At 60.9% G+C, this 54,714-nt stretch carries 61 protein-coding genes, 1 tRNA gene and 1 other RNA gene (1 of these 63 only partly in view); 38 read left to right on the forward strand and 25 right to left on the reverse strand.

The genetic code is table 11. The features are described 5' to 3' along the window. Positions 1-101: 101 nt before the first annotated feature. From GGR20_RS17285 to GGR20_RS17305, 5 genes are read left to right on the forward strand one after another with little or no spacing between them, the layout of a single operon-like run. Positions 102-392, forward strand: a complete 291-nt coding sequence (locus GGR20_RS17285; RefSeq protein WP_183312609.1) for a DUF6958 family protein — start codon at positions 102-104, stop codon at positions 390-392. 7 nt (positions 393-399) lie between these two features. Next, on the forward strand, positions 400-1,722 hold the full coding sequence (gene deoA / locus GGR20_RS17290; RefSeq protein ID WP_183312610.1) for a thymidine phosphorylase: 1,323 nt from the start codon (positions 400-402) through the stop codon (positions 1,720-1,722). Positions 1,723-1,727: 5 nt separating this feature from the next. Further along, a complete protein-coding gene (locus GGR20_RS17295) occupies positions 1,728-2,945 on the forward strand; it encodes a phosphopentomutase (RefSeq protein WP_183312611.1) in 1,218 nt (405 codons plus the stop codon). A 25-nt stretch (positions 2,946-2,970) separates the two neighbouring features. Further along, positions 2,971-3,612 (forward strand): uracil phosphoribosyltransferase, encoded by a 642-nt coding sequence (gene upp, locus GGR20_RS17300; RefSeq protein WP_183312612.1) that lies wholly within the window; start codon positions 2,971-2,973, stop codon positions 3,610-3,612. A gap of 45 nt (positions 3,613-3,657) precedes the next feature. Beyond that, the gene (locus tag GGR20_RS17305) at positions 3,658-4,053 is read left to right on the forward strand and encodes a VOC family protein (RefSeq protein ID WP_183312613.1); all 396 of its coding nucleotides are present in this window, start codon (positions 3,658-3,660) and stop codon (positions 4,051-4,053) included. 35 nt (positions 4,054-4,088) lie between these two features. On the opposite strand, the gene GGR20_RS17310 is transcribed toward GGR20_RS17305, so the two are convergent. The 4 genes from GGR20_RS17310 to GGR20_RS17325 form a co-directional block, all read right to left on the reverse strand. Further along, positions 4,089-4,709, reverse strand: a complete 621-nt coding sequence (locus tag GGR20_RS17310; RefSeq protein WP_183312614.1) for an HAD family hydrolase — start codon at positions 4,707-4,709, stop codon at positions 4,089-4,091. Positions 4,710-4,806: 97 nt separating this feature from the next. Continuing rightward, a complete protein-coding gene (locus GGR20_RS17315; protein ID WP_183312615.1) occupies positions 4,807-5,379 on the reverse strand; it encodes a TadE/TadG family type IV pilus assembly protein in 573 nt (190 codons plus the stop codon). Beyond that, entirely contained in the window at positions 5,376-5,906 is a 531-nt protein-coding gene (locus GGR20_RS17320) for a TadE/TadG family type IV pilus assembly protein (protein ID WP_183312616.1), read from the reverse strand. The genes GGR20_RS17315 and GGR20_RS17320 overlap by 4 nt, the downstream gene beginning before the upstream one ends. Positions 5,907-6,072: 166 nt before the next feature. Further along, positions 6,073-6,519 (reverse strand): pilus assembly protein N-terminal domain-containing protein, encoded by a 447-nt coding sequence (locus tag GGR20_RS17325; RefSeq protein WP_183312617.1) that lies wholly within the window; start codon positions 6,517-6,519, stop codon positions 6,073-6,075. Between the two features lie 381 nt (positions 6,520-6,900). On the opposite strand from GGR20_RS17325, the gene GGR20_RS17330 reads away from it, so the two are divergent. From GGR20_RS17330 to GGR20_RS17370, 9 genes are all read left to right on the forward strand, one after another. Next, complete coding sequence (locus tag GGR20_RS17330; protein ID WP_183312618.1) at positions 6,901-7,101, forward strand: Flp family type IVb pilin; 201 nt, start codon at positions 6,901-6,903, stop codon at positions 7,099-7,101. Between the two features lie 121 nt (positions 7,102-7,222). Beyond that, a complete protein-coding gene (locus tag GGR20_RS17335) occupies positions 7,223-7,432 on the forward strand; it encodes a Flp family type IVb pilin (RefSeq protein WP_183312619.1) in 210 nt (69 codons plus the stop codon). An 81-nt stretch (positions 7,433-7,513) separates the two neighbouring features. Next, a complete protein-coding gene (locus tag GGR20_RS17340; protein ID WP_253560382.1) occupies positions 7,514-8,026 on the forward strand; it encodes a prepilin peptidase in 513 nt (170 codons plus the stop codon). 208 nt (positions 8,027-8,234) lie between these two features. Beyond that, entirely contained in the window at positions 8,235-9,149 is a 915-nt protein-coding gene (gene cpaB / locus GGR20_RS17345; RefSeq protein ID WP_183312620.1) for a Flp pilus assembly protein CpaB, read from the forward strand. A gap of 13 nt (positions 9,150-9,162) precedes the next feature. Beyond that, positions 9,163-10,584, forward strand: coding sequence for a type II and III secretion system protein family protein (locus tag GGR20_RS17350; RefSeq protein WP_183312621.1), 1,422 nt, complete (start codon positions 9,163-9,165; stop codon positions 10,582-10,584). A gap of 24 nt (positions 10,585-10,608) precedes the next feature. After that, positions 10,609-11,883, forward strand: a complete 1,275-nt coding sequence (locus tag GGR20_RS17355; protein WP_183312622.1) for a CpaE/TadZ family protein — start codon at positions 10,609-10,611, stop codon at positions 11,881-11,883. A gap of 38 nt (positions 11,884-11,921) precedes the next feature. Next, on the forward strand, positions 11,922-13,412 hold the full coding sequence (locus tag GGR20_RS17360) for a TadA family conjugal transfer-associated ATPase (protein WP_183312623.1): 1,491 nt from the start codon (positions 11,922-11,924) through the stop codon (positions 13,410-13,412). Positions 13,413-13,414: 2 nt separating this feature from the next. After that, positions 13,415-14,389, forward strand: coding sequence for a type II secretion system F family protein (locus GGR20_RS17365; RefSeq protein WP_183312624.1), 975 nt, complete (start codon positions 13,415-13,417; stop codon positions 14,387-14,389). Positions 14,390-14,405: 16 nt separating this feature from the next. After that, positions 14,406-15,419 (forward strand): type II secretion system F family protein, encoded by a 1,014-nt coding sequence (locus GGR20_RS17370; protein ID WP_183312625.1) that lies wholly within the window; start codon positions 14,406-14,408, stop codon positions 15,417-15,419. Positions 15,420-15,589: 170 nt separating this feature from the next. On the opposite strand, the gene GGR20_RS17375 is transcribed toward GGR20_RS17370, so the two are convergent. Next, a complete protein-coding gene (locus GGR20_RS17375) occupies positions 15,590-16,330 on the reverse strand; it encodes a tetratricopeptide repeat protein (protein ID WP_183312626.1) in 741 nt (246 codons plus the stop codon). Positions 16,331-16,506: 176 nt separating this feature from the next. Here GGR20_RS17375 and GGR20_RS17380 point away from each other — a divergent pair, with 176 nt between their 5' ends. Then, the gene (locus tag GGR20_RS17380; protein ID WP_183312627.1) at positions 16,507-17,856 is read left to right on the forward strand and encodes a leucyl aminopeptidase family protein; all 1,350 of its coding nucleotides are present in this window, start codon (positions 16,507-16,509) and stop codon (positions 17,854-17,856) included. Here the strand turns inward: GGR20_RS17380 and GGR20_RS17385 are convergent. The 3 genes from GGR20_RS17385 to GGR20_RS17395 form a co-directional block, all read right to left on the reverse strand. Continuing rightward, positions 17,844-18,539 (reverse strand): YqaA family protein, encoded by a 696-nt coding sequence (locus GGR20_RS17385; protein WP_183312628.1) that lies wholly within the window; start codon positions 18,537-18,539, stop codon positions 17,844-17,846. The genes GGR20_RS17380 and GGR20_RS17385 overlap by 13 nt on opposite strands. 83 nt (positions 18,540-18,622) lie before the next feature. Next, on the reverse strand, positions 18,623-19,561 hold the full coding sequence (locus tag GGR20_RS17390) for a 2-hydroxyacid dehydrogenase (protein WP_183312629.1): 939 nt from the start codon (positions 19,559-19,561) through the stop codon (positions 18,623-18,625). A gap of 77 nt (positions 19,562-19,638) precedes the next feature. Further along, entirely contained in the window at positions 19,639-20,415 is a 777-nt protein-coding gene (locus GGR20_RS17395) for a c-type cytochrome (protein ID WP_183312630.1), read from the reverse strand. A gap of 284 nt (positions 20,416-20,699) precedes the next feature. Here GGR20_RS17395 and GGR20_RS17400 point away from each other — a divergent pair, with 284 nt between their 5' ends. Further along, on the forward strand, positions 20,700-21,521 hold the full coding sequence (locus GGR20_RS17400) for a prephenate dehydratase (RefSeq protein ID WP_183312631.1): 822 nt from the start codon (positions 20,700-20,702) through the stop codon (positions 21,519-21,521). A 22-nt stretch (positions 21,522-21,543) separates the two neighbouring features. Here the strand turns inward: GGR20_RS17400 and GGR20_RS17405 are convergent, their stop codons facing one another. Together GGR20_RS17405 and GGR20_RS17410 are read right to left on the reverse strand one after the other, a co-directional pair. Further along, positions 21,544-23,154 (reverse strand): putative bifunctional diguanylate cyclase/phosphodiesterase, encoded by a 1,611-nt coding sequence (locus GGR20_RS17405; RefSeq protein WP_183312632.1) that lies wholly within the window; start codon positions 23,152-23,154, stop codon positions 21,544-21,546. A gap of 389 nt (positions 23,155-23,543) precedes the next feature. Beyond that, a complete protein-coding gene (locus GGR20_RS17410; RefSeq protein ID WP_183312633.1) occupies positions 23,544-24,032 on the reverse strand; it encodes a putative pterin-binding protein in 489 nt (162 codons plus the stop codon). A 204-nt stretch (positions 24,033-24,236) separates the two neighbouring features. On the opposite strand from GGR20_RS17410, the gene dapD reads away from it, so the two are divergent. The 5 genes from dapD (at position 24,237) to GGR20_RS17435 (ending at position 27,933) form a co-directional block, all read left to right on the forward strand. Next, entirely contained in the window at positions 24,237-25,079 is an 843-nt protein-coding gene (dapD, locus tag GGR20_RS17415; protein ID WP_183312634.1) for a 2,3,4,5-tetrahydropyridine-2,6-dicarboxylate N-succinyltransferase, read from the forward strand. Positions 25,080-25,167: 88 nt separating this feature from the next. Beyond that, entirely contained in the window at positions 25,168-25,665 is a 498-nt protein-coding gene (locus tag GGR20_RS17420) for a DUF805 domain-containing protein (protein ID WP_183312635.1), read from the forward strand. After that, entirely contained in the window at positions 25,662-26,816 is a 1,155-nt protein-coding gene (gene dapE, locus GGR20_RS17425; RefSeq protein WP_183312636.1) for a succinyl-diaminopimelate desuccinylase, read from the forward strand. Before GGR20_RS17420 ends, dapE begins: the two co-directional genes overlap by 4 nt. Continuing rightward, entirely contained in the window at positions 26,813-27,352 is a 540-nt protein-coding gene (locus GGR20_RS17430; protein WP_183312637.1) for a hypothetical protein, read from the forward strand. Before dapE ends, GGR20_RS17430 begins: the two co-directional genes overlap by 4 nt. Before the next feature lie 14 nt (positions 27,353-27,366). After that, the gene (locus GGR20_RS17435) at positions 27,367-27,933 is read left to right on the forward strand and encodes a hypothetical protein (protein ID WP_183312638.1); all 567 of its coding nucleotides are present in this window, start codon (positions 27,367-27,369) and stop codon (positions 27,931-27,933) included. On the opposite strand, the gene truA is transcribed toward GGR20_RS17435, so the two are convergent. From truA to def, 3 genes are read right to left on the reverse strand one after another with little or no spacing between them, the layout of a single operon-like run. Continuing rightward, positions 27,930-28,670, reverse strand: coding sequence for a tRNA pseudouridine(38-40) synthase TruA (truA, locus tag GGR20_RS17440; protein WP_183312639.1), 741 nt, complete (start codon positions 28,668-28,670; stop codon positions 27,930-27,932). The two genes, GGR20_RS17435 and truA, sit on opposite strands and share 4 nt — an antisense overlap. Continuing rightward, positions 28,670-29,593 carry a methionyl-tRNA formyltransferase gene (gene fmt, locus GGR20_RS17445; RefSeq protein ID WP_183312640.1) on the reverse strand — a complete coding sequence of 308 codons (924 nt, stop codon included), beginning with the start codon at positions 29,591-29,593 and terminating at the stop codon, positions 28,670-28,672. Before fmt ends, truA begins: the two co-directional genes overlap by 1 nt. A 39-nt stretch (positions 29,594-29,632) precedes the next feature. Beyond that, positions 29,633-30,148, reverse strand: a complete 516-nt coding sequence (gene def / locus GGR20_RS17450; RefSeq protein WP_183312641.1) for a peptide deformylase — start codon at positions 30,146-30,148, stop codon at positions 29,633-29,635. Between the two features lie 149 nt (positions 30,149-30,297). Between def and GGR20_RS17455 the strand changes: the two genes are divergently transcribed. Then, on the forward strand, positions 30,298-31,707 hold the full coding sequence (locus tag GGR20_RS17455) for a DNA recombination protein RmuC (RefSeq protein ID WP_183312642.1): 1,410 nt from the start codon (positions 30,298-30,300) through the stop codon (positions 31,705-31,707). Here the strand turns inward: GGR20_RS17455 and GGR20_RS17460 are convergent. Next, positions 31,704-31,919, reverse strand: a complete 216-nt coding sequence (locus tag GGR20_RS17460; RefSeq protein ID WP_183312643.1) for a hypervirulence associated TUDOR domain-containing protein — start codon at positions 31,917-31,919, stop codon at positions 31,704-31,706. The genes GGR20_RS17455 and GGR20_RS17460 overlap by 4 nt on opposite strands. A gap of 99 nt (positions 31,920-32,018) precedes the next feature. Here GGR20_RS17460 and GGR20_RS17465 point away from each other — a divergent pair, with 99 nt between their 5' ends. After that, positions 32,019-32,495, forward strand: a complete 477-nt coding sequence (locus tag GGR20_RS17465) for a hypothetical protein (protein ID WP_183312644.1) — start codon at positions 32,019-32,021, stop codon at positions 32,493-32,495. A 70-nt stretch (positions 32,496-32,565) separates the two neighbouring features. Here GGR20_RS17465 and recR read toward each other — a convergent pair whose 3' ends face one another. The 5 genes from recR to GGR20_RS17490 all read right to left on the reverse strand — a co-directional run bounded on the left by recR (position 32,566) and on the right by GGR20_RS17490 (position 36,602). Beyond that, complete coding sequence (gene recR, locus GGR20_RS17470; RefSeq protein WP_183312645.1) at positions 32,566-33,162, reverse strand: recombination mediator RecR; 597 nt, start codon at positions 33,160-33,162, stop codon at positions 32,566-32,568. A 12-nt stretch (positions 33,163-33,174) separates the two neighbouring features. After that, complete coding sequence (locus tag GGR20_RS17475) at positions 33,175-33,498, reverse strand: YbaB/EbfC family nucleoid-associated protein (protein WP_116589409.1); 324 nt, start codon at positions 33,496-33,498, stop codon at positions 33,175-33,177. Next, positions 33,495-35,288, reverse strand: coding sequence for a DNA polymerase III subunit gamma/tau (locus GGR20_RS17480; RefSeq protein WP_276511953.1), 1,794 nt, complete (start codon positions 35,286-35,288; stop codon positions 33,495-33,497). Before GGR20_RS17480 ends, GGR20_RS17475 begins: the two co-directional genes overlap by 4 nt. A 95-nt stretch (positions 35,289-35,383) precedes the next feature. After that, positions 35,384-35,479, reverse strand: an RNA gene (gene ffs, locus GGR20_RS17485) — signal recognition particle sRNA small type. 91 nt (positions 35,480-35,570) lie between these two features. Beyond that, positions 35,571-36,602, reverse strand: coding sequence for an HD-GYP domain-containing protein (locus GGR20_RS17490; RefSeq protein WP_183312647.1), 1,032 nt, complete (start codon positions 36,600-36,602; stop codon positions 35,571-35,573). 321 nt (positions 36,603-36,923) lie between these two features. Between GGR20_RS17490 and GGR20_RS17495 the strand changes: the two genes are divergently transcribed. Then, the gene (locus GGR20_RS17495; RefSeq protein ID WP_183312648.1) at positions 36,924-37,790 is read left to right on the forward strand and encodes an LOG family protein; all 867 of its coding nucleotides are present in this window, start codon (positions 36,924-36,926) and stop codon (positions 37,788-37,790) included. A gap of 17 nt (positions 37,791-37,807) precedes the next feature. Here the strand turns inward: GGR20_RS17495 and GGR20_RS17500 are convergent, their stop codons facing one another. Beyond that, positions 37,808-39,424 (reverse strand): ATP-binding response regulator, encoded by a 1,617-nt coding sequence (locus GGR20_RS17500; RefSeq protein WP_183312649.1) that lies wholly within the window; start codon positions 39,422-39,424, stop codon positions 37,808-37,810. 181 nt (positions 39,425-39,605) lie between these two features. On the opposite strand from GGR20_RS17500, the gene mscL reads away from it, so the two are divergent. From mscL to GGR20_RS17515, 3 genes are all read left to right on the forward strand, one after another. Beyond that, positions 39,606-40,043, forward strand: a complete 438-nt coding sequence (gene mscL, locus GGR20_RS17505; RefSeq protein ID WP_253560385.1) for a large conductance mechanosensitive channel protein MscL — start codon at positions 39,606-39,608, stop codon at positions 40,041-40,043. A gap of 287 nt (positions 40,044-40,330) precedes the next feature. Next, positions 40,331-40,966, forward strand: a complete 636-nt coding sequence (locus GGR20_RS17510) for a response regulator transcription factor (protein ID WP_183312651.1) — start codon at positions 40,331-40,333, stop codon at positions 40,964-40,966. A 351-nt stretch (positions 40,967-41,317) separates the two neighbouring features. Further along, on the forward strand, positions 41,318-41,914 hold the full coding sequence (locus tag GGR20_RS17515; protein ID WP_183312652.1) for a hypothetical protein: 597 nt from the start codon (positions 41,318-41,320) through the stop codon (positions 41,912-41,914). A gap of 182 nt (positions 41,915-42,096) precedes the next feature. Here the strand turns inward: GGR20_RS17515 and hemA are convergent, their stop codons facing one another. Beyond that, positions 42,097-43,377, reverse strand: a complete 1,281-nt coding sequence (hemA, locus tag GGR20_RS17520) for a 5-aminolevulinate synthase (protein WP_183312653.1) — start codon at positions 43,375-43,377, stop codon at positions 42,097-42,099. Positions 43,378-43,814: 437 nt separating this feature from the next. On the opposite strand from hemA, the gene GGR20_RS17525 reads away from it, so the two are divergent. The 4 genes from GGR20_RS17525 to GGR20_RS17540 all read left to right on the forward strand — a co-directional run bounded on the left by GGR20_RS17525 (position 43,815) and on the right by GGR20_RS17540 (position 47,219). Next, entirely contained in the window at positions 43,815-45,155 is a 1,341-nt protein-coding gene (locus GGR20_RS17525; protein ID WP_183312654.1) for a hypothetical protein, read from the forward strand. Positions 45,156-45,244: 89 nt separating this feature from the next. Beyond that, positions 45,245-46,051 (forward strand): SDR family NAD(P)-dependent oxidoreductase, encoded by an 807-nt coding sequence (locus tag GGR20_RS17530; protein ID WP_246349731.1) that lies wholly within the window; start codon positions 45,245-45,247, stop codon positions 46,049-46,051. Next, positions 46,044-46,448, forward strand: coding sequence for a hypothetical protein (locus GGR20_RS17535; RefSeq protein WP_183312655.1), 405 nt, complete (start codon positions 46,044-46,046; stop codon positions 46,446-46,448). The genes GGR20_RS17530 and GGR20_RS17535 overlap by 8 nt, the downstream gene beginning before the upstream one ends. 105 nt (positions 46,449-46,553) lie before the next feature. Further along, positions 46,554-47,219: a YiaD family glycine zipper/OmpA-like lipoprotein gene (locus GGR20_RS17540; RefSeq protein WP_183312656.1), complete on the forward strand. Its 666-nt coding sequence runs from the start codon at positions 46,554-46,556 to the stop codon at positions 47,217-47,219. 49 nt (positions 47,220-47,268) lie between these two features. On the opposite strand, the gene GGR20_RS17545 is transcribed toward GGR20_RS17540, so the two are convergent. Then, on the reverse strand, positions 47,269-47,562 hold the full coding sequence (locus tag GGR20_RS17545; protein WP_183312657.1) for a hypothetical protein: 294 nt from the start codon (positions 47,560-47,562) through the stop codon (positions 47,269-47,271). Beyond that, positions 47,562-47,819 carry a hypothetical protein gene (locus GGR20_RS17550; protein WP_183312658.1) on the reverse strand — a complete coding sequence of 86 codons (258 nt, stop codon included), beginning with the start codon at positions 47,817-47,819 and terminating at the stop codon, positions 47,562-47,564. Before GGR20_RS17550 ends, GGR20_RS17545 begins: the two co-directional genes overlap by 1 nt. 157 nt (positions 47,820-47,976) lie before the next feature. Between GGR20_RS17550 and GGR20_RS17555 the strand changes: the two genes are divergently transcribed. From GGR20_RS17555 to GGR20_RS17580, 6 genes are all read left to right on the forward strand, one after another. Next, positions 47,977-49,590 (forward strand): EAL domain-containing protein, encoded by a 1,614-nt coding sequence (locus GGR20_RS17555; RefSeq protein WP_183312659.1) that lies wholly within the window; start codon positions 47,977-47,979, stop codon positions 49,588-49,590. A gap of 76 nt (positions 49,591-49,666) precedes the next feature. Continuing rightward, the gene (locus tag GGR20_RS17560) at positions 49,667-50,056 is read left to right on the forward strand and encodes a PRC-barrel domain-containing protein (RefSeq protein WP_183312660.1); all 390 of its coding nucleotides are present in this window, start codon (positions 49,667-49,669) and stop codon (positions 50,054-50,056) included. Positions 50,057-50,220: 164 nt separating this feature from the next. Continuing rightward, positions 50,221-50,526, forward strand: a complete 306-nt coding sequence (locus GGR20_RS17565; protein WP_183312661.1) for a BufA1 family periplasmic bufferin-type metallophore — start codon at positions 50,221-50,223, stop codon at positions 50,524-50,526. A 56-nt stretch (positions 50,527-50,582) separates the two neighbouring features. Beyond that, a complete protein-coding gene (gene bufB / locus GGR20_RS17570) occupies positions 50,583-51,440 on the forward strand; it encodes an MNIO family bufferin maturase (protein WP_183312662.1) in 858 nt (285 codons plus the stop codon). After that, positions 51,437-52,201 (forward strand): HvfC/BufC family peptide modification chaperone, encoded by a 765-nt coding sequence (locus tag GGR20_RS17575; RefSeq protein WP_183312663.1) that lies wholly within the window; start codon positions 51,437-51,439, stop codon positions 52,199-52,201. Before bufB ends, GGR20_RS17575 begins: the two co-directional genes overlap by 4 nt. Beyond that, positions 52,194-52,694 (forward strand): DoxX family protein, encoded by a 501-nt coding sequence (locus GGR20_RS17580; RefSeq protein ID WP_183312664.1) that lies wholly within the window; start codon positions 52,194-52,196, stop codon positions 52,692-52,694. The genes GGR20_RS17575 and GGR20_RS17580 overlap by 8 nt, the downstream gene beginning before the upstream one ends. Here GGR20_RS17580 and GGR20_RS17585 read toward each other — a convergent pair. Together GGR20_RS17585 and GGR20_RS17590 are read right to left on the reverse strand one after the other, a co-directional pair. Then, a complete protein-coding gene (locus GGR20_RS17585) occupies positions 52,666-53,586 on the reverse strand; it encodes an SMP-30/gluconolactonase/LRE family protein (protein WP_183312665.1) in 921 nt (306 codons plus the stop codon). The genes GGR20_RS17580 and GGR20_RS17585 overlap by 29 nt on opposite strands. A gap of 95 nt (positions 53,587-53,681) precedes the next feature. Beyond that, positions 53,682-53,756, reverse strand: a tRNA-Thr gene (locus tag GGR20_RS17590). 408 nt (positions 53,757-54,164) lie between these two features. Here GGR20_RS17590 and murA point away from each other — a divergent pair. Further along, a protein-coding gene (gene murA / locus GGR20_RS17595; RefSeq protein ID WP_183312666.1) for a UDP-N-acetylglucosamine 1-carboxyvinyltransferase crosses the window boundary here: on the forward strand, positions 54,165-54,714 show its 5' end (the start). 743 nt of this gene lie beyond the right edge of the window; only the first 550 of its 1,293 coding nucleotides appear in the window; it begins with the start codon at positions 54,165-54,167; the stop codon falls past the right edge of the window.

The raw sequence follows: 54,714 nt of genomic DNA on the forward strand, positions 1-54,714 counted from the left end.
TCTCTACTACGATCTGGCCGATCCCCGCTTTGCCGGCGATTACTTCCTGTCCAAGGCGACGCAGGTCAAGAATGTCTGGATCCCTTACGGAGCCTGAACCCATGGCCGACAAGATCGAAATCGAAAATGTAGGCCAGCCCGGCAAGATCTATCGGGTTGACGCGGCCAAGTTCACGGCCATGCGGACAGCGGTTCTCGACGTCCTGCCCGATGCAGCCCCCGGCATGCCGGTCGGCGAGCTCATCGCGGCGGTCAAGCCAAGACTGCCCCGGGATCTGTTTCCGGGTGGCGACAAGGCCGGCTGGTGGGTCAAGTCCGTCCAGCTCGATCTTGAGGCCAAGAAGGTCATTGCCCGCGCCAAAAAGCCGCCGGTTCGACTCTACAAGCTTTAGGAATCTCATGGTTTTCCTTCCCCAGGAAGTCATCCTGAAAAAACGCAATGGCGAGCCTCTCGCATCGGAGGACATCGCTCGTTTTATTGCCGGTTTTGCACAGGGCAGCGTCTCCCACGCCCAGGCCGCCGCCTTTGCCATGGCGGTCTATTTCAACGATATGGACATGGACGAACGGGTTGCCTTGACCCTGGCGATGCGCGATAGCGGCACCGTGCTCGACTGGTCCGATCTCGACGGCCCTGTGGCCGACAAGCACTCGACCGGTGGCGTGGGCGACAATGTTTCCCTCATGCTGGCCCCGATCCTGGCCGCCATAGGCATTTACGTGCCGATGATCTCCGGGCGCGGTCTGGGTCACACCGGCGGCACGCTCGACAAGTTCGATGCCATCCCCGGCTATCAAACCCAGCCCGACAATGCGCTGTTCCGCAAGGTGGTGCGCGACGCCGGCTGCGCCATTATCGGCCAGACCGCAGACCTCGCTCCCGCCGACAAGACGCTCTACGCCATTCGCGACGTCACCGGCACGGTCGAATCCATCGCGCTCATCACCGCTTCGATCCTGTCGAAAAAGCTCGCCGCTGGCCTCGACGCGCTCATTCTCGACGTTAAAACCGGCTCCGGCGCCTTCATGCCGACGCTGGAACGGTCACGCGATCTGGCGCAAAGCCTCGTGGCCGTTGCCAATGGTGCAGGTTTGAAGACCGGTGCGCTCATCACCGACATGAACGAGCCGCTGGCCTCCGCCGCTGGCAATGGCCTGGAAGTGCGCAACGCTGTCGATTTCCTGACTGGGGCCCATCAGGATCCGCGCCTGCGCGAAGTTACCCTGGCGCTTTGTGCTGAAATTGCCCTGATGACACACAAAGCGACGTCCCCTGAGGACGCCCGGGCCCTTGTGGACGACGCGTTGGACTCCGGCCGTGCGACCGGGCATTTCGCGCGCATGGTCGCCGCTCTTGGTGGTCCTGCCGATTTCGTCGAGAACATGGACACGTACCTTGCTTCAGCGCCCATCGTCCGCGATGTCTTTGCGGAAGGGCAGGGGACCATCGCCACCATCGACACCCGCGGCGTCGGCATGGCGGTCGTCGCTCTGGGCGGTGGTCGGGCCACGCCCACAGACAGCATCGACTATCGTGTCGGCTTCGACCGCCTCGCCCCGTTGGGCGCGGTTGCCGATGCTCAAACACCCATTGCCCGCATCCATGCTGCCGACGAGGCCAGTGCCGCAGAAGCCGAAGCCAGGTTGAAGCGCGCCTACGGTCTGGGTGACGCGGCCATAGAGAACCCGATTGTCGCCGGTCACGTCGGGGCCAAGGAGTAATTGCCATGCCCCGCGCCATTGTGTGCCTTCTCGACAGCGTAGGTATCGGCGGCGCCCCCGATGCTGCCAGCTATGGTGATGAAGGCTCGAACACGGTCGGCCACATCGCCGAATGGGCGGCCGCAGGCAAGGCCGATCGCGACGGTCTGCGCGTCGGCCCGCTTCACGTGCCAAACATGGACGCCATGGGTCTCGGTGCCGCGATAAAACTCTCCACCGGCACCCTGCCACCCGGCCTCTCGGACACTCCCAAGGGCGGCCGCTTCGGGGTCGGTCGCGAAGTGTCCAAGGGCAAGGACACGCCTTCGGGCCATTGGGAAATCGCCGGCGTGCCGGTCCCCTTCGAGTGGGGCTATTTCCCGCAAACCCAGCCGACATTCCCGCCCGAACTGATCGCCGAGTTCTTGAAGCGGACCGGCCTGCCCGGCATTCTGGGCGACAAGCACGCCTCGGGCACAACCGTCATCGCCGAACTGGGCGAGGAGCACATCCGCTCCGGCATGCCGATCTGCTACACCTCGATCGACAGCGTGTTCCAGATCGCCGCCCACGAAACCCATTTCGGTCTCGACCGACTCTATGAGACTTGCAGAACCGCCTTCGAACTAACCGAGCCGCTCAAGATCGGCCGCGTCATCGCGCGGCCCTTCATCGGTGAAACGCCTGAAACCTTCAAGCGCACCGGCAATCGCCGCGACTTCGCCATTGCCCCGCCCGAGCCGACCCTGCTCGACCGCAACGCCGCCGCCGGCAATCAGGTTTTTGCCATCGGTAAGATCTCCGACATCTATGCCGGCTCCGGCGTTACCCACAAATTGAAGGGCACCGGCATCCCTCAGCTCTTCGACAAGACGCTCGAAGCCATGGAGATGGCGGCCGATCGAGCCTTCATCATGACCAATTTCGTAGACTTCGACAGCGAGTATGGTCATCGCCGCGATGTGCCCGGTTATGCCGCCGCGCTCGAGCTGTTCGATAGCCGCCTGCCCGAGATCATCGCGGCCCTACGGCACGATGATCTGCTGATCCTCACCGCTGATCATGGCAACGACCCGACCTGGACCGGCACCGATCATACCCGCGAACAGGTGCCCATCCTGGTCTTTTCCCCAGCCCTGCCCAAGGGAGAGATTGGCATTCGCCCCAGCTTCGCTGATATAGGTGAAACAATTGCGGCCTGGCTGGGCCTGCGCCCCGGCCGCCACGGCAAGAATTTCCTTTAAAGGCCAACAGACAAGAGGTGTTCCGATGAGCAAGGTCCAGGGCAATGTGACGGTCATCGACCACCCCATGATCCAGCACAAGCTGACCATCATGCGCAACAAGGAGACCTCGATCGCCGGTTTCCGGCGCCTGCTGCGCGAGATCGCCCATCTGATGTGCTACGAGGTCACACGCGATCTCGAACTGGAGCTGATCGACATCGAAACGCCCATGGCGCCGATGAAGTCGCCCGCCATCAAGGGCAAGAAGCTGGTCTTCGCTTCCATTCTGCGTGCCGGCAATGGCCTGCTCGATGGCATGCTCGATCTCGTCCCCGCCGCACGCGTCGCCCATATCGGCATGTATCGCGACCACGAAACACTTGAGCCGGTCGAGTACTATTTCAAGGCACCCTCGAGCCTTGAAGATCGCCTGATCATCGTGGTCGATCCCATGCTGGCCACCGCCAATTCGGCGACGGCGGCCATGGAAAAGCTCAAGGAGCGCGGCGCCAATAACATCCGCTTCCTCTGCCTGCTTGCGGCCCCCGAAGGCATCCGGCACTTCACCGAAGCCCATCCCGATGTGCCGGTCTATACCGCTGCCATCGACGATCACCTCAACGAGAAGGGCTATATCGTCCCGGGTCTGGGTGATGCCGGCGACCGCATGTACGGCACGCGCTGAACCGCCAGTCCATCACCGCATCAATTACCACACTGGAGTCCCCGGATGGCCAAGCTCGTCCACTCGATGATCCGCGTCCTCGATGAGGCACGCTCCGTCGCCTATTACGAGAGGGCCTTCGGGTTGAAGGTGGTGGATCGTCTGGATTTTGAGGGGTTTACCCTGGTCTACATGGCCGGAGAGGAGGTCGGATTCGAGCTCGAACTGACCATCAACAAGGGCACCACAGAGCCCTATGATCTCGGCGATGGTTACGGACATCTGGCCGTGGTGGTCGACGATGTCGAGGCCGAACACGCCCGCTTCAACGAACTGGGCCTGCCGACCGGCAAGCTGGTCGATTTCAAGAATGGTGAAACGCCGGTGGCCAGGTTCTTCTTTGCCACCGATCCCGATGGCTACAAGATCGAAGTCATCGAAAAAGGTGGACGCTTCCGCTAACCAAAGGCGCCCGGGGAACACCCAGGGCCTCTTGCTTATTTAGCCTTGAGAGGCAAGCCGAGCGCGATCAGGTCAGATCGCAAGTGCTCGGGGTCCTTGAAGTGGATGCCCTTCATCCCGAAACGGCGCGCGGCGACAATATTGGGCTCGCTGTCATCGATGAAGACGCAGCTTTCCGGAGCCAGCGCATAGCGCTCGCAGAACACCCGGTAGAGTCGCGGATCGGGCTTCACCAGCCCTTCAAGTCCGGAAACGATCACACCATCAAACTTCTCCAGGAACGGCCACTCGCCCAGCCGCGTCATCCACTTCTCCCAGGAGAAATTGGTGATCGCGAAGGTGGGGATGTCCTGGTCGACTAACTCGTTGTGGATGTCGATCGTCCCCTGAATATGCGGTCCGAATGTCTCCGCCCAGCGCTCGTCATAGGCCTTGATTTCGCGCCAGTACTTGGGAAACCGCGTCACCAGCTTGGCCACGCCCTCGGCATAGATCTCGCCGGCATCGAACTCCAGGTTCCAGTCGCCGGTGCAGATATGGTCGTGGAACCACTGCGCATCTTCCTCGCTGTCGAACAGCTTGCGGAACAGATACATCGGGTTCCAGTCGACGAAGACGCCGCCGAGATCGAATACGGGAATGATGTGGTCGTCCATGTGAGCCGTCCGCCTGGTTCGAGAAATTCTGAGCGGCTTGTGGCACGGCAGAATAGCGCGGACAAGCGGGCGCGGAGCTCCCGAGCCCGCAGGACAACTAGTTGATCGAGATGGGTTCGCCGAAGCGCGGCAGGAAATAGGCGGCGCGATAAAGATTGACCGGCACATCGAAGATGAGACCCTGCAAGGGGGTGTAGGTGAAGCTGGCCTCGGCGGCGATCACCATATTGCCTTTGGAGATGTCGATCATTGCGTCGGGCAGCTCGAACGTGCTGCCCACCGTGTGGGGTGTGATGTTGGTATATGCCTCACCTTGATATTGCCGCGTCCAGATTACCTCCGTCTTTCCACTGCTATCGACCCAGACCGCCGTCACCACCTGCTGCACGCCGTTGGATTCGAATGGCGTCATGATTCCGCTAGCCGCCAGAAAGAAGTCCTGCATCTGGCTGTTGGCGATAGTGCCGTCGACACGTGCCACGAGGTCACCAATGGCGCCCGCCACCGATTGCACCTTGCGGTCCACCGTGATCAATGCGCTTGCCTCAAGCGTGCCGAGATAGGCGAACAGCATGACCGGCAGGACGAGGGCAAATTCCACCACCGCAGTGCCTTGCTCCGCGCGGCGGATCCGCTTCAGCCACTCTAGCATTACGCGCGCCCCGCTCATGAGAATGGCTCGTTTTGGAACACGGTGGCCGAACCCATCAACCGCCGACCGTCGCCCAGATTGGACATGCCGAGGATGCCCAGTCGTATCGCAACTGGATAGCGATAAAAGACCTGAACCAGTGTTACGGACTTGCCACTGCCCGGCCTCCAGGTCTCGTCCACCGTCCAGTCGCAAGGGGCCTCGCAGTCCGTTTCGACCGGTGGCTCCAGATCGGCTGATTGGAAATTGGCCACCGTGTTGACCCGGATGTGCAGCCCGGCGCAATCGGGGAACATTCCGTAGAGCCGATCGCAGATGTCGGTGCGAAACTCATCTATCGTGGTTCCAGCACTCTGCACCTGGCCCGTGCGAATGGTGCGCGCGGCATCCTGCACGGCGCTTTCCAGGATCTGCGAAGACAGGAAGATCACGGAGGTCTGGATAATTGCCCCGATAATGCCGAAGAAGGGCAGGGCAAGCAGGGCGAATTCAACAGCAGTCACACCGCGCTCGTCGCGGGTCAAATGGCGGCTCTGCCGCGTCATCCTGTGCCAGCTTTTGCCGAACAATTTGCTTTGGCTCCCGCGTAAACGCTTTGGAGCCACACTAGGGGGATACCCTCACTCAATGGTTAGGAAGACCGACGCAATACCTGGGATTTTCCCTTAGGGTAAACGCTGCCTTAACATGGGATCGATGATCGGCTCAGCTCTAGTTTGCGGCCGACTGCACCAGTTGGGAGGAAGCCAACACCCGGCCCGAATAGCCGGTGTCATCGCCCATCATCACTACGGGCTGACAAGTCGGTGCGCATGACAGGGTTGTCCGGCTCTGTCCCTGATAGACAGTCATGATGCCGGCACTCATCTGCACCACTTCCACCAGTGTATCTGCGACGGGTTCGCCGCGACTGTCCAGAACGATCAGATTGGTCTGGCCATAACTCTTGCCGGTCAGGATCAAAGTCTGCGGATCCTGAATGGTCACATCGGCAATTCCCGGATTGCCGATAATGACCGTCGCAGCCGGTGCGCTGATGCGAAGGATGCGGGCCATGTTCACATTGACATTGATCGGAGCGCCGTCCTGGGCCTGGGCGGGCATCGGTGCCGCAAGAGTTGCGGCGAGCAACAGGGCAGTGGCGGCAAAACGGAACATGGTGCAAACCTGGGTACTGATACGCTGTCCCTACGATCCACCCGAATGGTAAATACTTGGCAAACGCCGTAGGATTGATCTTTTGCACGCCTGAGATCGTGTCAGATGAGTATAGTTCATCGCGGCGCCTCAACACGAGGGTCGTCGCAAAGTCTGCGTGGCGACAATGTGTAAAGGTAGTGGTCGTTGTTGCCTCGATAGAAGTTTATTTACTTGTTAAACGCAGTGTTTACCAGAAGATCAGCAACAGGGCGCAATCAAGCTGCTGGCCCCTCGATTAACGCTATTTCAACGTGTGGCGGCTAGCGTCAGGCCATGTTCGATGAGTGACGTGGTCCGACACTGCGCTCACCCGAGGACGTGTAAAAAAGGAGCCTGGGAATGAAAATTTTCGCACGTTTCGCGCAGGATGAGTCGGGCGCGACTGCAATCGAGTACGGCCTGATCGCCGCACTCATCTCTGTTGGTATCATCGCAGCCGTTTCGACGCTTGGTGGCGGTCTGGCCGGGGTGTTTGAACAGATCAACACCGAGCTTGGCTTCGGCGGCGCTGCCGGCGCAGACGCAGGCGCAGGCGGCTGATCCGAAATAGGACAGTACGATAACGGTCGAAACTGCCCAAATTGTGTTCGGCCAGAAATACATCGCGGGCTCCCGCCTCCGGCAGAGCCCGCGGTCTCGATTCTTGTGGTGAGGATTGCACATGTCTGGACCCAAAAGGATCGATCGGCGTGCCGGCGTCCTCCTGCGCAGATTTGCAGCAAAAGAAGATGGCGCGACGGCTATCGAATACGCCATGATTGCCTCATTGCTGTCCGTGGCCGTTGTGGGATCCGCCCTGATGTTGGGCGGCGGCTTGGAAGGCGTATGGGCTTATGTCCGTGACGAGGTCATGGCTGGCCTCGCCCTGTAGGCGACATCCAGATTTCACCATTCGCGATTTCTTAAGCGCAACTGTGCCAACAATAGTTTGGTCCTTTGCGTGGAGGGTGAAGTGTTCCAGTTTCTAGCCTTGTTTTTCTTCCCCCTGGCGATGGCCTTTGCCGCCTCATCAGACCTGTTGACCATGCGCATCTCCAACAAGCTGGTCCTGTTGCTGGTCGCGGGCTTTGTGACGATGGCGCTTGCCGTCGAACTGCCACTGCAGCAATTCGCCATGCATGTTTTGTGCGCCTTTTTGGTGCTGGTCGTCGCCTTTGGCATGTTCGCCATGCGCTGGATTGGCGGTGGCGATGCCAAGCTGGCCGCTGCGACTACGCTCTGGCTCGGCTTCGGACTGACGCTGCCCTATCTGGTACACGCCGCCTTGCTCGGTGGAGTGCTGACCCTTGCAGTGTTGATGCTGCGCCGGCTGCCACTCGACACTGTGTTTGTCGGTCGGCCCTGGCTTGGCTGGCTCAATCGCCTGCACGACCCCAAGCAGGGCGTGCCCTATGGTGTTGCCCTGGCAGCGGCTGGCCTGCTGACCTATTCCAATACCGCCATCTTCGAGCGCCTTACGGCCTAAAAATAGTATTCAGCCGTTTCAGTGGTCGTTGGCGAAATAATCGCCGGCGGCCTTTTCTTTTACGCGCGTCTCGATCTCGCAAAAAGCAAGCGTTCATAACTTGTTAACGCCTTTTGCAAAGCCCTGATTAACTAAAACTTGACCCTTTGCTTCCATAGTTCACCCGGTGGAATTGGGCCAGTAGGCTCGCGTACAACCGGAGTAGGGCATGAGACCCGCGCGTATCATCCTGTTATTGGTTGCCCTTGTGGCAGGTTCTCTGGCGGCCTTCCTGGTCATGAGGGGCAATACGCCACCGGCACCGACAACCGAGGTGAGGACCGAGGTCGTCCAGGAAGCCAAGACCCAGATTCTGGTGGCCAAGGCACCGATTGGCGTTGGCGAGCGGCTCAATCCGGCGCGTCTTGAATGGCAGGACTGGCCCGAAGGCGCCCTGCGCGCTGAATATGTGACCGTTTCCGCCATGCCTGATGCGCCTGACCAGCTCAAGGGCGCCGTCGCCCGTTTCGAATTCTTCCCCGGCGAACCGATCCGCGAGGCCAAGCTGGTCCGTGCCGACCAGGGCTACCTCTCCGCGGTGCTTTCGCCCGGCAAGCGCGGCGTTTCCGTCACCGTCTCGGCCGCCTCCAGTGCCGGCGGCTTCGTGGTGCCCAATGACCATGTCGACGTCCTGCTCACCACCTCAACCGAGATGGGACAGCGTTCCGAGGTCATCCTGTCCAATGTGCGTGTCCTGGCCCTGGGCAAGCGCCTGGGCGAAATGGGCGTCAGCGGCGGCGACGAAACTGGCGCCGAAGACAGCCCTAACCCCACGACATTCAACGATTCTACGATTGCCACGCTTGAACTCGACCCGGCCCAGGCCGAGACACTGGTCAATGCCTCGACCCGGGGTCGGCTGAGCCTCACTTTGCGTTCGGTCGCTGACTTCAATCGTGTTGAAACAGCCGTGCCCACCAACCAGGCCGTCCGGCTGATCCGCTACGGCCGTGAGCGGAGTGTACTGGCAGGCAGCGCCATGTCCGCTGACGCCAACGATTACAGCACCCCTGAATACGACAATTTGCCTGACATCAATCAGGCCCCGGAGGCGTCCTCGACGCCCCAGATCCTGCCGCAATAGAGGCGAGACAATGATGGACAAGCCAACCAAATCGACACTGCGCAGGGTCTCCCGAGGCGCCGCCATATTCGGCCTGGCCACCTTGATGGGCGCTACCGCAGCCATCGTCCCGGCCATGGCGCAAGCCACTCCGGCACAGGTGACAATAGCGGCCTCGGCTTACGGGGCGGTTCGCTCGCTCGATGTCGAGCTGAACAAGTCGGTCATTGTTGATCTGCCGGCCGGGGTTGCTGAAGTCATCGTCTCCCAGCCCGATGTCGCTGCCGCGATCATGCGCTCACGCACTCGCAGCATTATTCAGGGCGTCACGGGTGGCAACACCAACGTGTTCTTTCTCGACGACCATGGCCGCACCATCCAGGTGCTGGACCTGCGCGTAATCGAAGAGCCGTCCCAGGTTGGCAACGCCCTCGAGGACGCTCTGAGGCGTGTCATTCCGGGCTCCCACATTAACGTTGAATCCGTGACCTTGGGCGATGAAACCAACCGCGTCGTGTTGACCGGCACCGTGCGCTCCGCCGAGGACAAGGACCGCGCCATGGCGGTAGCGGTACAGTTCGCCGGTTCAGTTGAAAACGTGGCCAGCATCATCGACGTCGCCGGGGCCCAGCAGGTTATGCTGCAGGTCACAGTGTCTGAAGTGAAGCGCGATATCGCCAAGCAGTTCGGCATCAACTTCGGTGCCTTGCTCAATGTCGGCACGCTGAATCTGTTTGAATTCACCAATCGCCTGCTGACCGATTCCTTCCCCACCGATGGGCTCAATGTCGGCTACAATGACGGCAACGGGAATTCCGTCGCGGCAGCGGTCCGTGCGTTGGAAGGGCGCGGGGCCTTGCGCGTGCTGGCCCAGCCGACCCTCACCGCAATTTCAGGACAGGAAGCCAAGTTCCTCGCCGGCGGTGAGTTGCCCTACTACACATATGACGACGAAGAGAGCACACGCACCGTGATCTTCAAGCCCTACGGCGTGGAGCTCTCATTCGTGCCCACGGTCAAGTCGAACGGTACCATCGGGCTCAAGGTCGACACTTCGGTGTCTGAGCCGCAGGCTGATTTCTCCATCACCAAGCGTCAGGCCGCCACATCGGTTGAACTGCCCAGCGGCACAACCCTCGCCATCGGTGGCCTGCTGCAGGAATCGACCAGTCAGGACATTCAGCAATTCCCGCTGCTCGGGGATATCCCGGTTCTGGGCGCCTTGTTCCGCTCACGCGACTACCAGACCCAGCAGACCGAACTGGTCATTCTGGTCACCCCCTATCTTGTCTCGCCCAGCCCGGCCAACTCCATTCCCGTGCCCACCGACCGCACGATGATGGCCAGTGATGCCGAGGGTATTTTCCTGGGCCGGCTCGAGACCATCTACGGGGTCGGCGCGACGGGCGAATTCCGCGGCGCGTTTTCCGGCAATGTCGGCTTTGTTTTGGACTGATTGCGGATCAGGAGCACTAGATCTATGAGTTTCCTCACCCCTGACCAGCCCGCACAGGCGGAAGAGCCGGCAGCAGAGATCGCCTCCGGTGCACGCCTTGTGCCGCGCATCACCATTCAGGCCTTCTGCGAACACTCCCAGACGGCTCAACTGGTCGAAAGCGCCATGCATGATCGGCGCATGTCCAAGGTGGCGCTGACCACCCATAACGGCGGCATTGACGGCGCGGTCGAGACCTACAAGTCAAACCCCACGCCCAATCTGATCGTCGTTGAAACCACGCTTTCGCCGGACCAGATTCCCTCCGCGCTCGAAAAGCTCGCCGAGGTTTGTGATGCCTCGACCCGGGTTATCGTGCTCGGCCATGTCAACGATGTGCTGCTTTATCGCGAGCTGATCCGGTCCGGCATTTCCGAATATGTCGTGCTCCCGGCCACCTCTTCCGAGATCGTTACCTGCATCACAGAGCTTTACGCTGCTGAGGGCGCAGCCCCAATCGGGCGCACGGTCGGCTTCATTTCGGCCAAGGGCGGCGCGGGCAGTTCCACCATCGCTCATAATGTGGGCTGGGCAATTGCCACCGGCCTGCGCCAGGATTGCCTGATCGTCGATATGGACCTGCCCTTCGGCACGGCCGGCCTCAACTTCAATCAGGACCCGCCCCACGGGCTGGCCGATGCGGTTCTGGCCAACCAGAAGGTCGACCAGACCATGCTGGACCGGCTGATGAGCAAGGCGGCCAATCATATCAATCTGCTCACCGCGCCCGCGACCCTGGATCACAACTGGGATTTCGAGGAGCGCGAATTCGAGCAGGTCATTGAGACCTGCCAGAAGAGCGTGCCGATCATCGTGCTCGACATCCCGCATGGCTGGACTGGCTGGACCCGCCAGACCCTGGCTTCGATCGACGATGTCGTCATTGTCGTCGAACCGGATCTGGCCAATCTGCGCAATGCCAAGAACATGGCTGATGCCATCAAGGCGCTGCGCCCCACCGATGCCGGTCCCAAGCTGGTGATCAACAAGTTCGGCGTGCCCCGCCGGCCCGAGATCGGTGCCAATGAGTTCGCGTCTTCGGTGGAGTGTGAACTGATCGGACAGATCGGCTTCGATGCGCAGCTCTTCGGGACAGCCGCCAATAACGGACAGATGATCGCCGAGGTCGCTGCCAACAATAAGATCAACGAGATCTTCTCCAATATCGGCATGCACGTCACTGGCCGGAAGCCGGGCCATGTCGCGGCAAAAACCGGGAGCCTGCTCAAGCTTCCATCCCTGTTCAAGAAGCGGGCCTGAAGCCGGCAAACGTAGAGACCAGAACGGTAGGGACTTTCATGTTTGGCAAGCGCACCACATTTGGCGGCAACACGCCCGGACTGAGCGAGGCACCGCGGCCGGTGGCCAGTCCGTCGCCCGCGCCGGCACCTGCCCCGCAGCGCCGCGCCAGCGACGGCGATGGCATGAGCGCCCGCATGCGGACCACCGATGAAGTGCTCGATGTCCGGGCACCGGCCGATGCCCAGCGCGCCAAGGAATATTTCCAGACCAAGTCCGCTATCTTCAATGCGCTGATCGACAGCATCGATCTCAGCCAGCTCGCCACCATGGAGACCCAGTCGGCGCGTGAGGAAATCCGCGACATCGTCGCCGAGATCATCGCGCTCAAATCCATCGTCATGTCGATCTCCGAGCAGGAAGACCTGCTTGAGGACATCTGCAACGATGTGCTGGGCTATGGTCCGCTTGAGCCGCTGCTGGCGCGCGACGACATTGCCGATATCATGGTGAACGGCTCGCAGAAGTGCTATATCGAAGTGGCCGGCAAGGTGCGCCTGACCAATGTGCGCTTCCGTGACGACTCGCATCTGATGAATGTGTGCCAGCGCATCGTGTCCCAGGTCGGCCGCCGGGTCGATGAAGGCTCGCCCATCTGTGACGCGCGCCTGCCAGATGGCTCCCGCGTCAACGTCATCGCCCCGCCCTTGGCCATTGATGGCGCTGCGCTCACCATTCGTAAATTCAAGAAGGACAAGCTGACCCTCCAGCAGCTTGTCAAATACAATTCCATCTCGCCAGAAGGCGCCGAAGTGCTGCGCATCCTGGGCCGGGTGCGCGCCAATGTGCTGATCTCAGGCGGTACCGGTTCGGGCAAAACCACGCTGCTCAATTGCCTCACCGCCTTCATCGAGAAGGACGAGCGCGTCATCACCTGCGAGGACTCGGCCGAACTCCAGCTCCAGCAGCCCCATGTAGTGCGGCTTGAAACCCGCCCGCCCAATCTCGAGGGCGAAGGCGAGATCACCATGCGCGATCTCATCAAGAACTGCCTGCGCATGCGGCCCGAACGCATCATCGTCGGTGAGGTACGTGGCCCCGAAGCCTTCGATCTGCTCCAGGCCATGAATACCGGCCATGACGGCTCGATGGGCACGCTGCACGCCAACTCGCCGCGCGAAGCTCTTTCACGTCTGGAATCGATGATCACCATGGGCGGGTACGCCCTGCCCAGCCGGACCATCCGCGAGATGATCGTGTCGTCCATCGACGTGATCGTCCAGGCCGCCCGCTTGCGCGATGGCTCGCGCCGCATCACCCATATCTCCGAGGTGCTGGGCATGGAAGGCGATGTCATCGTCACCCAGGACGTCTTCCTTTATGACATCATGGGCGAGGACGCCAACGGCATGCTGCTGGGCAAGCATCGCTCCACCGGTATCACTAAGCCGCAATTCACCGAGCGCGCCCGCTACTTCAACGAAGAAGCCAATCTGGTCGAGGCGCTCGAAAAGGCCAATATCGAAGAGCACGAGATTTTGGGACGCTAGCCATGATTACGCTCGCTCTTGTCGCGCTTTTCGTCGTCACCATCGGGGCAGCAGGATTTGCACTGGTGCCTTCGGCCCTGGGCAACAAACGTGCCGAACAGCGCATGAAGGCCTTTCAAGGCGACATCCGGGCCAATCGCCGCGAAGCCGATGCCAGCCGCACGCGTGAAGACCGTCGCCGTTCCGTGCAGCAGGCTCTCAAATCCCAGACCGACGAGTTGAATGCTAAGAAGCGCCTGAGCCTGTCTGACCTGATCTTTCAGGCCGGCATGACCATCAAGCCCGCAGCCTTCATTCGCAACAGCATCATTTTCGGCGTCGTGCTGTTTGTGGCGCTCGTCATTGTCCAGGTGCCATTCTATTTCGCCGCGATCTTCGCGGTCGCGGGCGGCTATCTGTTGCCGCGCTTTTATGTTTCGCGCCGTCGGAAGAAATATCAGGACCGCTTTCTCGATGAATTGCCCAACGCCGTTGAGGCCATCGTACGGGGCGTCAAGACCGGTCTGCCGCTCAACGATTCCATGCGCGTGGTGGCCAAGGAGACCAAGGAGCCGGTCAAGTCCGAGTTCGCACGCGTGCTGGATCAGCAGAGCTTTGGCCAGTCCATGACTGAAGCCGTGCAGGTCTTGCTCGACCGTGTCCCGCTGCCCGAAGTCAATTTCTTCGTGGTGGTCATTTCCGTGCAGCAACAGGCCGGCGGCAATCTCTCCGAGGCGCTGGGCAACCTGGCGCGCGTGCTGCGCAACCGCAAGAAGATGAAGCAGAAGGTCAAGGCCATGTCCTCCGAGGCCAAGGCCTCGGCCGGCATCATCGGCTCGCTGCCCTTTGTCGTGGCCACCCTGGTGTCGCTGGTCACGCCCACCTATTTGCTGCCGCTATTCGTCACGCCGGTGGGCAATATCTGTCTGGCTGTCGGCGTTCTGATGCTGGCCACCGGCATTTTCGTGATGAACCGCATGGTGCAGTTCGAAGTTTGAACCGGGGTCGTCATCCATGAACATTGTCGAGCTTCTGACCCAGCGGGATTTCCTCATCGCCGTGCTGGCGGCTGTTTCTGCGGCGGCTGTGGTTTTCACCTTCGGCTCGTCAATGATTGTTCGCCAGGACATGAAAAAGCGTATCAAGCGCGTCGCAGTCGAACGCGACCGGATGCGCGCGGAGGAAATGGTTCGCCTGCGGGGGGCTGGTGGCAATACCGATGGCCGAAGCTCCATCCGGCGCGGCAAGGAGCCCAAATCCTATATGAAGCGCGCCGTCGAGCGCTTCGATCTGAAAAAGGCCTTCCAGGACGATACCACCGTCGACAAACTGGCCATGGCCGGGCTGCGCGGGCAGGGCGAACTGACCAAGTTCCTGTTTCAGCGCCTGGTTTATCCCATCGGCGTCTTTGCCTTCGCCGCCTTCTATCTGCTCTTCGTGACGCCGGGCGACCGCCCAGTTTACCTCAACCTGATCTATGCCATCGGTGCGGGCCTGGTGGGGGCCTATCTTCCCTTGCTTCTCCTCAGGAACCGGACCCAGAAGCGCCAGACCTCCATCCGGCGCTCCTGGCCGGATTGTCTCGATCTGCTGCTGTTGTGCGTCGAAGCCGGCATGTCGATGGAACATGCCTTCAAACGTGTCGCCAAGGAAATCGGCGGCCAGTCCGCTGAACTGGCCGAGGAGCTGACGCTCACCACGGCGGAACTGTCTTTCCTCGAAGACCGCACCCGCGCCTACGAGAATCTGGGCCGCCGCACCGGCCTTGATGGCGTCAAATCGGTGATGACCGCGCTCATCCAGGCCGACCGCTACGGCACCTCTGTGGGCCAGGCCCTGCGCGTTATGGCAGAAGAGGGCCGCGAAGCGCGCATGATGGAAGCCGAAAAGAAAGCCGCTGCGCTGCCCCCCAAGCTCACAGTGCCGCTGATCCTATTCTTCCTGCCGGTGCTGTTTATCGTCATCCTCTCCCCGGCCATGATTCAGGTCTTCACCGGCTCCGTCGCAACGACCATGGGCGGCGGCTAAACCAACCTATGGAGACGGACGCTGGTCCGTCCTGGCCGAATTGCTCGGTCAGCTCGATCGGCAGATCCTCAGGGCTACGGGCGTGGACGAGCTCCATGTAACCAAGCCATGCGGCGGCATTGGTTCACGCAACCAACCTATCGAGTTGATTGAGCAGGGACTGGAGAGTGTTAGCTCTTCCCGATCACGTCCCAGCGGTTCTGCTGGGTAAGAAGAGCCCGGACATAGGCCATATTGGCTTCGACCTGTTCGGGCGGCAGCTCGGCGGCATAGAGGGCGCGGCACTCGTCGAACCGGCCTTGCAGGCCCACCACCAATGCCAGGTTCTGCCGCGTCTGCGTATTGGCGCCGCGCATCTGCACCGCCCGGCGTAGATGCTTCTCTGCGGCCACCAGATCATTGGTCATGGCATAGGACAGACCCAGATTGGTCTCGATCGAGGCCTCGCCCGGCGCACTTACTCCGGCCTGCACATAGATCTTGCGAGCCTCCTCGTGCCGACCGGTCTGGTCCAGCGTGGCGCCCAGCACCAGCAGTGCGTTCCAATCCGGTGCATCGGGCCGGATTACGTTGCGCAGCACCTCGATGGACTGCTCGAACCGCCCGGCTGCCGTCAGGGCCTTGGCATAGGCCACGCTTATGGCGACATCGCCACTATGGTGCGGCATCGCCTGTTCCAGTGCCGCTGCCGCCTGCTGTGGCTGACCAGCCGCACGCAGCGCCGCTGCATAGTGAATGACAACTGCGCGGTCCTTCGGATTGGCGCGATAGCGTGCAGTCAATTCACCCAGATTGGCGTTGCTCTGTGCCGCGCTCATGCCGGAGTAATCGGTGCTGGCCAACTGGCCGCGATTGGACGCGCAGGCCGAAAGCACAAGCGCTGCAACACCTGCAAGGAGCAGGGGGCGCAATATTCCGCTGATCCGTCCTGGGTTGAACAATCTGCACTCCGGGCCGCTGTCGGGCCATATGATCTCTCCCAAGAGCAATAGATCATTAACCCTAACGCGCGGTTAAACCGCGATCCTGTGGCGTTGTGCGCACGCATGGTCCCGGCTAGACATGGGTGACCAAACGGAGTTCTGACATGACTGACCAAGCCGCCACCCCACTCATTTTCATTCCCGAGAACGGGGTGGAGGCTGGACCGCTGGATGATGGGCAGCGGGCCTGGGCCAAGGCCAATGGATTTGCCGGCCAGCGCGGGCGCCTGTTGGCGATGCCTGACGCCAAGGGCGGCATTGCGGCTTGGTTGTTCGGCACCGGCCCGGAGCAAGGGCGTCCCGTTTTTGTGGCCGGTCTGGCGTCTGCGAGCCTACCTGAGGGCGACTATCAGCTGCAGGGCAGTTTCGGCGATCCGACCTTGGCCTCTATTGCCTTCCGCCTCGGCGCCTATCGTTTCGAATCCTATCGCGCCGCGCCGCCGGCGCCGCGCCTGGTTCTGCCCGAAGCGGCCGATGCCGGGGAAGTTGAGCGGCAGGTTGCGGCCGCCAGCCTGACGCGCGACCTGATCAACACCCCTGCCAATGATCTGGGCCCCGATGCCCTTGAAGCCCGGGCGCGGGATCTGGCCACCCGCCACGACATGAGCATCGCCGTCATCAAGGGCAATGAACTGCTCGAACAGAATTTTCCGATGATCCACGCCGTGGGCCGCGCCAGCGCCCAAGCGCCGCGCCTCATCGATCTGCGCTGGGGCAAGGAAACCGATCCCAAGGTGACTTTGGTCGGCAAGGGCGTCACCTTTGACACTGGTGGTCTCGACATCAAGTCGGCTGCCGGCATGCTGATGATGAAAAAGGACATGGGCGGTGCAGCCAATGTGCTCGGGCTTGCCCATGCCATCATGGATGCCGGGCTGCCGCTGCGCCTGCGGGTACTGCTGCCTGTCGTCGAGAACGCCATCGCCGGCAATGCCTTCCGTCCCGGCGATGTCTTGCGCTCGCGCGCGGGCATCAGCGTGGAAATCGGCAATACCGATGCAGAAGGCCGGTTGATCCTTGCCGATGCACTTGCCCTGGCCGATGAAGAAAAGCCGGACTTGCTGATCGATATGGCAACGCTGACCGGCGCAGCCCGCGTCGCACTCGGGCCTGAATTGCCCGCGCTTTATTCCACCGATGACAGCGTGGCGGCAGGTCTTGCCGCAGCGGGTTTGGCATCCGAAGATCCGCTCTGGCCCATGCCGCTTTGGTCACCCTATTCGAGCCTGCTCTCCTCTCGCATCGCCGATCTGAACAATACTGCCAGCGGTGGACATGCCGGGTCCGTCACCGCGGCCTTGTTCCTCAAGCGTTTTGTCAGCAAGGCGGCGGCCTGGGTGCATCTTGATATTTTCGGTTGGGCCCCCGATGCACGGCCCGGTCGTCCGGTCGGCGGCACCGACCAGGCAATCCGCGCGATCTACGGTCTGCTCCGGCAGCGTTACTCGGCCTGAAACGGTGCCATTGAGCCAGGAATGATATCGGTGCCGGTGGTCCGCTCGATCACCTGATCGGTCACTTCCGTACCATGCTTGGGAAACAGCAGCGGCGCGGCGGCAAAGCCGCCGATTACCGCGACCAGCATCACCCAGCCGGCCCACTTCTTGTGCTTTTCGATAAAGGCGCTGGCCGCCGGTCCAAAGAAATAGAACAGGCCGCACGGGACGAAGAAGCGCAGGCCACGACCGATAAAGCCGTAAACGACAAAGGTCCAGATATCGACCCCCGCTACGCCGCTGGTGATGGTGATGATCTTGTAGGGAATGGGCGTGACGGCGCCGATCATGATCATGAACGGGCCGTTGGAAACAAAGCTGTCGCGCAATTGCTCGAAACTCGCGCCAGCGCCATAGAACTCCACGATGCTCTTGCCGATGGTATCGAACAGGAAATAGCCAATCGCATAGCCGAAGATCCCGCCCACCACCGACGAAATGGTGCAGATGGCGGCAAGGCGCCAGGCGCGCCGACGGTCCGCCAGGATCATCGGCGCCAGCATCACCTCGGGAAATATCGGCACGATCATTGCTTCAAGAAAGCAGATCAGCGCCAGGATCGGCTCGGCCAGCGGGTGCCCCGTGGCGGCCTTCAGCCGATCATAGAGCCCCGGTTTCTCCTGCTGCGCTGCATCGGTCATGCCCCTCGACCGGCTCCCTTTGTTTTCATCCAGCCTGCTTGAACGACACACTGGCTCCTGACCAGTGAATTTTATGTGTCGATCTAATATCCTCGCGTGCGGTCGACCACATTTGGCAGCGCCTTGCCCGCTTCGTGCTCAGTGAGCACCTTGGCAAAGTAGCGCACGCCGCTCTGCTCGTTGGAGATAGCAGCGATATGGGGGGTGATATAGCAATTCTCAATGTCCCAGAGCGGGCTGTCCTGCGGCAGGGGCTCGGTCTCGAACACATCAAGGCTGGCTGCGCCAAGCGTGCCATCCCGGAGCGCCGCCGCAATATCGGCTTCCTTCTGGTGCCCGCCCCGCGCCGCATTGATGATCACCGGCCCCCCGGCGAGCCGGTCGCGTCGTAGTTTGGAAAAAGTGCTGCGATTGAGAATGCCCGTGGTTTCCGGCGTCAGCGGCAGCAGATTGACCAGAATATCGGTGCCAGAGAGGAAATCGTCGAACTCTGCCTGGCCGGCAAAGCCCTCTACTCCATCCTGCGCCTTGGGGGAGCGGCTCCAACTTCTCAAGTTGAAACCGAGCGGCTTGAGGCGCCTGGCCGCATCCTGACCCAGGACGCCCATGCCCATAATGCCCACAGTAGTCTCGCTCGCGGCGGGGGGATAATACTGGTCCCAGCGGCGCGCTTTCTGGTCGGCCATGAAACGCGTGAACTGCCGGTGATGCATGGTGACATGGGCGACCACATAGTCGCTCATGCGCTGGCTCAGATCCTCGTCGACAAATCGCACAATCGGCGCGTCCGGTAGATTGGGATGCTTGAGCAAGGCATCCACCCCGGCGCCGAGCGACAACACCGCCTTGAGATTGTTCAACCCGTCAAAGGCATTGGCCTCGGGTTTCCAGACAAAGATGTAACGAACGTCCGCCGGATCGAAACTGTCGCCACGCCGCACCACGGGATAGGGGGCCAGCGCCTCGGAAAACGCCTGGGCCCAGCTCGCTTCATCAACATCGGAAAGGTGCAGCAGAAACATCAATAGCGGTCCTTGATATGAAAAAGCCGCACCTGGGGGCGCGGCTTTTGAAAACGCTGGATAGGCGGCGCATAGCCTTACTGGCTAGAGGCCGGTGCGTCCGGGCTAGCCGGCGAAGTTTCCTGCACGGGTGTGCCTTCCACCGGACTGTCCGACTGGGTGGTTGTCGGCGTCTCCACAACAGCGGCGGGCTCGGTTGTCACGGTCTCTTCGCTGGCCTCTTCAGGCGCAACTATTTCTTCGGGAATGGTCTCGACCTCGGTGACCTCGCCTTCTGCCGGGGCTGCCTCTTCTGCGGGCGCAGCCTCCGGTTCCGGGAACGGTACCGGGTCGCTCGCCAAGGTCTGCAGATAGGCCAGGATGTCGGCACGCTCTTCGGGCGAGCGGACGCCGGCAAACGCCATCTTGGTGCCTGGCGCATACTCGCGCGGATTGGTCAGGAAGGCATTGAGGTTTTCATAGGTCCAGGTCTGCCCCTCGGCCCGCTGCTGCAGCAGGATGTCCGAATAGGCGAAGCCTTCCATATGCGCCTCGAGAGCGCCAACAATGTTATAGAGATTTGGGCCCTGCTTGGCCGGCTCACCCTCACCAAACGTGTGGCAGCTCTGGCACTTGCGAACGGCGGCGGCGCCATTGTCGACACTGGCACTCGCCAGTAGCACCGGCAGCGGAGTCTCGGGCACTTCTTCCACCGGCGCGCCGGCTTCGGCCACTACCGGTTCGGGCAAGGCATAGCCGGGGCCGCGGTTCTCGATCGGGTGATAGATGGCTTCAGCCAGAAACCCTACACCCATAACGAACAACAGGGTGCCGAGCACGGCGCCGATGATCTTGTTTAGCTCAAACGAATCCATTTGGTCTCTCTGCCGGTCCATCCCCTGTGGACAATTTCCCGAGTCCGCCCAAACTGCGATTCCATAACAGAATCTGCCTCAACCGGCCGGCTCGACGCGCGCGGAACATAGTATCAAGACCACTTCGGGCGCAACAGGTCAAACCGCCGCGGCGCCGACCGCGTAGTGGAAAATGGCATCAACGGTGCGATTTTGCATGCCCCCGCAGGGGCGGGCTGCAGATTGACTCCATAGTACGTCCGCGCCACAACCCGCCTGCCTTAGTTTTCAGGGATGACCATCCAATGACCAAGAAGATCGCTTTCCAGGGTGAACCCGGGGCCTTCAGCCATGCGGCGGCCCTTAACGTGTTCCCCGAGGGCACCTTCCTGCCCAATGTGACCTTCGAAGAAGCGATGGCTGGGGTTCAGTCTGGCGCCGCCGATCGAGCTGTGCTGCCGGTCGAAAATTCCCTTTATGGCCGGATCACCGACATCCACCATCTCTTGCCTGAAAGCGGCCTGTTTATAGTCGGCGAAACCTATCTCCGCATCGAGATGAACCTTCTGGCGTTGCCGGGGGCCACACTGGACGAAATCAAGGCTGTGCAATCACAGCCTCCCGCATTGGGCCAGTGCCGCAGGTTTATCGCAGCGCACAATTTGCGGACGATCAACGGCACAGACACGGCTGGCTCTGTTCGTGAAGTTGCCGCACGGGGCGACCGTACCACGGCGGCCATCGGTTCGCGGCTCGCCGGCGAAATTTACGGGCTTAGCCTGTTGCAGACAAACATCGAGGACGAGGGCCACAACACCACCCGCTTCCTTGTCATGTCGCGCACCAAGGATGAGGCGCCCAACAAGGGCAAGGTGAAGACCACCTTCGTCTTCCGCGTGCGCAACGTGCCGGCCGCGCTCTACAAGGCGATGGGCGGCTTCGCCACCAACGGCGTCAACATGACCAAGCTGGAAAGCTACATGGTCGGCGGAGCCTTCACCGCCACCCAGTTCTACGCCGACATCGAAGGCCACCCCGACGACGTCAGCGTCCAGCACGCTTTCGAGGAACTGGGTTTTTTCACTGACTATTTCCGCATTCTCGGCGTCTATCCGGCTGCCGATTGAACAGGAAGTCCGGCGACCGTTTTCACTCTGGCGACCGCTTGCGTCTGGCCTTTCGGCTTGCGGGAATTGGTTGGCCTGGCAGCGACCTACTGATTTCCCTTATCTGGGCGCACGCCATATCAATCGGAACAGGTTTGCCGAAGAAATATCCCTGTCCGATATCGCAGCCCGTACCCTGAAGCAGTTCCAGCTGCTTGCGCGTTTCCACGCCTTCGACGACGACCTTTGCGCCGGTCTTTCTCGCTAGGACGAGAACGGCCTCGATGACCGAGAGGCCGATGGAGCCGGCGTCGAGGTTTCGCACGAAGGCGCGATCAATCTTGATTTCGTCCCAGTGGAACGTCGTCAAATACGAAAGCGACGAATAGCCCGTGCCAAAGTCATCCAGTGCCAGGGAAACACCCAGATAGCGGAGTTCGGAAAGCACGGCGATGGGCTGCTTTGGATCGGCCATCATCACCGACTCCGTAACCTCGAGCTTCAGCCTTTCCGGCGAAAGCCGCGTCGCCATAAGGGCGTCCGCCGTGGTCTCCATGATTTCGCCCTGCATGATCTGGATGACCGACAGGTTCACCGCGACCTGAACGTCGGGCGGCAAACGCTGAGCGTCCCTGCAGGCACAGGCGATCATGTGCTTGCCGATGTCCACAATCTGCCCGGAGGCTTCTGCGATCGGAATGAACTCGTCCGGCGGGATTGGCCCCAGCTGTGCGTGATGCCAGCGTGCCAAGGCTTCGACTCCCACCACCGCGCCGGTCCCCAGGTCGACCTGGATCTGGTAGTGCGGCGTGATTTCACCCTTGCCGATGGCATGCCGCAGATCATTTTCCAGGGTCAGGCGGCGCTCGACCATCTCGCGAAGCGATTGATCATAGACGGAAACTGAGCCTTTCTTTCGCGCCTTGGCTTCGCTCTGCGCCAGATCTGCGTCTTCGAGAAGCCCGCGCACGTTCGGGTTCTGCCGGGTAGAAATGGCTATCCCTGCCGTCGCACCGATCGTCACCGAGCTGCCGTCAATTTCAAATGGCCGCTTGAGTGCTTCCAGCGCACGATCTGCGATGGCCTGGGCCTCCGCCTTGTCGCTCAGGTGCAAGAGGGCTGCGAATTCGTCACCACCGAGCCGGGCGACAACATTGCCCGGCTCGGTGGAAATCATCTCTTCAAGCCTTTTGGCTGCCGCTATGAGCAACTTGTCGCCAAACATGTGGCCCCAGGTGTCATTGATCAGCTTGAACCCGTCCAGATCGAACACAATTACCGCCGTATGGCTGGCGCCTGTGCTTTTTGGCTGGTGCGTGTCTGGAAATGCCGTCCGGTTCGCCAGGCCCGTCAGTGGATCGTGATGCGCCAGATAAGCAAATTTGTCTGCCGCGCGGCCCACTTGTCGGTGCGCCCGGCGCAGGGTCCGGTTCTGGAAGGCCGACACGATCAGCATGATGCCCGCCGAGATCAGCGCCGTGATCACCAGATAATGCTGGGTAGCTTGCTTTTCTGTCAGCGTTTGGCGTATCGCCGCCGCCTTGTTGACGGCGGAATCGGTCGCCTCCGCGCCAATTCTCTCGATGATGGCGCCGACCGGTGCCAATGTGTCCAGCAATCGTGAAGCTGTATCGGTGCTGTCCAGATTGGACATTTCAGCATCGACCGACTCCAAAAGGTTCATCAGCTGGTCATAGGCTCGCCGGCTTTCGGGGTTGGACGCCAGGAATTCGCCATAGCCGCCAACATCCCAGCTATCAAGCCGTCCCAGCAGGATTTGATAGTATAGTTGGGTGCTGTCGGCGTCGGCCTGCCGGCCCAGGGCCGCGTAGCGCGCGAGATAGGACTCCAGCTGCGCCGCTTCAATCCGGCCATGGGCACCGATCCACGACACATCAAAGCGCATGGAGTTCCGCACGGCAGTGGCTGTGTCCTCGACCACGCGCGCATGCAGCACCGTCGCAATGCCCAGCACCACGATGATCACGACCGCGAATTGTCGAAACCAGACGAATTGCAGCATGGCCAGCCAGGGTCTCGTGTTTATTTGATCGTAATGCTGCGAACCTGCCACGCCGATCGGGCATGGTAGAGATCGGTCTGCAGCTCCCCGAACTCATCGAACGGGTAGATGATGAACAGCGGTCCCTTGTTGCGCACCGTCAGGTATTCGCCATCCTGTTTCAGTGCCAGAAGCACCGGATAGGCGGAGAAGTCCGACAGCGGGATTGTGGTGCGATAATTGTTCAGCGCCAGAACGTCGGCCTCTGTCCCTTCGGCACCCACGTGAGCAAGCAGCATATCCATCGGGACGCCCTCAAATACGGGACTGCCGTCATGCCAGGGGGTGCCGGTAACTGTTTGGCCCGATCCGATTGCCTCAAGCTCGGACCGCGTGAAATCGCGCGCGACACCGCCTTCAATGGCGCCATCAATGGTGAGAATGACCGGGTCTGATTGCGCCAGTGCCGCAGAGAAAACCGCGCTGGTAGCGAGCAGAACGGCCGAGAACAGCAGGATTATCGTCTTCATATGTGCCTCTCGGATTTATTAAGTTCCCACACTGCGGCAATTCTTGAAACTTCAGGTAAACGTATCCCGCCGTTTTCTCTCCAATTTCTTCATCCGTGAATTGACATGACTTGCGCAGTCCGGCGCATCGTCTCGCCCGTTGACTCGCGGGCGGCCCCGGCTATGGTCCGCGCGACGAAAATCACCCAGCCGCTCAGGATCCCTATGTCGTACACCCAGCTTGCCCAGACCATCGACACCGCCTTCGAGAACCGCGCCGAGGTAAACTTCTCGACCACGGGCGAAGTGCGTGATGCCGTCAACGAAGCGCTGAACCTGCTCGACAGCGGTCAGGCCCGTGTCGCCGAGAAGGTCAACGGCACCTGGCAGGTCAATCAGTGGCTCAAGCGCGCCGTGCTGCTCTCCTTCCGCCTCAACGACAATGAGCCGATGACCGGCGCCCCGCAGGGCTCCACCTGGTGGGACAAGGTGCCGACCAAGTTCGAGGGCTGGTCCGACAATACCTGGCGCGAAGCCGGCTTCCGCGCCGTGCCCGGCGCTATCGTCCGCCGCTCCGCCCACATCGGCAAGGGCGCCATTCTCATGCCCAGCTTCGTCAATCTGGGGGCCTTTGTCGATGAAGGCACCATGGTCGACACCTGGGTCACGGTCGGCTCCTGCGCCCAGATCGGCAAGAACGTGCACCTTTCCGGCGGCGTCGGCATTGGCGGCGTGCTCGAGCCGCTCCAGGCCGGGCCCACCATCATCGAAGACAATTGCTTCATCGGCGCCCGCTCGGAAATCGTCGAGGGCGTGGTCGTGGGCGAAGGCTCGGTGATTTCCATGGGCGTCTTCATCGGCGCCTCCACCAAGGTGGTGAACCGCCAGACCGGCGAAATCCACATGGGCCACGTCCCGCCGTATTCGGTGGTGGTCTCGGGCTCGCTTCCGGGCAAGCCATTTCCCGATGGTACACCTGGCCCCAACCTTTACTGTGCCGTCATCGTCAAGACCGTCGACGCCCAGACCCGCTCCAAGACCGGCATCAACGACCTGCTGCGCGACTAGGACAAACGCCGGTGCTGGTCCGATTCGCCCTGGCGTCCTACTCTTTGAAGAACCGGAACTGATTCCGGTTCATCAAGGGGGAATGAAGATGGACGATATCAAAGCGCTTCTGACCACCACCGACGGCCGCATCGGCCGTCAACAGTGGTGGATCGGTATCGTTGTGCTGATCGTCGTGTCGATAGTTGCCAGCATTGTGCTGAGCATTCTCAGCTTCGGCAACGGCACGGTGATGGCCTGGTTCGGCGTGCTCATCAACTTGGCGCTGATCTGGCCCAGCTATTGCGTCGGCATCAAGCGCCGCCACGATCGCGACAATAACGGTACCGATCTGACGATCCTGATCGCCGGGTCTGTGCTGCTCAACCTGCTGACAGCAACGGGTGTCGGGACCTCCATGACGGACATGGGGGGCATGATGATGCCGGTTCCTACCATCTGGCTGGGCGCTCTCAACGTCATCTTTGCCGTTTTCGCAATCTACATGCTGGTCCAACTAGGCTTCCTCAAAGGCACCGCCGGACCCAATAGCTATGGCCCCGATCCGCTGGACGGTGCCACCAGGACCGAACCGGAGCTGTCGTGACCATCGACCCTGCTGATCTGCTCGAACGCCTCATCGCCTGCCCCTCGGTAACCCCCGAGGAGGCGGGCGCGCTCGATCTGTTGGAGGCCGAACTCGCGGCCATCGGCTTTGCCCTCACCCGCCTGCGGTTCGAAGGCGATGGCTCCTATCCGGTCGACAATCTTTTTGCCTCCAGAGGGCAGGGCGGTCGCCGTCTGCTCTTTGCCGGCCACACTGATGTCGTCCCCCCCGGAGACAGCGCGCACTGGACCACTGACCCATTCACGCCCCGCATTGCCGATGGCAAAATCTTCGGCCGAGGGGCCGCCGACATGAAATCGGGCATCGCCGCCTTCGTTGCCGCCTGCGCCGAAATCCCGCCCGAAGCCGGCACGATCCAACTCGCCATCACCAATGACGAGGAGGCCGACGCCATCAACGGCACCGACAAGCTGATCGCCTGGATGGCCGAGAACGGCCACCATTTCGACTTCGCCATTGTCGGCGAACCCAGCTCCACGGAAGCTCTGGGCGACAGCATCAAGATCGGTCGGCGCGGTTCCTTTTCAGGCAAGGTCACTGTCACCGGCACGCAAGGTCATGTCGCCTATCCGCACAAGGCCAACAATCCGCTGCCGATCCTGGCCGCTGTCGCTACGGCACTCTCATCCGAAAAGCTCGACGCCGGTACCGATCATTTCCCCGCTTCCAATCTGGAATTGACCACCATCGACGTCGGCAATTCGGTCGGCAATGTCATTCCCATGAGCGGAAGCCTGCGCTTCAACATTCGCTACAACGACACCTGGACCCCCGACACTTTGGCCGATTGGGTCCGTGCCCGCCTCGCCAGCGTCGATCCCAGCGGCACCGACATCGCCTTTGATATCTCGGGCACGCCCTCCCGCGCCTTCCTCTCCCCGCTCGGCACCGATATTGAAACGCTTTCGTCGGTCATCGCCCAGCGTAACGGCAGGCCTCCCGAATATTCCACCGGCGGTGGCACTTCGGATGCGCGCTTTATCGCCCAATATGGCCCGGTGGTTGAATGCGGGCTGGTTGGTCCATCCATGCACAAGGCCGACGAACACATTGCCCTCGCCGATCTCACCGGGCTGACGGAAATCTATGCTGCTTTCATGCAGCGTTTCTTCGCCGGGGCTTCGATATGAAGATCATCAGCGCCCTGCGCCAGTCGGTCTATGGCTGGATCATGATTTTGCGCAACGAGGCGGACTGGCAGGCGCGCTTTCGCTTTACCAGAGCGGGCCTCGTAACGGCCCTGGTTCTGTTCTACTTGTTTGCTTTCTTAGCCGTGGTGTTGGGCTCACTCAGCTATGGGGTGCCGACCCTGGGCGAACTCATCGCAACGCTGGCGTTCCAGTCCCTTTTCCTCGCGGCGCCGCTGATCGGCATCTACGGGACTCGCTACGCCTTGCGCCAGCATGAACCTGTGCTGCCGCTGCTGATCCCCAGCATTTACGCGCTGACCTTCTATGTCGGCCTGGGGGCTTTGCTCTCGCTCACGATAGGGTTCCTGTTGCCGCTGCTCTGGGTGGCGCTGATATATATGCTCTTTCGCCTGGGGCGAATGGCGGGCAGGTGGAGCATAGGCGTTTCGGTCGCCTTTGCAGTATTGACGGTACTGCTCCTTGCCGGAACGCCCATCGCACTCTACATCATGCCAGCACCCGTTCCCGCCGTCTGAGACGAGTCTGTTCCTTGCCCCAGTCCTCACCGACCTTTGTTGAAGAAGCTCTGGACGCCGCCCGCGGCGCTTGGGCCCTGGTGTTGGGGCGGCAGAATGCGGCCAGCTATTTCGATTTTTCCCAACGCGGCCTGATCGGTAGTTTCATTGCCCTGGTGCTGGCCATCGCGGTCAGCGTTTTCGGCCCGCAATTGCTTGGCGTCGGCTCGCCTTCCGGTACGGCTGCTGGTATGACCCTGCTCTCGGGGCTACTGTTCGCCCTGCAGATCGGCGCGGCCTATATGGTCCTGCAGATGATGGGCCGGCTCGATGGCTTCCTTCCCTATCTGGTGGCTGACAACTGGGTTAACTTCTACGTCTCGCTGATCGGCGCGATCAGCATCGTCCTGCTTGGCGGCAGTGACATCATGCTGCTGGTCGTGGGTTTGCTCAGCATCATCATCGAGATCAACATTGCCCGCCGCATTGTCACGCTTGCCCCGGTGCAAATCGCCATTTTCATTGTCGCTCAGGTGGTCGCGCAATTTGTGGGCCTGATGGTGCTGGGTGGCATTATTCTGCAGACCATGGGCCCAGTCTAAGGGTAGTCGACCCCGGTCAGGAACAGGCCGCTTGCCGGCGCCATGGCGCCGCAGCGCGTTCTGTCCGCCGCGTCCAGGGCCGCGCGAAAATCGGCAGGGCTCCACTTGCCCTCGCCTACCAGCTTGAGCGACCCCACCATTGACCGCACCTGATGGTGCAGGAAACTGCGGGCACTGGCGGTAATGGCGATGATCTCGCCATCACCGCTTACCTCGAACGCGTCCAGAGTACGCATGGGCGAGTTGGCCTGGCATTCGGACGAGCGGAAGGTGGTAAAGTCATGGTGGCCCAGAATGAGTTGTGCCGCCTCATGCATTCTCTTCGCATCCAGTAGCTTGGGCACGTGCCAGACCTGGTTTCGCTCTATGGCTGCCGGCGCCCGCCGGTTGAGAATGCGATATTCATAGTGTCGCGCCGTCGCCGAAAACCGCGCCTCGAAGGTGTCGGGTACGGCCTCGCTTTCCACCACCACAATCGGGTGGGGCCGCAAATGGTAATTCAGCGCCTCGCGAATGCGGAACGGGTCCCATTGTTTCGACAGGTCGAAATGCGCCACCTGGCCCAGCGCATGCACTCCGGCATCGGTGCGGCCGGCCGCTTGCGTCGTAATTGTCTCGCCCGAAAAGCCGGCGATTGCCTCTTCCAGCGACTGCTGCACGCTCATCCGGTCCTTCTGCCGCTGCCAGCCGGAGAAGGGGGTTCCGTCATATTCAATCGTGAGCTTGTAGCGCGGCATCAGGTCACTTTAGCGGGCAGCGTCCCGGCGCCGCGCAGGAAAGTCGCCGCATCCATGGCGCCCTTGCCCTCCCGCTGCACCTGGGCCAGGCGCACCGCACCGGAGCCGCACGCTATCGTGAGGTCGTCGTTCAAAAGTGAGCCCGGTACTCCCTCACCAGCAGCCAAGCTCGAACGTAGCGCTTTGATCCGCACGGATTTGCCACCGAGTTCCATTTCGAACCAGGCGCCGGGAAAGGGCGACAGGGCCCGGATCAGGTTGTGTACCTCTTCGGCCGATCGGGCAAAATCGATCCGCGCCTCTGCCTTGTCGATTTTTGCCGCGTAGGTCTCGCCACTCTTGGGCTGCGGGGTGAACTCCAGACTCCCGCGCTCCAGCGCCGCCAGCGCCCGGCCCATCAGGTCGGCGCCCAGCCGCATCATCTGGTCGTGCAGTTCGCCCGCTGTCATGTCGGGCGCGATTGGGATGATCTCGGTCGGCCCCATCGCACCGGTATCGAGCCCTTCATCCATTTGCATCACGACAATGCCGGTCTGCTTGTCGCCAGCCATGATGGCGCGCTGAATGGGCGCGGCCCCACGCCAGCGCGGCAAGAGCGAGCCATGCAGATTAAGGCATCCATATTCAGGCGCCTCGAGAATGGGCTTGGGCAGCAGCAGCCCATAGGCCACAACAACCGCGACCTCGGCCTCCAGCGCCGCGAACTGAGCCTGCTCGTCAGCGCCCTTGAGCGAGCGCGGCGTGAAGACTGGTATACCGAAGGCATCAGCTGCCTCGTGCACCGGGCTCTTGCGCTCGGCCTGACCGCGCCCCGCAGGTTTTGGCGCGCGGCTATAGACCGCCACCACCTCATGCCCGGCCGAGACAATCTCGGTCAGCGTGGGAACGGAAAATTCGGGCGTGCCCATGAAGACAACGCGCATGGGGCAGACTCCCTGGTGTCCGTGCGGCGGTGTAGCGGGTCAGCCCGCGGCGCGCTTGGCGGCCTTGTCGAATTTCTTGATGACGCGATCGCGCTTCAGGCGGCTGAGGTAATCGATATAGAGCACGCCATCGAGGTGATCGAGCTCATGCTGAATGCATACGGCCAGCTTGCCTTCGGCCTCTTTCACCACTTCCTGCCCTTCGAGATCGGTGTAGGTCACCGTCACGTCATTGGGCCGCTCGACCTCGTAGTAGAGTTCGGGAATGGAGAGGCAGCCTTCCTCGGTCACCTGCATCTGGTCACCAAATGCCGTGATCTCGGGATTGATCATCACCAATGGATCCGCCGGCTCACCTTCGCCGGCCAGATCCATCACCACGATGCGCTTCATCACCCCGATCTGCGGGGCGGCCAGGCCAATGCCCGGGGCGTCATACATGGTGTCGAGCATGTCTTTGGCCAGCGACTTGATCTCGTCGTCCACCTCGATGATCGGGTCGGCAACGGCACGCAAGCGTGCATCGGGAATGATCAGAATGGGGCGTACGGCCATGGCAGAAAAGTCCGGCGATGAATGGATTGCCCCCGATATGGCGATTTCCGGCCCTCGGGTCAACTCCGGCCCTGTTCAATCCACCGTGGCAGTAGAACATTTTGCGAACAGCAGAATCGCACTAAGCTCACCTCATGCAAGATCTCGATATGACATTGTTCACCTTGGGTCAGTTCCCCGTCACCACCGCCATGGCGCTGCTGGCGGCAGCCCTGGCTCTTGTTGGCCTGCTGATTGTCTGGCTTGTCACCTCGGCGCGCGCCAACGCGGCCCGGGCTGAAAATCAGGCCCGGGAAACGGCCGAAGGCCTGAAGTCGAGCTTTCTCGACCAGGTCGCCTTCCGTGACACGCGCATCCGGGACCTTGAAGCTCAGCTTGAGAGGGAGCGCGATCGTGCCGCTGACTTGCTCGATGCCGAGCGTGAAAAGTCTGGTGGACTGCAATCGGAACTGGCCGCAATGCGCACCCGGCTTGACGAACAAGCGCGCCAGAACGAAGCGAATTTGAAGCGCTTCATGGAAGCGCGCCAGCAGATGACCGACGAGTTCAAATCCATCGCTGGCGATGTGCTGCGCACTCATGGCGAGACCTTCACCAAGCAGAACCGCGAGCAGGTCGATACGTTATTGAAGCCGCTGCAGGACAAGATCACCGAGTTCCACAAGAACCTGGTTGAAGACCGCTCCGCCATGGGTGAGCGCATTCGTGCGCTGGCCGAGAGCAATCTTCAGATCACCACCGAAGCGCAGAACCTCACCCGCGCCCTGAAGGGCAATTCGCAGACTCAGGGCGCCTGGGGCGAAATGATCCTGGCCACCATTCTAGAGCAGTCGGGGCTGCGCGAAGGCGAACAATATTTCACCCAGCAGAGCCATAGCGGCGATGACGGTCAGCGCCTGCGCACCGATGTCGAAATCCTCATGCCCAATGGCGACCGTCTGGTTATCGACTCCAAGGTCTCCCTGACCGCGTTCGAAACCTTCGTCAACTGTCCGGAAGAGGATCGCGACCAGCACCTGCGCGCCCATATCACCTCGGTGCGCAGCCACATCACAACGCTCGGCGACAAGACCTATCATCGCGCGGCCAAGTCCAGCCTCGACTATGTGATGATGTTCGTGCCCATCGAATCTGCCCTGGCGACGGCCATTCAGCACGATGCCAAGCTGGTGGAGTTCGGCATGAGCAAGGGCGTCATGCTCACCACACCAACGACCCTCATGACGGTGCTACGCACGGTCCGTAATGTCTGGGACATCGAAAAACGTCACCAGAACGCCGAGGAAATCGCCGAAAGTGCCGGTGCACTTTATGATAAAGTGGCGGGTTTCCTGGACACTATGGACAAATTAGGCGGACACATCGGAAAAGCACAGGACAGCTTTGACGAAGCGCGTAAGCAACTTTCGACTGGTCGGGGAAATGTCGTGCGACGTGTCGAGAAGCTGCGCGAACTTGGCGCAAAGGCCAGCAAGGCCATACCCGCTAAATGGGATGGTGGCACCGACGATGCGCCCACATTGCGGCTGGTCAAGGACGAGCCGGGCGACCTCAACTAGTCTGCGCGCTCGACTTCGCTGCGGCTCTTGAGCACTCGGTCACCATCCTCCTGGACGATGAGGTAAGCCGGCTCCTTCCTGCTGGCCTGCCGGGTCACCTCTGTTCCCTTGATCGTTCGGCTGACCTCGCTGGTGAAGCGGTCCACGATCTTGCCGCGCGCTTCATGCGCGCCCCAGTTCCATTTCACTGGCGAACCCTTGCGCAATGCCATGTTGGTCGATCTCCGGTTCCGTTCACAATCGGTATTGGCGGACGAACTCTCCGGGCTTCCCTGCGTTCCGGTTGTGTGGTTCAAAACGGGAGACCCCACATGGTACAAAATCACCATCATCCGGGCAGCCTCGTGCCCCAGGAGACTAATTTCGATAACGCCGATACCCCGGGCATTGCCCAGCCCTACAGTCAGAGTGAGATCGAGGATCTGCTCTATGGCGATGACCGCCCGGCACGAGATCGCTTGGCACGTCTATGGGAGATGCGCCATGAGGCAGCCGAGCGCGAAAGTGGTGACTTCGGTGGTCAGGACCCAGCCTATATGCTCGAGGAACTCGATCGTGCCATCGCCGAATTGCAGCGTGATCTCGATAACACAGAAGAAACGGGCAATATCGACGCCGCCATGTCATCTGATCCCGCCGATCACCTTGATGCCCTATCGCCCGACGATACCGATGCGCGCGATGCCTTGATCGGGGAAGAGGTCTTCTATGAGGAAGACGAGGATGGCCCCGTTGACGATGACAATGCCTGGCACGGCAGCGAGGAATTCGACCCGCATTTGAACTAGGCGAGCATTAATTCGCCAGCCAGCCGCCGCATTCCCAATCCCTCCCCGGCCCAGGGGAGGGCAGGGACAATCAGATCACGGTCCGCGCCTTGAGCGCCTGGCTCAGCGTGCCTTCGTCGAGATAGTCGAGCTCTCCGCCCACGGGCACGCCATGGGCGAGCCGTGTCACACGGATACTTGTCCCCGTCAGCCGATCGGTAATGTAATGGGCGGTTGTTTGTCCCTCTACCGTAGCATTCATGGCGAGAACGATTTCTGAATACTCGTGCGCCCGCGCGATCAGGCCCTCGATATTGAGATCATCGGGCCCCACGCCATCAAGCGGCGATAGGACACCCCCCAGCACATGATAGCGCACCTGGCCCACCCCGGCGCGCTCCAGCGCCCAGAGATCGGCCACGTCTTCCACAACGATCATAATGCCGCTCTCTCCGCGTCGCGGATCGGCACAAATCGAACAGGGTGAGGAGGTGTCGACATTGCCGCACACCTCGCAACTCCTGACCGCGAGCACGGCGCGGTCCAAGGCAGCCGAAAGCGGCAGCATGAGCTGCTCTTTCTTCTTGATCAGGTGCAGCACCGCTCGCCGCGCCGAGCGCGGACCGAGCCCTGGCAGGCGCGCCAGAAGCTGGATCAACTGTTCAATTTCAGGTCCGCCGGAGGCCACAGCGGGGCCAGCCTAAAACGGCAGCTTCATGCCTGGCGGGATCGGCAGGCCGGACGTTACGTCCGCCATCTTGCGCTGGGCTTCAGCTTCGCTCTTGCCCTTGGCGTCGTTGAAGGCGGCAATGATCAGGTCTTCGACCATTTCGGCATCTTCCGGCTTGAGCAATGAAGGATCGATCTTGATGCCCTTCATCTCGCCCTTGCCGCTCAGCGACACGCTGACCATGCCGCCGCCCGAGCGGCCTTCAACCACCAGATCCGCCAATTCGGCCTGCATGGCCTCCATCTTGGCCTTCATCTCGCCGGCGGCCTTCATCATGTTCATGATGTCTTTCATTCGTCGTCCTCTTCAAATGGGGGCGGAGCCAGTTCGGCGGGCGTGGCTTCATCGTCGCGCACCGTCACGTTCACCAGCTTGGCGCCGGGAAATGTTTCCAATATGGCCTTGACCAGTGGATCGTCATGCGCGGCGGCCGTGGCCGCTTCCTTGCGCTGCTCTTTCTCCTGTCGGATGGTCAGTCCTTCAGGCGCCTTGGTCGAGACCATCACCAGCCAGCGTTGCCCGGTCCAGGCCTGCAGGCGCGCCGAAAGCGTAGAGATAATCCCGGGGTCGGCGCCATCGCTCAAGGCGACCTCGATCCGGCCCTGCTCGAACGAAACCGGACGCATCTGGCTTTCAAGTGCCAGCTTGACCAGCACGTCGCGCTTGGCAGCGGCCAGCGCGATAAGGTCCTTGTAGGACGCCACCGTGGCGAGCGCCGGCTGCGCAACGGCCTGTGGCCGCGATGCCGGCACCGCTGGGGAAGGCGCGGCGACGGAGGCAGGCGTTGGGCTGGTCTGCACGGCTTCGACGCGCATCGCGGACGCGCCGCCAGATGGTCCGCGCGGCGCAGGCGGCGCGCTGCCTCCGCCCGAGGGCAGGCTGCCTTGCTGGGTGAGCTTGGAAATTACATCGTCCGGGCTGGGCAGATCGGCCGCATAGGCCAGGCGTATCAGCGTCATTTCGGCCGCCTGCAGCGCATTGCCGGCCCGCCCGGTTTCCTCATTGCCCTTGAACAGGATCTGCCAGGCCCGGGTCAGCGCCCGCATCGGCAGACGCTGCGCCAGATCGGCACCGCGCGTCCGCTCGTCCGGGGTCAGCGAGGCATCATCCGCCGCCGCGGGCACCACCTTGATGCGGGTCACCAGATGGGTGAATTCGGCAAGATCCGCAAGCAGGGTCTGCGGATCGGCGCCCAGATCATAGAGTTCCTTGAGTGCACTCAGGGCCTCGGCGATCCGTCCGCCCATCAAATCTTCGAACAAATCGATGATCCGCGCCCGATCCCCCAGGCCCAGCATGGCCTTGACCGTCGCCGTGCTCACCGAACCATTGCCATGGGCAATAGCCTGGTCCAGCAGTGAGAGGGAGTCGCGCGCCGATCCCTCACCGGCCCGCACGATCATGGCCAGCGCGTCCGGCTCAAAGCCGATGCCTTCCTGGCCCAGGATCTTTTCGAGATAGGCCGACATCACATCGGCCGGAATGCGCCGCAGATCGAAACGCTGGCAGCGCGACAGGATCGTCACCGGCACCTTGCGGATTTCGGTGGTCGCGAAGATGAACTTCACATAGGGCGGCGGCTCCTCGAGTGTCTTGAGCAGCCCGTTGAAGGCCGCCGTCGAGAGCATGTGCACCTCGTCGATCACATAGACCTTGTAGGGGGCCGAGACCGGCCCGTACTTCACCGAGTCGATGATTTCTCGAATATCGCCGATGCCGGTATTGGACGCCGCGTCCATCTCCACCACATCAACATGCCGCCCCTCGATGATCGCGCGGCAATGGGCGCCTTCGGTTTCCAGTTCCAGCGTAGGATGGCGGCCGGTCTCGTCTTCATAGTTGAAAGCGCGGGCCAGAATGCGGGCCGTAGTGGTCTTGCCCACGCCGCGCACGCCGGTCAAAATGAAGGCGTGGTGGATGCGGTTCTGCGAAAAGGCATTGCCCAGCGTCTGTACCATCGCGTCCTGCCCGACCAGTGTCGAGAAGTCGCGCGGGCGATATTTGCGGGCCAGGACCAGATAGGGCGTGGTCTGAGTGTCAGCCATGCGGCCTGTCCTTGTCCTTCTTGCTGGGGAATCTGGCATTGGTCATGCCCGGAACATAGGGCAAGCCGATCCATCTCGCAAAAGGCCATTGCCGATATTGCGCCGCTGGAAGCCCGCTTCTGAACAGGGAATTGAGTAGGAGGCTGGCATCGACCCGTGAGGATCTCGTTGGGGCTGCTTCCTTCCGGACCTGACCCGGTTGGCGAGGAACACGTCCGCGCCAACCTCCCGCCGCCTATATGCGGATTTTGAAACCAGGTTGCAAGGGGGGCGGGATAACGAGAGGCGAGCCCCCCAGCCAGTGACGCCCTCACGCGGGCGTCATGTCGGCAGAATACTGCGTCGAAAGGCCCGCACCAGCGCCTGGTCGAACCACTGTTCATTATCCGTCAGATAGTCATAGGCCGCTTCGGAGGTGGCCGGTTGCTTGTAGGTCCGACGCTCCACCAGTGCCGAAAAGACATCGCAGATGGTCACCATCTTGACCAGGTCCGGCAGGCTGTTACCCATCAGGCCAGCCGGATAGCCAGAGCCGTCCAGCAATTCATGGTGCGATCGCACACTGCTCAGCACATCCGTATTTTGAACGCCGTGCTCCTTGAGAATGGCGTAGCCGATCATCGGATGCCGCCGGACATTGGCGATTTCTGCCGCGTCCAGGGCCGTTTCCTTGTTTAGAATATCAAGTGGTATGAAGGCTTTGCCAACGTCGTGCGCGAACCCGGCTGTGGTCAGGCGAACCTTGTCTTCGCGCGAAAACCCCAGTGACGAGCCAAACGCGGCGGCCGTGCCCGCCACCAGCAGACAATGCTGGTAGGTCAGATTGTCGTAGGACAGCACTTCATTCATCCAGTGCTGGATGCCCTCTGCCTCGATCGCGTCGAGGACGGCCTGAGCGCCCGCATCGATCAGCCCGCCATGATTGCCGGCGGCGTTCCATGTGTTGGGCTCGAGCAGGTCTTCGATAGCGCGCTGCGTTTCGGGCGGTACGCAGCTTTGATGGGCGTTGAGAAACGGAAACTTGGCCATCAGCTGCCTGAGCGCGGCGTTGATACCCTCCTCACCGCTGAGCAGGTCGCTGGCCCCCAAAGCCCGGGCCTGGGATTCGGTGTGGTGGTTTCTCTCCCTTAGCAGGAAAACGACCGGACTTTCAGCCGAGCGATGCACGGCCAGTGCCGAGCGCAGCTGGTGGGCACTTGCGAAATTCTCTAGATCGACGTCACACAGGATCACTGCATTGTCGATTCTGAAGGTGGGCGCTGACCGAAGCGGAAACATGCGACATATGCCGCGCATGATCAGCCGCTTGAGTTCACCCTCCTGTACCAGTTCCCGATCCGTGAACAGCAACAATTGTTTGCCCTCCGGATATCAGAAGGCCATGCGAATATTGAGGAGTCGTAAAGATTTCAGCTCATCGGTGTTCGATATAAAGACAAATTCGCGGCACGAAAGTATTCGCATGCGCGGCGCGGCGGTAATTTCCGGTTCGGGTCGGCTCTGGGCCGCTTCCACACTCGTGAACCGATTGGCCCTGCCTCGCCCTTGCTCGAGACCCTTCCGCTGGTTATGCCCTTCTTAGGCCTTTGCCGACAGAGTGGTCCTCTGCTTCGCTTTAATAAGGCCGGGCAGAATGGGCGCTGAGGTGTAGCGCCATCCAAACGGGAGTTTGTCTTGTCTAAACGTCGCCATCCGACATCCCTGCGCACCTCCAGCGAGGACGTTGCCGTCTCGCGCAAGGCGCCTGACACGCCTCAGACGCGCAGCGCTGCCTATCGCCTGGCCTTTGCCGACGACGAATTCATGACCTCCGAAGATACACGCGGGGTGCGGTTCCAGCTCGAATATCTCAAGCCCGAATTCCGCCTGCGCGAACATGGCATCAATTCGACAGTGGTGCTGTTTGGTGGCGCGCGTATTCCCGAACCAGGCAAGCCGGCCTGGGCAGCCAAGAACGAAACCCAGCGCCGAAATCTCGAGACCGCGTCGCGCTATTATGACGAGGCGCGCAAGTTTGCTCAGTTTGCCTCGCAGACCGCCGCCTCGATGGACTACAAGGAATATGTCGTGACCACCGGAGGCGGGCCGGGCGTGATGGAAGCGGGCAATCGCGGCGCAGCCGATATGGGCGCGCCTTCGATCGGGCTCAATATCGTTCTGCCGCACGAACAGGCGCCCAATCTTTACGTGACGCCGGATCTGAGCTTCAATTTCCACTACTTCGCCACCCGCAAAATCCACTTCCTGATGCGGGCCAAGGCGGTCGCGGTGTTCCCGGGTGGCTTCGGAACACTGGACGAGTTCTTCGAGAGCCTGACCCTGATCCAGACCGGCCGCATGGACCGTATCCCCATCCTGCTGTTCGGCAAGGACTTCTGGACCAAGGTCATCAATCTTGAGGCCCTGGCCGAGGCTGGCACCATCTCCCCGGACGATACCGACCTGTTCACCGTGGTCGATACGGCCAAAGAAGGCTGGGACGTGGTGCGCCAATTCTACAATCTGCCGCAGATGAGCGAGCCGACCTGGCGCGGCGGCTGACAGCGCATAAAACCGGGTCAGACCACGCGCTTGCCGCCGCCCTGATTGGCCAGGCCGCTGATTGTCGCGCGCAGGGCAGCCGGCTTCACCGGCTTGGTGACCACGGCAATGCCGCGATCCTCCGCCAGCGCCCGCACCGCAGGGCTGCGGTCGGCCGTCACCAATGCTGCGGGTAGATGTCCGCCGATATTGTGCCGCAGCCACTCGATCGCATCCAGGCCCGAGGTCTGGTCCAGGTGATAGTCCATCAGCACCAGATCAGGATACCAGCCTTCCAGTAATTGCTCGCGATCGATCTGCTTGAGCGAGAGCGCCGTGCGCACCTCGCAGCCCCAATGGCTGAGCAATCCTTCCATGGCCTCGAGTATGGCGCGTTCATTGTCCACGCACAGCACTTTCATGCTCAGCGTGCCAAAGCTGGGTTCCGGCGCCGCGGCTTCTGGTTGACTGGTCGGCCGGGCATTGCGCACCGCAGGAAGATAGATCGAAAATCGTGAGCCGCTGCCCTCGCGGCTATCCAGCTCCAGTGTTAACCCGAGTGCCGTCACCAGGCGCTGCACGATGGACAGGCCCAGGCCCAGCCCCTGTGCCATGCGCGCGCCGCGTTCGAGCCGGGAAAACTCGGCAAAGACCAATCTGTGCTGGTCCTTGTTGAAACCAATGCCCGTATCGACGACGTCCAGTCGCCAGCGATTGCCGCGTTTGCGCAGCCCCACCAGCACTGTGCCCCCCACCGGGGTATATTTGATGGCATTCGATACCAGGTTTTGCACAATGCGCCCCACCAGCGAGCGGTCCGCCATCACGCTGGCCTTGGTGGCGACGATCCGCAGCGAGATCGAACGCTCCCGGGCCATCGGGGCAAATTCGACCTCGGTTTTCTTGAGCAGGTCCTGCACCTGAATGGGCGCCGGCGCCGGCTTGAGCGCGCCACTGTCGATGCGTGAGATGTCGAGCAGCGCTGACATGATATCTTCTACCGCCGTCAGCGAAGCTTCGATGGAATTGGCCAGTTCGGCAAAGCCGGTCGATTTGGCGCGCTCGATCAGCGTGGACGTATAAAGCCGTGCCGCATTGAGCGGCTGCAACAGGTCATGGCTGGCCGCCGCCAGAAACCGCGTCTTGTCGTGATTGGAAGCGTCGGCCTTGGCGCGCGCCGCTTCGAGCTCGGTATTGACCTGCTTGAGCGCGGCGGTGCGCTCCTCCACCCGCCGCTCCAGGGTCTGGTTGACCTGTGCCAGCTGCTGTTCGGCACGCACCCGCGCGGTCACGTCTGAAAAGCTGACGACCAGCCCGCCATTGGGCAGCCGGCTCGAATGAAATTCTAGGGCCTGGCCGGAATTGCCCCGGCGCTGGGTCACGCTGGTTGGTGCTGCGGTCAGTTCCTTGATCCGCTCGATAGCCAGTTGCGCGGCGTCCCCTGGACCAAGATCACCGCGCTCGGCCATGAACAGGGCTATGTCGAACAGCGCCGAGCCGGGGCGGGTCAACTCCTGGGGTAAGTGCAGCAGACTGTTATAGCGCAGGTTGGACGTCACCAGACGCAAGCCGGCATCGAACACGGCGACGCCCTGCGGAATATGGTCGATGGCCAGCGCAATGGCGCTTGTCGGATCGTGGTCGAGCAGACTCATCTTGATCGCACAATGGCAGGTTGAGGTGTCTCGACCTTATCAGCCCCGGCCCGGCCCGGCGCAAGACCGCCCTTGGAACCATTGCTTTTTCTGCCAAAAGCCTTTCAATCCACGTGTGTTAGCAATCTCAGTCTTCGCTGCTGCGGGGTAGCAGCAATATTTCAAGGGGGATCAAATGAGCATATTCAAGGAATTTCGGGACTTTGCCGTCAAAGGCAACATGATTGATCTGGCCATCGGTGTGATCATCGGTGCTGCGTTCGGGGCCATTGTATCGTCTCTTGTTGACGACATCTTCATGCCGCTCATTGGCCTGTTGCTGGGCGGTATTGATTTTTCGAATCTGTTCGTCGTGCTGTCCAACCCCGATGATGTGGCCGTGCCCTCATTGGCCGTCGCGCAGGAGGCGGGCGTGGCCACGCTCAATATCGGGCTGTTCATCAATGCCGTGGTCAAGTTCACCATTATTGCCATGGTCCTGTTCATAGTGATCAAGGGCATCAATTCGATGAAGCGCGAGGTCGCCAAAGAACCGGTCGAAGCGACGCCCGCGCCCTCCAGGGAAGAAGTGCTGCTCACCGAAATTCGTGACGCCATTCAGGCTGGCGGCAAGGCCTGACCCGGAAGTGCTATTCTGAAAGGCCGGCAACAATGCCGGCCTTTTGTCAGCAACAAACGTAGGAATAAAGTCGTTGACAACCAGCAAACTGAATATATACCTATAGCATAGGTAGTCCATCCTACGGATTCATCGTATCGGACGGCGCCACCACTTAGAGCAAACTACACTTGCGGGACACCTGGGCAGAGGTGCAGCGGGGCGGAAGCGAATGTGCCTTCGCCATGCGGAATGTTGTGCGCCCCGGCGACCGTTTCTGAAGCGAACTTGCCGGAAGGGGCTATGGCATGAACACGCATTCCTACTATCACGCATTTCTCAACCGGGACCGTCTGGTCCATATCGTCGATCCGGATCCGGGCACCTGCGAAGCGCTCAGCGTGCTGTTTCGTCTGGAAGGGTTTCAGACCATCTTTTCGCTTGCATCCGCGCACTTTCGCGCAGCGCTGGAGCGCCGACGGCCAGATGTGGCGGTGATCAATCTCAACCAGGGCGAGGAAGATGGACTGGGCCTGCTGCGTCGGGTCAAGGAGCTGCGCACCGGCGCTCCGGTTGTCATGCTAGCCAACGAACCGCAATTGGAAGCTGCGGTAACCGCCATGAAGCTGGGTGCGACCGATGTGCTCAGCAAACCCATCGACAACGAATTGCTGCTCACTGTCATTCGCGACGCCTTGCGTAAGGATATACATCTGGGCGCCATGCAGGCCGGTGGCCGCCCCGTCGAGGTGCGCGGTTTCTCCCAGCTCACTCCGCGTGAGCGCGAAGTGCTGCAATTGATCACCAATGGCCAGTCCAACAAGGAAGCCGGCCGCGAGCTCGGCATTTCCCCCCGCACCATCGAAGTCCACCGCGCCCGCGTCATGGAAAAGCTCGGCGCCCGCAACACCGCCGACCTCATGCGCATCGTACTGACTTCGTAGCCGGTCCGCAGGATCGATCGCTCCAGTGGAGCGATCGAAGGCAAGAAGGCCATGAGAGCTACGCTCGAATGGCGAGGTAGCCGGTCCGCAGGTTCGATCGCTCCAGTGGAGCGATCGAAGGCAAGAAGGCCATGAGCGCTACGCTCGAATGGCGGTAGCGGGCCAGCAGGGCTGGTCACGCCAGCGGCGTGACCCGAGGAGGGGCTGCGAAAATGGTAATGGCGGCTATGGGGTGGTTAGCTGACTATCGGCTTCTGGCGGAGGGCTTGCTATAGCAGACCAACGGCCGAACGGGTTTTAGGATTCCTCCGAGAGGTCAAGTTTCCGCTGCGGTTCCACTTTGAGGTGCAGGTGCGCTTTTCTTCCTTCTATCCGCTGATGATCGCTATCTGCCTTTCATCAGAAGCTCGGGCGAGCGAACTGGATGTAGAAACGTGGCGGCAACTCTGGACGCGCTGCCGTATCGCCATTGAGCAAGGCGAGAAATTGAACACCCAAGGGTTAATCGACCTCGGGCCTTCCATTATGCGTGTTGCACCTATCACCGTTGAGGGATTGGACACACCGTTGATGCCTGGGTATGAGGTGCGCGAGCAAAGCTGGCAGCCACCCGGTTCTTCGTTCGTCCTGGTGGAAGGGGCATACCCCGATAAGCGACGTTCGTGCGAGGTCCGATTAGCTCCCAACGTTCCATCCGTGACATCAGTCGAAGAGGCCGCCTTTGTGTCCGCGTTCATACAGGAACGGCGGTTGCTGGTAGCTTCCGGATCCCACGAGGAAAGAAACCCCGATCCCATCTACTCAACCAACCTTGGCGTTGGGCCACTTGCCCGCAGCGACAGTGGTTGTCGTATTATCTCTGGCCTGCATGTTGAGACTAGGCCAGGCAGGGAGCCGTTCTTCAACTCTTTCGCCGCCGAGCAGTCAAGCTGCCTGACGCAGTCCTAAGCTCGACCGTCAGCTAAAGTGGTATGGCAGTAGACGCGCGAATGACTTGTTAGGGGTCGGCAATTGACCATCCGCCCTACGTCCATTTCTGAACCCGGAGACCGATGCGTTGATCCGCGCATCGGCATGCCCTGTGCAGTACGGAACGATTTTCGATCATTGCTGACGGCAATGCCGTCTGCTCAACCGCCCAGGCTGGGCAGGGTCAGATCGCCGCTGGTCAGCTTGCTGGCGGTAATGGCCGCATCGGCCCGCTCCCGCGGGAGCTCGAGGCTCGTCCATACGCTCACCAGCGCGTGGCGCAATTCGAAGATCATCTCGTCGCTATGCAGCGGCGTCGGGGTGATGCGCAGCCGTTCGGTACCTTTGGGAACCGTGGGATAGTTGATCGGCTGGATATAGATATTGTGCTTGTCGAGCAGCATGTCGCTGGCCGCCTTGACCGCCCGCGCATCGCCCACGATCAGCGGCACGATATGGGTGTCGGAATTCATCACCGGCAGGCCGGCATCGGCCAGGATCGCCTTGGTCAGCCGCGCCTGACGCTGATGCATCAGGCGTTCTTCGCCATTGCCCTTCAAATGCTCGATTGAGGCGCGGGCGGCCGCGCAGAGCGCCGGGGGCAGGGCGGTAGTGAAAATGAATTCGGGCGCATAGGAGCGCACCGCATCGATGATCGAGCGATTGGCGGCGATATAGCCACCCATCACGCCAAACCCCTTGGCCAGCGTGCCTTCGATGACGTCGATCCGGTCCATCAGGCCTTCATGCTCGGCGATGCCACCGCCGCGCGGGCCATACATGCCCACCGCGTGCACTTCGTCGATATAGGTCAGCGCCCCGAATTCTTCGGCCAGATCGCAGATCTCCTTGATCGGCGCGACATCGCCATCCATCGAATAGACGCTCTCGAACGCGATCAGCTTGGGCCGTTTGCGATCAACCTGGCTGAGCAATTCGCGCAAGTGCGCGACATCATTGTGCCGGAAGATTTTCTTCTCCATGCCCGATTGGCGCACGCCCTGGATCATCGAGGCGTGGTTGAGCTGATCCGAAAAGATGATGCAGTCGGGCAGCAGCCGGGCAATGGTCGAGATCGCCGCTTCGTTGGACACAAAGCCCGAGGTGAAGACCAGCGCGGCTTCCTTGCGGTGCAGATCTGCGAGCGAACGCTCAAGCTCGACCAGCGGCCGGTTGGTCCCGGAAATATTGCGCGTGCCACCTGCGCCCACGCCCATGGAGGCGGCGGTCTGCTGCATGGCGGTCACCACCTTCTCGTGCTGGCCCATGCCCAGATAGTCGTTGGAGCACCAGATGGTGATCTCGCGGGCATTGTCCGCATCGTCGCGATACATCGCCTTGGGAAACTTGCCGGCGATGCGCTCAAGGTCGGCGAAGACGCGATAGCGCTTCTCTGCGCGCAGCGTATCGACTGCATCCTCGAAAATACCGCGATAGTCCATGGGAGCCATTCCTTTGCGAGCACTGGAACGGCGGGGCGGCCGGACCTGGCTCTTTCGTGCTCTACCTAATCCCCGAGACGCCGCATTGGTATAGGTCAATTCGACGCGCACATGTCGCTAAACCCTTGTCGTCCGAGGGGGCGACCTCACTACATGAGAGTTATTCTAAGTTTCTTATTTTCGCCTGCCAATGGGCAAAAGGCCAACGGAATATTGGACCAAAGTCTAGGAAAAAAGGCGGCGTGGATAGGGCTCTCAAGTTCACGGCCCAAAGATCGGGGCTGCGGTATCCCTGCAACAAGCCTGTTTGAGCGTCAGGGTGCCTCTCTCTCCTCCAAGCCATCATCCTTCAACTTGGCAGCACAATTAACCGGGACAGACGGTAATTGTTGATCCAGAGCCAGCCATACGCTTAGATAAATATCCCAGGAGGGGTTTTGGGGGGTATCGAAGTGAAGAGTTTTTCGTCTTCAAGTTTTGCGGGCGAGCAGGTCGACGCGCTGGCACTGGCGCGGGCCGCGGTGGAAAAGAACCCGCAGGCACTGTTCACCGATTTCCAGTGGTTTCTATATAAGGGCAAGGACACCGTCTTTTTCACGGCCTTCTCCACCAGAAGCTATGACAAGGACGCCCTGGGCAACATGGTTGCCGAGATGATCGCCCTGGCGCCGCAACTCACCCACGGCTTTGTTGGCGCCAAGCCGGGTCAGCCTTTTCCCAAGCACCTGCTCGACGCCATCACATCGGTCGAAATGGTCGACGAGCTCGACGGCTATCCCGACAAATGGCTCTCGAAATCGTCCGATATCTTTGAACGTGAGGATCTGCCGCTGTTCCGCGTCATGGCCGCGGTGCGCCGCGATGGCCCCGACAGTGAAGGGCGCGCCGCCGTTCTCCAGGTTCGCTCCAGCCACGCCTTGCTGGAAGGCTCGGATTCGGCCCTCTTGACCCGCTCTGCGTCAGCCAGCCATGGCGTGCAATCTGACAAATCGAACAAACTGGCCTGGGGTGATCGGCTGAGAAGCGCGCTGCGCGGTGGCATGACCACGCTGATTTACCTGCTGCTGGCCAATATCCTGGCGCCAAAGGAAAAGCCCTGGGGCTTCCGCACTCTGGCCATCGAACGCCACCGTCTGCGCAAACTGGCCAACAAGCTTGGCGTTCGCCAGCGCTCACTGATGTTTGCGCTGGTCACCCACGCCCTCAATGGCGAGGGCGCAGAAAAGCATATGAGCAAGAAGGTCATCGGCGCCAACTACACCATGCTCGACACCAAGCGGAACAGCACCGACGATGACTTCTTCCGTGTCCGAGCGCTGGAAGCCAAGTTCAAGGTGATGGACGACTTTGTCGACTATGTCCGGGCCGTCGATGACACGGTCGCCGGTATCGAGCAGAAGGACATTACGTCCTTCCAGGTTGTCATCATGTCCATGTTCAAGGCCATGCGGGCGGTCAACCGGGTGCTTCCCTTCCTGCCCAACAAGCGCTTTTGGCGCTTCAATGGCGGCAATGACATCGTGCTGACCCTGGTGCCGCCGCACCGCACCTATGGACCGCTCACCCATGGCATGGTGGAGCCGCTCTACTGTGGCGCCTGGCACAGTGAGGTCAACATCTGCACCTTCTGCCCCGGTCGCCAATATGTGACGTTAAACTTTTCCATGGAACAGCGCCACGTCGCTCATGTCGACAAGATCATGAGCCTGCTTGCCGAGGTGGAGCAGCGCGACGTCGGTCCTCACACCATGGCGCCGGCGGTCGAGAAATTGCACTGAATCTTCCCCGATAACCGCGACAAGCCTCCGCAACCCTCTTGATGTACGTACATCAAGAGGGTTGCGGACCGGGTGCCCGGTAGGATTATATGACCCCGGAAAACCTAACCGATCCGGACCACACCATGACGCATTATGCCGCCTATCCCAGCCTCAACGACTGCCCCGTCGTCATTTCCGGCGGCGCCTCGGGAATTGGCGAGGCCATGGTGCGCGCCTTCGCCGGGCAGGGTGCCAAGGTCGGCTTCGTCGATATTGCAGAGGACGCCGGCAACGCCCTGGCTGCCGAACTGAACGAGTCGGGCCACACCGTGCATTTCATCGCCTGTGACGTCACTGACATTTCGGCCTACCAGGCCGCCATCGCTGAATGCGCCGAACGGCACGGCGATGCACTCGTTCTGGTCAATAACGCAGCGCACGACCAGCGCCACCAATGGAACGAGGTGACGCCGGAGGAATGGGATCAGCGCATGGCCGTCAATCTCAAGCATGCCTTCTTTGCCATTCAGGCGGTGGCTTCTGGCATGGCCAAAGCGGGCAGGGGATCGATCATCAATTACGGTTCGATCAGTTGGATGATCATGGCGCCCGGCATCCCGGTCTACGAAACGGCAAAGGCAGCCACACACGGCCTGACCCGTGCCATGGCCCGCGAACTGGGGCAATCTGGCATTCGCGTCAATTCCCTGGTCCCCGGCGCGGTGATGACCCAGCGTCAGCGCGAACTCTGGGTCACCGCGGCCGACCTTGCCAATATTAAGCAGCAACAGGCGATCCCTGAGGCGATCTCCCCCGAAGACTGCGCCCGCATGGCCCTGTTTCTAGCCGCAGATGACAGCGCCATGATCACGGGACAGCAGTTCCTCGTCGATGCCGGATGGGCCAATGGATAGAAGCTGGTACAAGATAGGGCGATTTGCGCTGGTCTCGCGAATGATCCTGTTGGCATTTGGCGTCGGTTTTGCCGTCCACGCCATACTCTGGGGCTGGTCCATGGGCCCGTCAATTCTGTTTCAGCCTCAGACCTTGCTTGTGATGCTTGGGCCAGCCCTGCTGCCCACCGTCACCCTTGCCATCCTGATCGGAAGTTCCGATCGTTATGACGATTGGTTCTGGGTACTGGTCGTGACATCGCTGGTCTTTGTTCTGGAACAGATAGTCTTTTGGTTGTGGCGCGGTACGGTCGATGACGCGCTGGGTTATTCTGTGTTCTCGCTGATGCCCATCCTGGGTGGCTGGCCTCTGGCCGCTCTATCCTACGCCATGGCTGATGCGTGGACCGAACGCTGAACGGTCATTCATCCCCGGTTCAGGCTCTTCCCCTCATCACGCTCCTGCCTTATTGAGAGGGCAACACAAGGCCACCATTACCGAATCCTTACTTGGGGGAAGTCTATGAAGTCGAAGGTTCTCGTCGCCCTTGCCGCGACCCTGGCGCTCAGCGCCTGCACCACCACCGATCCCTATACCGGCCAGAGCCGGATTTCCAACACCGCCGGCGGTGGCCTGCTCGGTGCTGGCGGCGGCGCAGTGGCAGGCGCCATTGTCGGCGCGGCTGTGGGCGGTGATCCACGTGTTGGCGCCTTGATCGGCGCAGGCGTTGGCGGTCTGACGGGCGCAGCCATCGGCAATTACATGGATCAGCAGGAAGCCGAATTGCGCGCTCAACTGCAGGGTACCGGCGTGTCGGTCACCCGCGTGGGCGACCAGATCATTCTTAACATGCCATCGAACATCACTTTTGCGACCGATCAGTCGACGGTCCAGCCTCAATTCAACCAGACCCTGGTCTCGGTTGCCTTGGTGCTCAAGAAGTTCGAGAAGACTATTGTCGATGTCTATGGCCATACCGACAGCCAGGGCGACGACGCCTACAATCTCGCACTGAGCCAGCGCCGCGCCGTCTCCGTCGCGACCATTCTGGCCAATCAGGGCATCGATCAGCGTCGCTTCTACATCGAAGGCAAGGGCGAGACCTCGCCAATCGCGTCCAATGCCACAGAGGCCGGACGGGCGCAGAACCGTCGCGTGGAAATTCAGCTATCGCCAATCCGCGGCTGATAGCGCTCAATCTTATCGTTCAAGGCGCGGTCCCCAGGATCGCGCCTTTTTATTGTGCCGGAGTCTCGACCACCGGTTCAGACGTCGGCGTACCTGGCTGCATGTCTGTGCCTGGCGCGCCCGAGAAGATCTGCATCACCAGCAGAATGGCCACGATGATCGCCAGGGCGCCCAGGCCGTAGAGCCACCAATTGGTCGGTCCGGTTGAGCCGACGGTAGCATCGTGCTCGCCGGCCACCTTGAGGCCCGAGCCGTCGGGAACATCCAGCATTGCTGAATTTTCGTCCACCAGATGGTCCACTTCCGCCATCGGAGGGGCCTGCTTGTCACCTTTTCTGGCCATCAATAATCCCCTTTGAACACTGTCTCGGTGCCCACGCTGCTTTCCACGCCTTCGCGTACTTCAGCGATTGCCTGGTCAATTTCTTCTGGTTCATAGGCCACCGAGGCGCCTTCGGTTTTCGCGCCAGTAGCCTCGGCTTTGAGTTGGTGGAGCAACTCGATTTTTTCGCGGGCCGTGAACAGGGTGTGATGCGCTATTTGCATGGGATTGAGTTGATCTTTCCCCCCCATGCGTTGCTTCAGGGTATCGAAAATCATGTTCTCTCCCGAAATTGTCCTGGGTCATTTGCGACCCCTCGCCAAGGTCAATGCAACAACAGGGCCCAGGTTCCGGCCATCGCATGTATCGGAACACTTGGTTTAACCCCATCTTGAAGAGTTTCCGGCAAATTGGCGCGATGCAGGAGACCTTTAGGTGAATCGGTTCATCGGCATCCTGATTGCCGGAACACACGAGCGGGGCCGAAAAATCGGCCTTTGGGTCGTGGCCTTTGTCGCGCTGCTGTTCGGCGCCACCTGGATAGTTGCCGAGCAAGTATCCCTCGATATGCGGGTAGAAACACAGCGCAGCCTGGCCGGCTTCGAGCAGCTGCGGGCCAATGTCCTGTCCACTTTCGAGGAGATGGATCGCCGCCTGGTTCAACCGGGCTGTTCACCCGCATTTCTTGACGAGTTGCGCCGCATCGCTTTCTTGCCGGACGGCATCAACGAATTGCTCTACGCCCCGAATGGGCGCGTCGAGTGCTCGGTCAACTCCGGACGTCTGGCGTCGCCTGAGGAACTGGGCGCGCCCGACTTTGCCTTCCAGGCCCCGGATGACATGGCATTCTGGGTCGATGTGGATCTCGGCTTTCTCGGCCTCGATGGCATTACCGGAACACTGGCGCAACGTGGCGCGCTGGCCATGATCGTGCCGTCTCAGCCACTGCCGGCCACCCGACCGCGCTGGATGGAACAGGAACTGATCTTCCGCTTCAGCGACGATGTCTGGCTGCACCGCCAGGGTGAGGCTGGACTCTATACCCAGGCTCGCGACGCCACCGGGCCCGCCCTGGCTTCAGTGTTCAGGGGTGTATTTTATGAGATGTCCTGCGATAGCGGCGGCATTCACTGTATCGCTAGCCGCAGCTATCTGAACCAGCTTTTCGCCCTCGGCGGGGCCACCGTTGCCGTCATCCTGCTCCTCGCTGGCGTGCTGGCTGCGTGGGTGGCGCAGCAATTGAATCGCATCATCGAGCGCTACTGGTCGTTCGAGGCGCGATTCCTGCGTCGGCTCGACCAAGGTTCCGTGGTCTGTGCCTATCAGCCTTTGCTCAATTTGAAGGAGGACCAAGTCACGGGATGCGAAGTCCTGGCGCGGTGGCGCGATATTGACGGCAGCATTGTGCCGCCGGACCGTTTCCTGCCTATCATCGAAAAACATGGCCTGACCGAGCGCTTTACATCCATGGTGGTCGCGTATGCCTATGCAGACCTGACTGCCTACATGCCCAACGGTGCGCGTCTGCAGGTCAATTTCAATATTTTCCCGCAGGACCTCGATGCGAGCAAGTTGGTGCCGATCTTCGCGCCCTTCCTAACAAAAGACTCTCCATTCGATGTTGTTGTCGAGATTGTCGAAACCGCCGAAATCAGTCCGGAGACAGCGCAGGTCGAAATTGAACGGCTGCGCGCTGCGGGCCTGAAGGTCTATATCGACGACTTCGGAGCAGGCTATTCCTCCATGCACAATCTGGCGGCGTTATCGATCGATGGGGTCAAACTTGATCGGTCCTTCGCTATGGCTCCGGATCAATCTGTTATGGCCACAATGCTGGATCACGCCATCGACCTTGCCCAGGCTTCGGGCCGCTCGCTCGTGGTCGAAGGGGTGGAGACCATGGATCGTCTCAACGCCCTCAGGGCCACCGGCATGGTCGATTTCGCTCAGGGTTATGTGATTTCCAGACCGTTGTTGATAGAGCCCTTCATCGCCCATCTGGCCGATCACGGCCCGCGGCCCTTCACGCGACCGCGCCTCGTCGCCTGATCACATTTCCCGTTCTGACGAAACTTGCACCAGGCCGCTGCGTTCTGCCTCCCACACCCCAATCAAGGAGGATGAAATGGCCTATGATGACAACCGTCTCGACACTGCAGACGTCAAGGAAACGCACGACCTGATCGCTTCGGACAAGGTTGAGGGCACCAAGGTTTACGACCCGAATGGCGAGCATATTGGCTCCATTGAACGCATTCTGGTCGAAAAGCGCGGCGGCAAGGTTTCTTACGCCGTCCTCAGTTTTGGCGGCTTTATGGGCATTGGCCACGACCATTATCCGCTGCCCTGGTCCAAGCTGGATTACGATGAGACCCTCGGCGGCTATCGTGTCGACATCACCAAGGAGCAGCTTGAAGGCGCGCCGCGCTATGAGGGCGAAGACGACAATTTCTGGACAGCCGAGAACGGGCGCCGCGTCCACGACTATTACGGCGTGACCCCCTACTGGATCTGATCCGGACACCGCTTTTTCTATGACCTAATTATTGCAAGCCGGCGCCGGCTACCCTGGCGTCGGTTTTCTTGCATTCACGAACGCGTGATCCTGTAACTCCTTTGGTTGGGCGGCGAATGTCTCGGTGTTGGAACATCAAAAGTTCCCCACCAGAGGAGAAACCCATGAACCGCCTGTCTACCTTTGCCCTTGCCGCCTCCCTGTCCGCCGCCCTGGGTGGCACGGCGATCGCCCAGGATGCCGGTGGCGATGCCATGGCTGCCACCGAAAAGTGCTACGGCGTAGCTCTTGCCGGCGCCAATGACTGCGCCGCCGGTCCTGGCACCACCTGCGCTGGCACCTCCACCATCGACTACCAGGGCAATGCCTGGAAAGTCGTGCCGGCCGGCACCTGCGAAACCATGGAAGTCGAGGGAGACCGCATGGGCTCGCTCGAGCCGCTCGATCGCGATCTTCCCACGGCAAGCTGATTGGCACCAATCACGGGAGGCTTAAGAGCCTCCCGCCTTTCCCGAGGGAGGCAACCATGCCGTTCGACACCCTGCCAGCGCGCTCCGGCCTGGGCCTGAAGGCGCAGCACTATGCCCAGATCATCGCCGAAAAGCCCGAACTTGGATTTTTCGAGGTGCATGCAGAGAACTATATGGGGGAGGGTGGTCCGCCGCACCGCTACCTCGCGGCCATCTGCGAACACTATCCACTTTCCCTGCACGGCGTTGGCCTGTCCATTGGCGGCGAACAACCGCTGGATCGCGACCACCTTTTTCGCCTCCGCGCCTTGGTGGAGCGCTATCGACCCGCGTCGTTTTCCGAGCACCTGGCTTGGTCCAGCCATGACGAGGGCTATCTCAACGACCTGTTGCCCGTGCCCTATACGCCCAAGACGCTGGATCGGGTTGTGGCCCATATCGATGAGGTGCAGCAGATCCTTGGCCGCCGCATGCTGCTCGAAAACCCCTCGACCTATGTTCTGTTCGAAGAAAGCACCATCGACGAAGTCGCCTTCCTCGCCGCCATCGCCGAGCGCACCGGCTGCGGACTGCTGCTTGACGTCAACAATGTCATGGTCTCTGCGGTCAATCACCGGCTCGACCCGATCGCCTATATCGACCGCTTTCCAGTGCATCATGTCGGTGAAATTCACCTCGCCGGCTACGATGAAACCACCGACGACGCCGGCGAACGCCTGCTGATCGATGCTCATGGCAGCCGGGTGCGTCCCGACGTCTTCGAACTCTATCGCTACACTATTGCCCACACCGGTGCCCTGCCGACCCTGATTGAATGGGACAACAACGTTCCCGCCTTCGATGTATTGATGGATGAGGTCCGCCTGGTGGACGAGGTGCTTGATGGCACGCTGAACCGGAGGTTGGCATCGTGACCTCTCAGCACCAGTTCATCCGGGCCCTGACCGATCCCGCCCAGCCTGTGCCGGTGGGGCTGGTCTCCCCTCGCGGCACCGCCGACACCAAGCGCTTCGCGGTCTATCGCAACAATGTGCATGTCAGTCTGGTTGGTGCCATTGCGGCTCGCTTCCCGGTGACCCGCCAACTGGTCGGGGAAGAGTTTTTCACCGGCATGGCGCGGCTCTATGTCGGACAGAACAAGCCCAGGGGGCCGGTCTTGCTACACTATGGCGACAGCTTTCCCGATTTCATAGGGCAGTTTCCACCCGCTGCGGGGCTGCCTTACCTCCCCGATCTGGCCCGGCTCGAAGCGGCCTGGACCGAAACATATAACGCGGCCGACGCCGCTGTCCTTATGGCTGCCGATCTGAACACAATTGCCGGTGACGCATTAGCCAAGCTCGATCTGGCGCTTGCTCCGTCGACGCGCCTGGTGCGCTCCAGCTTTCCTGTTGGTTCGCTCTGGTCCGCCCATCAGACCACGCCGGTCACCATTCCCGCCTTGTCCGGCAGTGAATGCGTCCTGCTCACACGCCCGCAGGCGGAGGTTCGCCTGACCATCATTCCGCCCGCCGCCTTCACGTTTTTGAAGGCCATCGAACAGGGTCGGAATTTGGGGCGGGCTGCCGAAGCTGTATTGGCTGATTTCCCTGATTTTGATCCTGGTGCGGCTCTGGTCGGCCTAGCCGGACTGGGTGTTTTTGCTGCCCTGGACAAGGAGCACGTCGATGTTTGATCGCGCCATTGCCGTCTGGAACGGGCTCGATAAGGGTCTTAGCGCATTCCCTGCGGCCATCCCGCTCCTGGCCCTGCGCATTGCCCTGGCCATCCCGTTCTGGCGTTCGGGCCTGACGAAATGGGATGGGTTCCTCAATCTGTCGAGCGGCGCCCGCTATCTGTTCGAGCAGGAGTTCAAGCTGCACATTTTTGGGCAAGCCTTTGCATACCCGGCGCCGCTGGCCATGGCGTTCCTCGCTGGTCTGGGCGAGATTATTCTGCCCATCCTGCTGGTTCTGGGCCTGGGAACACGCTTTGCCGCTCTCGGCATCCTGGGCATGACCATCATCATCCAGCTCACCGTGCCCGATGGCCTGGTCAATTTTCACCTGCCCTGGTTCGCCATGGCCCTGGCCCTGCTCGTCTATGGGGGTGGTACGCTCTCGGCCGACCGTCTGCTGGGCGGCATACTTGGCCAGCGGCTCAAGGGGTCTGCGCACCCCGCGCGGTGACGTAGAGCGCATAAAGCGATGTGGTGGCGGTGATGAAAAGCCGGTTCCGCTTCGGGCCGCCAAAGGTCAGGTTCGAAACGGTCTGCGGAATAAGAATCTTGCCGCAAAGCTTGCCGGTGTCGTCAAAGACATGCACGCCATCTGCAGCCGAACACCACACCCAGCCCTCGGTATCCACCCGAAAACCGTCGGGGATGCCATTGTCGATAACTGCGAAGGGTCCGAGGTCCCGTGCAGCCAATCCGCCGTTTTCCACAGCGAAAGCGCGGATGTGCCGCGGCACAGCGGGATCGTGGCTGGCGCCGGAATCGGCGACATAAAGCACGCTCTCATCGGGCGAAAACGCCAGCCCATTGGGCTGCGCGAAATCGCCAACCATCAGCCTGATCTCGCCTGTTTTCCCATCGATCCGATAGACCCCATGCACAGGCTGTTCGGGCTCGGACTGATAGCCCTCATAGTCGGACAAGATGCCGTAGGTAGGGTCGGTGAACCAGATCGAGCCATCCAATTTCACCACCACGTCATTGGGGGAGTTCAGCCTCCTGCCCTCAAACCTTTCGGCCAGCACGGTGATCGTGCCGTCGATCTCCGTACGCGTCACCCGCCGCGGTCCGTGCTCACAGGAAATCAGCCGGCCTTCGAGGTCGCGGGTATGGCCATTGGCGAAATTCGATGGTTTGGCATAGACGCTGACCGAATTGTCGCTCGGCAGATATCGCAGCACTTGCTGATTGGGAATGTCGGAAAAATAGAGCGCATCATGGTCCGAGAACCACACCGGCCCCTCAGTCCAGCGGCACCCTGTGTGCAGCTCTTCCAATCCTGCACTGCCCACGATCTTGTGCGCGAATCGCGGGTCGATAATGTCGTATAGCGCGTGCTCGGTCATGCTCCCCTCCCTGGTGCCAGCCAGCCATAGCCTTCGCAGCCAAGGTCGGCAAGGCAACGGCGCAGCGCCGGAGCAGATCAAATTGAACGGGAAACTGGTGCTGCCGGACAGGATTGAACTGTCGGCCTCTCCCTTACCAAGGGAGTGCTCTACCACTGAGCTACGGCAGCAAATTCGCGGGGCCGGTGTTCCGGCGCGGCGACGGGGGCTCCTTTGCCATAGGGACTGTCTCGACGCAAGACCAAAAACAGCCTATCAACCGATGCGATGGAATCGAGGTGCCGAAGGGCCATGGGCAAATCGGAACAAACTGCACTGCGCGAGCAAAGATTGGCCGCAAAGCTGCGGGAAAACCTCAAGCGTCGGAAGGAACAGGCAAAGGCGCGCGCTTCAAGCGATGCGAATGAGCAGGTTTCAACGACACCCGGAACGGACACGCACAAGAAACCGTAAACCATTTTCGGGCGATTCTGATCGCAACATTTTCGAGAACGGCTGGTCTGGCTCACGTGGCAACGAAGACCCTGCCTTGCCTCCAACAGGTAGCAGGCCTATCGGGCCATTTCTGAGGACTTTTTATGGATCGTATTCGTTTGGTTGGCGGCAATGAATTGCGGGGTGAAATCTCCATTTCAGGTGCCAAGAACGCCGCCTTGCCACTAATGATCGCGTCCCTGCTGACGGACGAGCCGCTGGTGCTGCACAATGTGCCGCGCCTGGCCGACGTCAAGCAGCTCGAACGCATTCTGGAAAATCATGGCGTCGACATTGCCGTGCATGGTCGTCGCCGCGGCGAAGAGGAAGGCGTGGGCCAGCGCATGACCTTCCACGCTGCCGACATTGTCGACACCACCGCGCCCTATGACTTGGTCTCCAAGATGCGCGCCAGTTTCTGGGTCATCGGCCCATTGCTGGCCCGTTGCCACGAGGCGCGCGTCTCCCTGCCCGGTGGCTGCGCCATCGGCACGCGTCCGGTCGATCTGTTCCTTTTTGGCCTCAAGCAATTGGGCGCCGAGATCGACATCGATGAAGGCTATGTCGTCGCGAGCGCGCCCAAGGGCGGGCTGGTCGGCGCCACGGTGAGCTTCCCCAAGGTTTCGGTGGGAGCCACCCACACCATCCTGATGG

The organism is Devosia subaequoris, assembly GCF_014197055.1.
Classification (GTDB): domain Bacteria; phylum Pseudomonadota; class Alphaproteobacteria; order Rhizobiales; family Devosiaceae; genus Devosia; species Devosia subaequoris.

Excerpts from the sequence above, each read along its gene's own strand:
- GGR20_RS17360 (WP_183312623.1), top strand. The coding sequence starts at position 11,922 with ATGTTTGGCAAGCGCACCACATTTGGCGGCAACACGCCCGGACTGAGC.
- GGR20_RS17455 (WP_183312642.1), top strand. The coding sequence starts at position 30,298 with ATGACATTGTTCACCTTGGGTCAGTTCCCCGTCACCACCGCCATGGCG.
- GGR20_RS17550 (WP_183312658.1), bottom strand. The coding sequence starts at position 47,819 with ATGATTTTCGATACCCTGAAGCAACGCATGGGGGGGAAAGATCAACTC.
- def (WP_183312641.1), bottom strand. The coding sequence starts at position 30,148 with ATGGCCGTACGCCCCATTCTGATCATTCCCGATGCACGCTTGCGTGCC.
- GGR20_RS17285 (WP_183312609.1), top strand. The coding sequence starts at position 102 with ATGGCCGACAAGATCGAAATCGAAAATGTAGGCCAGCCCGGCAAGATC.
- GGR20_RS17510 (WP_183312651.1), top strand. The coding sequence starts at position 40,331 with ATGAACACGCATTCCTACTATCACGCATTTCTCAACCGGGACCGTCTG.
- cpaB (WP_183312620.1), top strand. The coding sequence starts at position 8,235 with ATGAGACCCGCGCGTATCATCCTGTTATTGGTTGCCCTTGTGGCAGGT.
- GGR20_RS17540 (WP_183312656.1), top strand. The coding sequence starts at position 46,554 with ATGAAGTCGAAGGTTCTCGTCGCCCTTGCCGCGACCCTGGCGCTCAGC.
- GGR20_RS17295 (WP_183312611.1), top strand. The coding sequence starts at position 1,728 with ATGCCCCGCGCCATTGTGTGCCTTCTCGACAGCGTAGGTATCGGCGGC.
- GGR20_RS17530 (WP_246349731.1), top strand. The coding sequence starts at position 45,245 with ATGACCCCGGAAAACCTAACCGATCCGGACCACACCATGACGCATTAT.
- GGR20_RS17330 (WP_183312618.1), top strand. The coding sequence starts at position 6,901 with ATGAAAATTTTCGCACGTTTCGCGCAGGATGAGTCGGGCGCGACTGCA.
- GGR20_RS17410 (WP_183312633.1), bottom strand. The coding sequence starts at position 24,032 with ATGAAGACGATAATCCTGCTGTTCTCGGCCGTTCTGCTCGCTACCAGC.
- GGR20_RS17380 (WP_183312627.1), top strand. The coding sequence starts at position 16,507 with ATGACTGACCAAGCCGCCACCCCACTCATTTTCATTCCCGAGAACGGG.
- GGR20_RS17545 (WP_183312657.1), bottom strand. The coding sequence starts at position 47,562 with ATGGCCAGAAAAGGTGACAAGCAGGCCCCTCCGATGGCGGAAGTGGAC.
- GGR20_RS17335 (WP_183312619.1), top strand. The coding sequence starts at position 7,223 with ATGTCTGGACCCAAAAGGATCGATCGGCGTGCCGGCGTCCTCCTGCGC.
- GGR20_RS17420 (WP_183312635.1), top strand. The coding sequence starts at position 25,168 with ATGGACGATATCAAAGCGCTTCTGACCACCACCGACGGCCGCATCGGC.
- GGR20_RS17585 (WP_183312665.1), bottom strand. The coding sequence starts at position 53,586 with ATGACCGAGCACGCGCTATACGACATTATCGACCCGCGATTCGCGCAC.
- GGR20_RS17460 (WP_183312643.1), bottom strand. The coding sequence starts at position 31,919 with ATGGCATTGCGCAAGGGTTCGCCAGTGAAATGGAACTGGGGCGCGCAT.
- upp (WP_183312612.1), top strand. The coding sequence starts at position 2,971 with ATGAGCAAGGTCCAGGGCAATGTGACGGTCATCGACCACCCCATGATC.
- bufB (WP_183312662.1), top strand. The coding sequence starts at position 50,583 with ATGCCGTTCGACACCCTGCCAGCGCGCTCCGGCCTGGGCCTGAAGGCG.
- GGR20_RS17385 (WP_183312628.1), bottom strand. The coding sequence starts at position 18,539 with ATGACCGATGCAGCGCAGCAGGAGAAACCGGGGCTCTATGATCGGCTG.
- hemA (WP_183312653.1), bottom strand. The coding sequence starts at position 43,377 with ATGGACTATCGCGGTATTTTCGAGGATGCAGTCGATACGCTGCGCGCA.
- GGR20_RS17390 (WP_183312629.1), bottom strand. The coding sequence starts at position 19,561 with ATGTTTCTGCTGCACCTTTCCGATGTTGATGAAGCGAGCTGGGCCCAG.
- fmt (WP_183312640.1), bottom strand. The coding sequence starts at position 29,593 with ATGCGCGTTGTCTTCATGGGCACGCCCGAATTTTCCGTTCCCACGCTG.
- GGR20_RS17355 (WP_183312622.1), top strand. The coding sequence starts at position 10,609 with ATGAGTTTCCTCACCCCTGACCAGCCCGCACAGGCGGAAGAGCCGGCA.
- GGR20_RS17475 (WP_116589409.1), bottom strand. The coding sequence starts at position 33,498 with ATGAAAGACATCATGAACATGATGAAGGCCGCCGGCGAGATGAAGGCC.
- GGR20_RS17400 (WP_183312631.1), top strand. The coding sequence starts at position 20,700 with ATGACCAAGAAGATCGCTTTCCAGGGTGAACCCGGGGCCTTCAGCCAT.
- GGR20_RS17350 (WP_183312621.1), top strand. The coding sequence starts at position 9,163 with ATGGACAAGCCAACCAAATCGACACTGCGCAGGGTCTCCCGAGGCGCC.
- GGR20_RS17560 (WP_183312660.1), top strand. The coding sequence starts at position 49,667 with ATGGCCTATGATGACAACCGTCTCGACACTGCAGACGTCAAGGAAACG.
- truA (WP_183312639.1), bottom strand. The coding sequence starts at position 28,670 with ATGCCGCGCTACAAGCTCACGATTGAATATGACGGAACCCCCTTCTCC.
- GGR20_RS17365 (WP_183312624.1), top strand. The coding sequence starts at position 13,415 with ATGATTACGCTCGCTCTTGTCGCGCTTTTCGTCGTCACCATCGGGGCA.
- GGR20_RS17325 (WP_183312617.1), bottom strand. The coding sequence starts at position 6,519 with ATGTTCCGTTTTGCCGCCACTGCCCTGTTGCTCGCCGCAACTCTTGCG.
- GGR20_RS17305 (WP_183312613.1), top strand. The coding sequence starts at position 3,658 with ATGGCCAAGCTCGTCCACTCGATGATCCGCGTCCTCGATGAGGCACGC.
- GGR20_RS17480 (WP_276511953.1), bottom strand. The coding sequence starts at position 35,288 with ATGCCAGATTCCCCAGCAAGAAGGACAAGGACAGGCCGCATGGCTGAC.
- deoA (WP_183312610.1), top strand. The coding sequence starts at position 400 with ATGGTTTTCCTTCCCCAGGAAGTCATCCTGAAAAAACGCAATGGCGAG.
- GGR20_RS17465 (WP_183312644.1), top strand. The coding sequence starts at position 32,019 with ATGGTACAAAATCACCATCATCCGGGCAGCCTCGTGCCCCAGGAGACT.
- GGR20_RS17405 (WP_183312632.1), bottom strand. The coding sequence starts at position 23,154 with ATGTCCAATCTGGACAGCACCGATACAGCTTCACGATTGCTGGACACA.
- GGR20_RS17565 (WP_183312661.1), top strand. The coding sequence starts at position 50,221 with ATGAACCGCCTGTCTACCTTTGCCCTTGCCGCCTCCCTGTCCGCCGCC.
- GGR20_RS17500 (WP_183312649.1), bottom strand. The coding sequence starts at position 39,424 with ATGAGTCTGCTCGACCACGATCCGACAAGCGCCATTGCGCTGGCCATC.
- dapD (WP_183312634.1), top strand. The coding sequence starts at position 24,237 with ATGTCGTACACCCAGCTTGCCCAGACCATCGACACCGCCTTCGAGAAC.
- GGR20_RS17315 (WP_183312615.1), bottom strand. The coding sequence starts at position 5,379 with ATGAGCGGGGCGCGCGTAATGCTAGAGTGGCTGAAGCGGATCCGCCGC.
- GGR20_RS17580 (WP_183312664.1), top strand. The coding sequence starts at position 52,194 with ATGTTTGATCGCGCCATTGCCGTCTGGAACGGGCTCGATAAGGGTCTT.
- GGR20_RS17370 (WP_183312625.1), top strand. The coding sequence starts at position 14,406 with ATGAACATTGTCGAGCTTCTGACCCAGCGGGATTTCCTCATCGCCGTG.
- GGR20_RS17395 (WP_183312630.1), bottom strand. The coding sequence starts at position 20,415 with ATGGATTCGTTTGAGCTAAACAAGATCATCGGCGCCGTGCTCGGCACC.
- GGR20_RS17535 (WP_183312655.1), top strand. The coding sequence starts at position 46,044 with ATGGATAGAAGCTGGTACAAGATAGGGCGATTTGCGCTGGTCTCGCGA.
- GGR20_RS17430 (WP_183312637.1), top strand. The coding sequence starts at position 26,813 with ATGAAGATCATCAGCGCCCTGCGCCAGTCGGTCTATGGCTGGATCATG.
- GGR20_RS17320 (WP_183312616.1), bottom strand. The coding sequence starts at position 5,906 with ATGACGCGGCAGAGCCGCCATTTGACCCGCGACGAGCGCGGTGTGACT.
- GGR20_RS17310 (WP_183312614.1), bottom strand. The coding sequence starts at position 4,709 with ATGGACGACCACATCATTCCCGTATTCGATCTCGGCGGCGTCTTCGTC.